The organism is Pseudomonas sp. nanlin1 (assembly GCF_045571515.1).
Taxonomy (GTDB): Bacteria; Pseudomonadota; Gammaproteobacteria; order Pseudomonadales; family Pseudomonadaceae; genus Aquipseudomonas.
Window position 1 is genome coordinate 1773692 of the sequence record NZ_CP124218.1, and the last position, 57671, is coordinate 1831362.

The 57671-nt window shown below is 60.7% G+C and carries 45 protein-coding genes and 5 pseudogenes (1 of these 50 cut by a window edge); 27 read left to right on the forward strand and 23 right to left on the reverse strand.

From position 1 onward, the window contains the following. Positions 1-21 precede the first annotated feature (21 nt). Complete coding sequence (locus tag QCL65_RS08345) at positions 22-246, reverse strand: DUF6555 family protein (protein ID WP_003425025.1); 225 nt, start codon at positions 244-246, stop codon at positions 22-24. 222 nt (positions 247-468) lie between these two features. Between QCL65_RS08345 and QCL65_RS08350 the strand changes: the two are divergent. Beyond that, positions 469-804, forward strand: a pseudogene (locus tag QCL65_RS08350) (DUF1264 domain-containing protein); the annotation flags it as partial. A gap of 125 nt (positions 805-929) precedes the next feature. Here QCL65_RS08350 and QCL65_RS08355 read toward each other — a convergent pair. Further along, complete coding sequence (locus tag QCL65_RS08355; protein ID WP_407316741.1) at positions 930-1793, reverse strand: methyl-accepting chemotaxis protein; 864 nt, start codon at positions 1791-1793, stop codon at positions 930-932. Further along, positions 1788-2549, reverse strand: a pseudogene (locus tag QCL65_RS08360) (MCP four helix bundle domain-containing protein); the annotation flags it as partial. The gene QCL65_RS08355 and the pseudogene QCL65_RS08360, both read right to left, overlap by 6 nt. 275 nt (positions 2550-2824) lie before the next feature. On the opposite strand from QCL65_RS08360, the pseudogene QCL65_RS08365 reads away from it, so the two are divergent. Continuing rightward, positions 2825-2956: pseudogene (locus tag QCL65_RS08365) on the forward strand (integrase); the annotation flags it as partial. 127 nt (positions 2957-3083) lie between these two features. Here QCL65_RS08365 and QCL65_RS08370 read toward each other — a convergent pair. Further along, positions 3084-4307, reverse strand: a complete 1224-nt coding sequence (locus QCL65_RS08370) for a site-specific integrase (protein WP_122743636.1) — start codon at positions 4305-4307, stop codon at positions 3084-3086. Positions 4308-4559: 252 nt separating this feature from the next. After that, positions 4560-5510 (reverse strand): LysR family transcriptional regulator, encoded by a 951-nt coding sequence (locus QCL65_RS08375; protein WP_407315747.1) that lies wholly within the window; start codon positions 5508-5510, stop codon positions 4560-4562. Between the two features lie 93 nt (positions 5511-5603). Between QCL65_RS08375 and QCL65_RS08380 the strand changes: the two genes are divergently transcribed. The 5 genes and pseudogenes from QCL65_RS08380 to aroE all read left to right on the forward strand — a co-directional run bounded on the left by QCL65_RS08380 (position 5604) and on the right by aroE (position 9446). Then, positions 5604-6554 (forward strand): ketopantoate reductase family protein, encoded by a 951-nt coding sequence (locus QCL65_RS08380; RefSeq protein ID WP_407316743.1) that lies wholly within the window; start codon positions 5604-5606, stop codon positions 6552-6554. Continuing rightward, positions 6551-6937, forward strand: coding sequence for a VOC family protein (locus tag QCL65_RS08385; protein ID WP_407315748.1), 387 nt, complete (start codon positions 6551-6553; stop codon positions 6935-6937). The genes QCL65_RS08380 and QCL65_RS08385 overlap by 4 nt, the downstream gene beginning before the upstream one ends. 8 nt (positions 6938-6945) lie before the next feature. Next, the gene (locus QCL65_RS08390; RefSeq protein ID WP_407315749.1) at positions 6946-7401 is read left to right on the forward strand and encodes a MaoC family dehydratase; all 456 of its coding nucleotides are present in this window, start codon (positions 6946-6948) and stop codon (positions 7399-7401) included. Continuing rightward, positions 7398-8631, forward strand: a pseudogene (locus tag QCL65_RS08395) (CaiB/BaiF CoA transferase family protein). The gene QCL65_RS08390 and the pseudogene QCL65_RS08395 overlap by 4 nt, the downstream one beginning before the upstream one ends. Continuing rightward, positions 8628-9446, forward strand: a complete 819-nt coding sequence (gene aroE, locus QCL65_RS08400) for a shikimate dehydrogenase (RefSeq protein WP_407315750.1) — start codon at positions 8628-8630, stop codon at positions 9444-9446. Before QCL65_RS08395 ends, aroE begins: the two are co-directional and overlap by 4 nt. Positions 9447-9484: 38 nt before the next feature. Here the strand turns inward: aroE and QCL65_RS08405 are convergent, their stop codons facing one another. Both QCL65_RS08405 and QCL65_RS08410 read right to left on the reverse strand, forming a co-directional pair. Then, positions 9485-9955, reverse strand: a complete 471-nt coding sequence (locus QCL65_RS08405; RefSeq protein ID WP_407315751.1) for a transcription elongation factor GreAB — start codon at positions 9953-9955, stop codon at positions 9485-9487. A gap of 1 nt (position 9956) precedes the next feature. Beyond that, a complete protein-coding gene (locus tag QCL65_RS08410) occupies positions 9957-10358 on the reverse strand; it encodes a hypothetical protein (protein WP_407315752.1) in 402 nt (133 codons plus the stop codon). A gap of 113 nt (positions 10359-10471) precedes the next feature. On the opposite strand from QCL65_RS08410, the gene earP reads away from it, so the two are divergent. After that, on the forward strand, positions 10472-11590 hold the full coding sequence (gene earP / locus QCL65_RS08415) for an elongation factor P maturation arginine rhamnosyltransferase EarP (RefSeq protein ID WP_407315753.1): 1119 nt from the start codon (positions 10472-10474) through the stop codon (positions 11588-11590). A gap of 63 nt (positions 11591-11653) precedes the next feature. Further along, the gene (locus QCL65_RS08420) at positions 11654-12226 is read left to right on the forward strand and encodes an elongation factor P (protein WP_407315754.1); all 573 of its coding nucleotides are present in this window, start codon (positions 11654-11656) and stop codon (positions 12224-12226) included. A 75-nt stretch (positions 12227-12301) separates the two neighbouring features. Here QCL65_RS08420 and QCL65_RS08425 read toward each other — a convergent pair whose 3' ends face one another. Beyond that, entirely contained in the window at positions 12302-12721 is a 420-nt protein-coding gene (locus QCL65_RS08425) for an organic hydroperoxide resistance protein (protein WP_407315755.1), read from the reverse strand. A gap of 167 nt (positions 12722-12888) precedes the next feature. Further along, positions 12889-13359: a MarR family winged helix-turn-helix transcriptional regulator gene (locus QCL65_RS08430; protein WP_407315756.1), complete on the reverse strand. Its 471-nt coding sequence runs from the start codon at positions 13357-13359 to the stop codon at positions 12889-12891. A 211-nt stretch (positions 13360-13570) separates the two neighbouring features. Here QCL65_RS08430 and QCL65_RS08435 point away from each other — a divergent pair, with 211 nt between their 5' ends. After that, positions 13571-14320, forward strand: a complete 750-nt coding sequence (locus QCL65_RS08435) for a sulfite exporter TauE/SafE family protein (RefSeq protein ID WP_407315757.1) — start codon at positions 13571-13573, stop codon at positions 14318-14320. Here the strand turns inward: QCL65_RS08435 and QCL65_RS08440 are convergent. Continuing rightward, the gene (locus QCL65_RS08440; RefSeq protein WP_407315758.1) at positions 14310-15200 is read right to left on the reverse strand and encodes a LysR substrate-binding domain-containing protein; all 891 of its coding nucleotides are present in this window, start codon (positions 15198-15200) and stop codon (positions 14310-14312) included. The genes QCL65_RS08435 and QCL65_RS08440 overlap by 11 nt on opposite strands. Before the next feature lie 61 nt (positions 15201-15261). Between QCL65_RS08440 and QCL65_RS08445 the strand changes: the two genes are divergently transcribed. Further along, positions 15262-15489 carry a DUF1127 domain-containing protein gene (locus QCL65_RS08445; RefSeq protein WP_407315759.1) on the forward strand — a complete coding sequence of 76 codons (228 nt, stop codon included), beginning with the start codon at positions 15262-15264 and terminating at the stop codon, positions 15487-15489. 14 nt (positions 15490-15503) lie between these two features. Here the strand turns inward: QCL65_RS08445 and QCL65_RS08450 are convergent, their stop codons facing one another. From QCL65_RS08450 to QCL65_RS08460, 3 genes are all read right to left on the reverse strand, one after another. Next, entirely contained in the window at positions 15504-16850 is a 1347-nt protein-coding gene (locus tag QCL65_RS08450) for a class II 3-deoxy-7-phosphoheptulonate synthase (RefSeq protein WP_407315760.1), read from the reverse strand. A 70-nt stretch (positions 16851-16920) separates the two neighbouring features. Next, positions 16921-18096, reverse strand: coding sequence for a catalase family protein (locus QCL65_RS08455; RefSeq protein ID WP_407315761.1), 1176 nt, complete (start codon positions 18094-18096; stop codon positions 16921-16923). Then, positions 18093-19904 (reverse strand): di-heme-cytochrome C peroxidase, encoded by a 1812-nt coding sequence (locus tag QCL65_RS08460; RefSeq protein ID WP_407315762.1) that lies wholly within the window; start codon positions 19902-19904, stop codon positions 18093-18095. The genes QCL65_RS08455 and QCL65_RS08460 overlap by 4 nt, the downstream gene beginning before the upstream one ends. A gap of 379 nt (positions 19905-20283) precedes the next feature. Here QCL65_RS08460 and QCL65_RS08465 point away from each other — a divergent pair, with 379 nt between their 5' ends. The 8 genes from QCL65_RS08465 (at position 20284) to QCL65_RS08500 (ending at position 30924) form a co-directional block, all read left to right on the forward strand. Beyond that, positions 20284-24303, forward strand: a complete 4020-nt coding sequence (locus QCL65_RS08465; protein WP_407315763.1) for a molybdopterin-dependent oxidoreductase — start codon at positions 20284-20286, stop codon at positions 24301-24303. A gap of 283 nt (positions 24304-24586) precedes the next feature. Then, the gene (gene nirB / locus QCL65_RS08470) at positions 24587-27145 is read left to right on the forward strand and encodes a nitrite reductase large subunit NirB (protein ID WP_407315764.1); all 2559 of its coding nucleotides are present in this window, start codon (positions 24587-24589) and stop codon (positions 27143-27145) included. Then, on the forward strand, positions 27145-27513 hold the full coding sequence (gene nirD, locus QCL65_RS08475) for a nitrite reductase small subunit NirD (RefSeq protein ID WP_407315765.1): 369 nt from the start codon (positions 27145-27147) through the stop codon (positions 27511-27513). The genes nirB and nirD overlap by 1 nt, the downstream gene beginning before the upstream one ends. Positions 27514-27538: 25 nt before the next feature. Next, positions 27539-28471 (forward strand): pca operon transcription factor PcaQ, encoded by a 933-nt coding sequence (gene pcaQ, locus QCL65_RS08480; RefSeq protein WP_407315766.1) that lies wholly within the window; start codon positions 27539-27541, stop codon positions 28469-28471. A gap of 146 nt (positions 28472-28617) precedes the next feature. After that, positions 28618-29379, forward strand: coding sequence for an FKBP-type peptidyl-prolyl cis-trans isomerase (locus QCL65_RS08485; protein WP_407315767.1), 762 nt, complete (start codon positions 28618-28620; stop codon positions 29377-29379). A gap of 291 nt (positions 29380-29670) precedes the next feature. Then, the gene (locus tag QCL65_RS08490) at positions 29671-30117 is read left to right on the forward strand and encodes a YkvA family protein (protein WP_407315768.1); all 447 of its coding nucleotides are present in this window, start codon (positions 29671-29673) and stop codon (positions 30115-30117) included. A 106-nt stretch (positions 30118-30223) separates the two neighbouring features. After that, positions 30224-30562: a multiprotein-bridging factor 1 family protein gene (locus QCL65_RS08495; protein WP_407315769.1), complete on the forward strand. Its 339-nt coding sequence runs from the start codon at positions 30224-30226 to the stop codon at positions 30560-30562. Continuing rightward, the gene (locus QCL65_RS08500) at positions 30559-30924 is read left to right on the forward strand and encodes a hypothetical protein (RefSeq protein WP_407315770.1); all 366 of its coding nucleotides are present in this window, start codon (positions 30559-30561) and stop codon (positions 30922-30924) included. The genes QCL65_RS08495 and QCL65_RS08500 overlap by 4 nt, the downstream gene beginning before the upstream one ends. 191 nt (positions 30925-31115) lie before the next feature. Here the strand turns inward: QCL65_RS08500 and QCL65_RS08505 are convergent, their stop codons facing one another. The 4 genes from QCL65_RS08505 to QCL65_RS08520 all read right to left on the reverse strand — a co-directional run bounded on the left by QCL65_RS08505 (position 31116) and on the right by QCL65_RS08520 (position 38411). Then, a complete protein-coding gene (locus tag QCL65_RS08505) occupies positions 31116-33197 on the reverse strand; it encodes a carboxy terminal-processing peptidase (RefSeq protein WP_407315771.1) in 2082 nt (693 codons plus the stop codon). A gap of 266 nt (positions 33198-33463) precedes the next feature. Next, positions 33464-34819 (reverse strand): HlyD family type I secretion periplasmic adaptor subunit, encoded by a 1356-nt coding sequence (locus QCL65_RS08510; RefSeq protein ID WP_407315772.1) that lies wholly within the window; start codon positions 34817-34819, stop codon positions 33464-33466. A 5-nt stretch (positions 34820-34824) separates the two neighbouring features. After that, positions 34825-36981: a type I secretion system permease/ATPase gene (locus QCL65_RS08515; RefSeq protein ID WP_407316745.1), complete on the reverse strand. Its 2157-nt coding sequence runs from the start codon at positions 36979-36981 to the stop codon at positions 34825-34827. 71 nt (positions 36982-37052) lie between these two features. Then, a complete protein-coding gene (locus QCL65_RS08520; protein WP_407315773.1) occupies positions 37053-38411 on the reverse strand; it encodes a TolC family outer membrane protein in 1359 nt (452 codons plus the stop codon). A gap of 469 nt (positions 38412-38880) precedes the next feature. Here QCL65_RS08520 and QCL65_RS08525 point away from each other — a divergent pair, with 469 nt between their 5' ends. Beyond that, positions 38881-42690: a retention module-containing protein gene (locus tag QCL65_RS08525; protein WP_407315774.1), complete on the forward strand. Its 3810-nt coding sequence runs from the start codon at positions 38881-38883 to the stop codon at positions 42688-42690. 444 nt (positions 42691-43134) lie between these two features. Here the strand turns inward: QCL65_RS08525 and QCL65_RS08530 are convergent, their stop codons facing one another. After that, positions 43135-43536 (reverse strand): YbaN family protein, encoded by a 402-nt coding sequence (locus QCL65_RS08530; protein WP_407315775.1) that lies wholly within the window; start codon positions 43534-43536, stop codon positions 43135-43137. A gap of 6 nt (positions 43537-43542) precedes the next feature. Further along, positions 43543-44130 (reverse strand): UPF0149 family protein, encoded by a 588-nt coding sequence (locus QCL65_RS08535; protein ID WP_407315776.1) that lies wholly within the window; start codon positions 44128-44130, stop codon positions 43543-43545. Positions 44131-44383: 253 nt separating this feature from the next. On the opposite strand from QCL65_RS08535, the gene recQ reads away from it, so the two are divergent. The 3 genes from recQ (at position 44384) to QCL65_RS08550 (ending at position 49400) form a co-directional block, all read left to right on the forward strand. Further along, entirely contained in the window at positions 44384-46516 is a 2133-nt protein-coding gene (recQ, locus tag QCL65_RS08540; RefSeq protein WP_407315777.1) for a DNA helicase RecQ, read from the forward strand. Between the two features lie 103 nt (positions 46517-46619). Further along, a complete protein-coding gene (gene slyA / locus QCL65_RS08545; protein WP_407315778.1) occupies positions 46620-47057 on the forward strand; it encodes a transcriptional regulator SlyA in 438 nt (145 codons plus the stop codon). Between the two features lie 81 nt (positions 47058-47138). Then, a complete protein-coding gene (locus tag QCL65_RS08550; protein ID WP_407315779.1) occupies positions 47139-49400 on the forward strand; it encodes a hypothetical protein in 2262 nt (753 codons plus the stop codon). Between the two features lie 6 nt (positions 49401-49406). Here the strand turns inward: QCL65_RS08550 and QCL65_RS08555 are convergent, their stop codons facing one another. Next, positions 49407-51596 (reverse strand): patatin-like phospholipase family protein, encoded by a 2190-nt coding sequence (locus QCL65_RS08555; RefSeq protein ID WP_407315780.1) that lies wholly within the window; start codon positions 51594-51596, stop codon positions 49407-49409. A gap of 75 nt (positions 51597-51671) precedes the next feature. Here QCL65_RS08555 and QCL65_RS08560 point away from each other — a divergent pair, with 75 nt between their 5' ends. Continuing rightward, positions 51672-51956 carry a SelT/SelW/SelH family protein gene (locus tag QCL65_RS08560; protein WP_407315781.1) on the forward strand — a complete coding sequence of 95 codons (285 nt, stop codon included), beginning with the start codon at positions 51672-51674 and terminating at the stop codon, positions 51954-51956. A gap of 5 nt (positions 51957-51961) precedes the next feature. Here the strand turns inward: QCL65_RS08560 and QCL65_RS08565 are convergent, their stop codons facing one another. Next, complete coding sequence (locus QCL65_RS08565; RefSeq protein ID WP_407316747.1) at positions 51962-52819, reverse strand: DMT family transporter; 858 nt, start codon at positions 52817-52819, stop codon at positions 51962-51964. A 124-nt stretch (positions 52820-52943) separates the two neighbouring features. Here QCL65_RS08565 and QCL65_RS08570 point away from each other — a divergent pair. After that, positions 52944-53759 (forward strand): annotated as a pseudogene (locus QCL65_RS08570) (UDP-2,3-diacylglucosamine diphosphatase); the annotation flags it as partial. Here the strand turns inward: QCL65_RS08570 and QCL65_RS08575 are convergent. After that, positions 53757-55211, reverse strand: a complete 1455-nt coding sequence (locus QCL65_RS08575) for a TrkH family potassium uptake protein (protein WP_407315782.1) — start codon at positions 55209-55211, stop codon at positions 53757-53759. The pseudogene QCL65_RS08570 and the gene QCL65_RS08575 overlap by 3 nt on opposite strands. A 125-nt stretch (positions 55212-55336) precedes the next feature. Here QCL65_RS08575 and QCL65_RS08580 point away from each other — a divergent pair, with 125 nt between their 5' ends. Next, positions 55337-55900: a nitroreductase family protein gene (locus QCL65_RS08580; protein WP_407315783.1), complete on the forward strand. Its 564-nt coding sequence runs from the start codon at positions 55337-55339 to the stop codon at positions 55898-55900. 9 nt (positions 55901-55909) lie between these two features. Here the strand turns inward: QCL65_RS08580 and QCL65_RS08585 are convergent, their stop codons facing one another. Next, entirely contained in the window at positions 55910-56260 is a 351-nt protein-coding gene (locus QCL65_RS08585; protein WP_407316749.1) for a 4a-hydroxytetrahydrobiopterin dehydratase, read from the reverse strand. Positions 56261-56622: 362 nt separating this feature from the next. Here QCL65_RS08585 and acs point away from each other — a divergent pair, with 362 nt between their 5' ends. After that, positions 56623-57671 carry the 5' portion of an acetate--CoA ligase gene (acs, locus tag QCL65_RS08590; RefSeq protein ID WP_407315784.1) on the forward strand. 913 nt of this gene lie beyond the right edge of the window, so 1049 of the gene's 1962 nt are visible here — the first part of the coding sequence; the start codon lies at positions 56623-56625; its stop codon lies off the right edge, out of view.

Sequence of the window (57671 nt, forward strand, 5' to 3'; positions counted from 1 at the left end):
CATGCGAGACTGAGCTGACTACTAAGCGTGCGACCACTGCACCTGGACAATACCGTGCCGCTTGGCGAGTGGCTTGCTAACGATCTGGACCCTGTCTCGGCGATATTTCGGGATCTGCGCTACCCCCGAATCCACTGCAGCCCAGTGCCAGGCCTCAGCATTGCTCATGATTTCCGCGCTGACGTAAAAGCTCTTGTCGGCACCATTGTGCACGTACTCGATTCGATAATGAGCGGAGTGTGGCATGGGCAATTCCTTTCCCGGAATGTGACGAAGTTCCCTTATTCGGAAAATCCCCAAGTTCCTAAGTTCCGTCTCTTTGAATCACCTCACCAGCTCCGGCAATGGCGGCATAGTGTTTAGTCCACACTGAGGCCTAAAGGCAAGTGGCGAATCCCCGATCTGTTATCAACCAATCTTCAGGCCATGAAGCTCAATTGCTGTGGAGTCACTCAGATTGCTGACCGGGTGGAGCGACTGGCTCATACCCATGGCAAGACGTGGCACACCTGGCACACCGATCAAGACAAAACACTTCCCCTAGGTGTTCCACAACTGATGATGGGGTTCACAGCTGACGGCCAGGCTGATCCCGCAATGCAGCAACAACGCAACCAACGCTTGGGAATCGTCAAGTCGGTAATCAAAGCTCAACGAGCCGATATTCAGATCCCCAAAGCAGATCCAGGTGCGGATGGATGGCAGCATGGGAAGACAATTCAGATCAACGATCCTACGGGACATCTTCACGGGCCCGCAACGTCACCCACCCCACAAAACACAAACAGCCGATCAACCCAATAGCCAATAGACTGTGCAATCCCTGCAGGCTCACGCTCAGGGAGGACGGTATATCGCCAAGGCACAGTCGACAGTCTAGGTCCGATATCCAAGGACATCGGACGAGTCCGCTGACGTACGTGAATACCTTAAACCTTGAAACGATTGACCAGCTGATTCAGACTAACCGCAAGCTTCGACATCTCGTTGCAAGCGCTTGCAGTCTGGCTTGCACCTGCAGAACTTTGGGAGGCCAGCTCGCGAATGCTAACCAGATTGCGATCGACTTCCCGGGCGACGTGCGCCTGTTCTTCCGAAGCGGTGGCGATGAGAATGTTACGCTCGTTGATGCCCGTAATAGCTGTCGCGATCTGGTCAAGCGAACTGCTGGCATCGCCTGCGACGCTTAGGGATTCTGCAGCCAGTTCTCTGCTGGTGGCCATCGCCTTCACGGCCTGGTCAGAATCGTTCTGAATGGCCTGAATCATCTGCTCAATTTCTTGCGTAGACACTTGCGTGCGGTGAGCGAGGGCTCGAACTTCGTCAGCAACGACTGCGAAGCCTCGGCCTTGTTCACCCGCCCTAGCGGCCTCGATCGCGGCATTGAGCGCAAGCAGATTGGTCTGCTCAGCAATGGCTCTGATCACCTCAACCACTTTGGAAATGTTCTGTGCACGATTGGACAAGCCAGTGATCTGCTCGCTGGTGTCGCGCACGTTGCTCGACAGCTTTTCGATGGACTTAAGCGTCTGCGATACACGCTCCAAACCAACCTCCGTATAGCCCTGACCTTTCCTGGACTCTTCGGAAGCTGATTCGGCATTGCGTGCTACCTCGTCCACTGCAGCGCTCATCTCGGTGACAGCAGTTGCAGCCTGATTTACTTCATCATTCTGCGACACCAGGCCAAGGCTGGATTGCTCAGTCACCGCGGTCATTTCTTCCGAGGCGGCAGCCAGTTGGGATGAGGAGTCAGCGATCTGCATGATCGTGCTTCGAAGGTTCTGCTGCATCGTGGCCAACGCGCTCAAAAGCCTGCCTGCCTCGTCGGTACCGCTTACCTCAACCTCCTTCGTCAGATCGCTTGAGGCAATGCGTTCGGCGACGCTAAGGGCGCTCCCGATGGGCGACGTAATCGTTTTGGTTAGAAGAGTTGCCAAACAAAGAGTCAGGAGCGCGACGAAGATAATCAGGCCGATGACGATGTAAAGACCTGAATCATAAACTTGCGTCGCTTGAACACCGGCAAGCGCAGCGCCTTTGTTATTGAATTGTGTTAATTCCTCGACCTGAGTTTCCATTTGGTTCGTGAGGGGACGTATACCGGTAGCGACGAGTTTGACAATCGAAGCGGTGTCGCCTGCCTTCAACAAAGGTTCCAGCAGATCCAGTTGGCTTGCGTAATCGTCGTAGGACTTTTTCACGGCCAAGAACAACTGTCGCTCCTGGTCACTCGCAATGAGGGTCTCATAGTTATAGACCGCATCCTTCATGGCTTTCCGGTAGGCAGGAAATTTGACGATGGTCTGCTGAACGGTTTGAGGATCGGCAACGGCCCGCTGGGTCTCCAACCGGACGCGAAGGACGGTGGAGTTCATCATCGCGGTTTGCCGAATACTGGGTAGCCAATTCAGTTCGACATCCTTTTCCGTATCGCGAAGCTTGCCCATCTGCAGTATGGCGATGACGCCCAAGACCACGACCAGCAAAATGATGGCCGAAAAAAACAAGGTGGCGCGTGGAGCGAGGTTTATATTTCTGAGCCGCATAGGACTTCCCACTGCAAGATGGCCAGAGGCCTGGTCTTGAAGCTATCGGCTAGAAATCGTGAAGGATTATGGCTGTTCGTCAGCTCGTTGACACCACGTCCCCCGGCGGCGCATGCGTACCATTGTCGGTTATGGCCGTTACTTACCAATGTAAGAAATACGTTATCACCAATTATTACCGTTTGTCGGTTTCGGAAACAGCGGGAGCATTTGGCGTTGCTTTCGTGACTGAAAGCACGGCAGATGATCGAAGGCGATCCAACAATGAGAAGCTCATGCAGGAACTGACAAAATCCCAGCAGAATGATCAACGCCGACTCACGTCGGTCGAATTCCAGACGCTGGCGCAAGTTCCGGCCGCGGTCGAGTGGTTTGCCAACCTCGACAACCCTCGCACACGGCGCGCTTAAGCGTCTGCTTTTGGCCGATAGAAGCTTGTCGCTAATGACTGCACTGATTCGGCCGCTTGTCGGGCAGCCTATACCTCTCGAAAGGGCTTGGATCAAGACAAAAAAAGAAAGCAGATCTCTAGGCCTATGGCCCGGAGGTCTGCGTCTTGTCTGCCTTTATCGAACATCCGTATTCCGCCCATTCCTCCATCATTGCACGACGCTTCTCAAAAAGATCGGTTCTGAAGTACGCCGCTTCCGCCTTGTCCTGCCGATTATGCGCCAATGCCTGCTCACAGACCTCGCGAGGATAACTCGTCGCCTCCGCTGACCAGTCCCTGAACGTCGAGCGGAATCCATGGATAGTGAGGTCTCCACGTTCCAGATACCGTAGCCCCATCAGCATAGCCATATTCGAGAGATGCTTCCCTTTCTGGGTACTGGGGAATACGTAAGGGTTGTCTTTGATCTTTATCAAGCTGCGCAACACGTCACATGCCGCCTGACTCAAGGGAATCCGGTGCTCCTTGCCAGCCTTCATGCGATGAGCTGGAATTTTCCAAACCGCATTCTTCAGATCAATTTCATCCCACGTTGCTGCTAAGCACTCATTTGTTCGGCAAGCCGTCAAAATGGTCAGCAACATCGCTCTGTAGCTGGGCTCGTTCCTATCCTTGATGCGGCTGATGAAGCCTGGCAGTTCGCGCCATGGCAAAGCAGGATGATGTACTACCGCTTTCACCTTTGAACGAGGCGGAAGAAGCTTGTCCAAATGCCCGCGCCAGCGTGCTGGATTTTCGCCGTCTCGGAGTCGTCTTGCCTTCGCTGCATCAAGCACCATCTCCATTCGGTTACGAACCCTTGACGCAGTTTCAGGCTTGGTGTGCCAGATAGGGGTAAGGATCCTCAAGATTTGCTCAGTTGTGACCTCTTCCGTTGGCGTATCCCCGATCACCGGAAAGGCATAGGTGGTCAGCGTATTCAGCCATTGCTGAATGTGCTTTGCATTCTTCCATCCCGCTTTATGTGCCGCTATATAGTCTTCCGCTACCGTTCTGAAGCTGATAGCGCGTGCCTGCCGAGCTTCCTCGGCAAGTCGCGATGCTTTGCGTTCTGCATCCCTGCTGACCAGCGGATCGATCTCTTGGCTAAGCATTTTCCGATGTTCGGCCGCAGCTTCTCGCGCTTTCTTCAGCGTGATCGTAGGAAAACCGCCTAGGCCCATTTCCCGTCGTTTACCAGCGAGTTGGTACCTCAGGACCCAGTATTTCTTCCCGGTCGGTTTGACGACCATTCTGAGACCTTCGCCATCTTCGTAGGTCCCCGAGGTCGTCAGGTTTTCGATTTGCTTCGGGTTGAGTTTACCCATGACGTTGTACCCACACTCCTACAGGCCGGGGGATCGTTCCCCCATTTGTTCCCACATTTCTAGATGGATGCAGCAATATCTTACGGGACGTCTTCGGACGGTATGATAGGCTGAGAGGCCCGATTTACCTAGCCTCCTCGGACGTTTTGGGACGAAATAGGATGAGCCGATGGCGGACTTCTTCACCGCCATATCGTACCCACAGAGCCCCGCATTGCGGGGCTTTGTGCTTTCTGACGTTTGTTGTTTCCTTCAGCGTACGTGCGGGGTAGGAGGGGGTCTTGCCCCCGAGCTCCGCCCCTGCGCCTGAAACAACGCCTGAATAACCCCCCGCAACCATCGATTACCACTGTCCAAATGATAGCGCGCGTGCCAGTGCTGCTTTACCGAGAAGCCAGTAATAGCCACCGGGCTGTCGTGTACGCGCAACGAGTGCATGGTCGCCAGCGTTTCGCCGATATGCCGGGGAAGGGTGGCGATCAAATCTGTAGTGCCGATGATTGCACCCAATCCAAGAAAACCCGGTAATTCCAAAATCACCCGGCGCTCGATGGCTTGGTGCATCAGCGCGGTCTCCAACAGTTTTTGCCCGGTACCGGCGGTGATTTGCACGTGGCCTTCCGCCGCGTAGCGTTCAAGGCTAAGCGTTTGTTCGATGCGGGGATGCTGGGCGCTGCTCAAGCAAACCCAATCCTGGGCGAACAACACCTGTTGATACATGCCCCCTCCCAGCCACGGCACGAAACCCACAGCCAAGTCAGCCTCGCCGGATTCCAGTGCTTGTTCGGTGTTGCCGTCAATGCGTGCGGCTTCCAGGCGGATGCCCGGCGCCACTTTACGCAGGTGCTCCAAGATGCGCGGCAGTAGCGTGATATGGCTGGCGTCTGTGACACACAAGCGAAAGCGGCGATGGGCAGTGCCCGGATCGAAACTGGGCTCATGGGTGGTGAGTCGCCTTAGAGACTCCAGAATTTCCCGGCAGGGCCCGATCAGCGCGTCCGCACGAGGGGTGGGAGCCATGCCAGTCGGCGTTCGCACAAAGAGGGGGTCATTGAGTTGCTCGCGCAGGCGTCCGAGCCAGATGCTGATGGTGGGTTGGCTCTGGCCTAACTGTTCAGCGCAGCGGGTCACGCTGCGGGTGGTGTAAAGCACGTCGAACAGGTGCAGCAATTTGGGTTCTGGCAGGCTATGGGAAAGGGTCATTATTGTGTTTTGCAATGGGGCTATTGCAATCACTGTATAGCCCAATAAGCACCCGATGCCTACTGTGGTCCCATGAAAAGCGGAGGCCACGTGTTGAAAATATGCATTCTGGGGGCAGGCGCATTAGGGTGTGCCATTGGCGCGAAGCTGAGCGAGGCGGGCCACGAAACCTGGCTGTTGAACCGTAATGCCGCACACGTGGAGACGATCAATCGTGCAGGGCTCAACATTCAAGATGAGCTCGGCGAGCGTGTGGTGCATATCCAGGCGCGAACCTCAGCCGCGAATATCGGCCTTGTGGATCTGGTGGTGGTGTTGGTCAAGTCATTCCATACCCAACAGGCGATCCAGGGGGCCATGGCCCTGGTGGGGCCGCACACTCTGGTGCTGTCTTTGCAGAACGGCCTGGGTCACGAAGACATACTGGCCGATGCCGTGGGCCGTTCGCGGGTGCTGGCTGGCAAAACCTACGTCGGTGGCGTGCTGCTGGGCCCTGGCAGTATTTGCTCCGGCGTGGCAGGCAAGTCGACCTACATCGGCGAGTTGGACGGCAGCATCAGCCCCCGTGTGCAAGCCATTGCGGACGCGTTTCAGGGGGCAGGGCTCAACACCATCGTGAGCGACAATATCGTTGGCACGATGTGGGACAAGCTATTGATCAACGTGGCCACTGGCGCGCTGACCGGCATCACCATGTTGAATTATGGCCAGCTGTATAGCGAGCCAGTGCTCGAAGGCACAGCGCTTGCCGCCGTCGCCGAAGCCATCGCCGTGGCAACCGCCGCGGGCGTGCGCCTTAGCGTGACTGACCCGGGCCAGGCGTGGGAGCTGGCCTCGCAAGGCCTCCCGGCGTCATTCAAAACGTCCATGTTACAGAGCCTGGAAAAGGGCTCTATCACCGAGATCGATTTCATCAACGGGTCAGTCGTGCGCTGGGGTCAGCGTTACGGCATACCCACCCCTGTCAATACCACGCTGGTCGCCTGCATCAAAGGCATCGAGCGGGCCATGGCGGATCATCAACAAGAGGAGGCCAACCTGTGAGCATCCCAAAAGCTTATGTGGAACACGTCGCCGTGTGGGTCAAAGACATCCACTGGCACATCCGCTTCTTTAATGATGTCTTCGGCATGACGCTGCGTGAGGTTCAAGGCACCGTCGAAGACCCGGTTCAGTATTGGAACCTGGGCGGCATGCAGTTCATGAGCGCTCCTGATTTTGAAGGCCCTGACGGTCGTCTGGGCCACTTGGGCGTCATGTGCGAAGACATGGAAGCCGCGCTCGCCGCCGCCTGGCAATTCGACGTCAGTGAAATGCCCCAAGGGCGCAATTGGTTGCGTCTGCCCGACGGCCTGGCGGTTGAGTTTATCCAAGCCAGCCCCGCCGCCAGCGTGGCGCAAATCCTCGCTATCAACCCTCGTGTGTGAGCTTTCCTATGACCCTACAAGAAAAATATTGGGACGATGCGCAAGAAGGCGACGAGTGTGTCAGCCCGAGTTACACCGTGACCAAGGCGCGCATCCTGGCCTATGCCGACCTCACGGGTGACCACACCCCCGTGCATGTCGACGAAGCCTATGCCAATGCCAGCCATTTTGGTGGCCTGGTCGCCCACGGTCTGTTTGGTCTGAGCATTGCCGACGGCCTCAAAACCCAAAGTGACTACCGTTTTTTACCCGGCATATCGTTGGGCTGGACCTGGGATTTTGCACTGCCCATCAAAGTGAATGACGTGCTGCACGTCAAATTCCGGGTCGGCAGCATGCGCGCCAGTAACAGTAAACCTGAGTGGGGCATCGTGGTGCTGCCTGCTGAATTGATCAACCAGAACGGCGAGGTGGTCCAGCGCGGAGAGCATCGCCTCATGGTTCCACGTAGGCCAAAAGCATGAGCCAGCCATTACCCCTGCAGGGGATTCGCGTAATCGACTATAGCCATTTTCTCGCAGGCCCCTACGTCGGTCGTTGTTTGGCTGGCTTGGGTGCTGAGGTGATCAAAGTCGAGCGGCCCGGTAGCGGTGATGCCGGCCGCCAGCATGCCTTCACCCTGGACGATCACCAGAGCGGCTATTTCCTCCAGTTGAACATGGGCAAGCGCGGGGTCAGCGTTAATATGCGCGACCCGCGCGGTCAGGCGTTCATGCAGAAACTATGCGACTCGGCCGACGTGTTTATCGAAAACTACCGCCCCGGCGCCCTGGAAAAACTGGGCTTGGGCTATGCCGAGCTGTCAGCGCGCAATCCCAAGTTGGTGTATTGCTCGATCTCGGCCTACGGCCACACCGGCCCCGACGCTCACCGCGCAGGCTTTGGCCTGATCGCCGAAGCCAAAAGCGGCATCATGCAGATGGTGGGTAATCCCGGTGAGGCGCCGCCCTTGCTGCGTATCTCCTTGGGCGATATGTACACGGGCATTCACGCGGTGGCGGCGATCAATGCCGCGCTGCTCGGGCGCGTCACTAGCGGTCGTGGGCAGCACATCGATATGGCGTTGTACGACACCCTAGTGTCAATGCACGAGTACGCGGTGCAATGCTACACCCTGTCCAACGGCGAAATCTTGCCCCAACAAACTGGCCACGACATGCCCACGTCGACCTTGTACGGGGTGTTCAGGGCGGCCGATGGTGATTTGGTGATCGCCGCGCAAGTGGATGAGGCCTGGAAACGCTTCGCCACCATGCTGGAGCACAACGGAGCACCTGCAGGCTTCGGGGCTGATACTCGCTTTCATACCAGCAGCGGCCGTAACAGCCACCGCGTGGAGATACTGGAGGTGGTCAAAGGGTGGGTCGGCGCCCGCCCCACGGCGCAAATTCTTGCCCTATTGGACGAGATCGACGTGCCCAGCGCTAAGGTCCAGCGTATCGACGAGGTCATCGCCGACCCGCAAATCAAGGCGCGTAATATGATCATGGAGCAGGAGCACCCACGCTACGGCACTCTGCGCATGCCCAACCTACCGTTCCGCTTTTCAGATTGCGATACGACCATCCAGCAAGTGGCCCCTGATCTGGGCCAGCACAATGCCCAAATCGCTGCAGAATTAGGTTTTAGTGAAGCGGACATCTGCGCCATGCAGGCCGATGGCGTGTTGTTTTCCGCACGGAGATGCGCAATGACAGACCGTTATAGCGTAATTGGCAGACCTATCAGCCACACCAAATCGCCCCTTATTCATGGGCTGTTCGCCGAGGTAACTGAGCAGGACATTACCTATGGCGCCATTGAAGGTTCTCTCGAAGGCTTCACCGATCAGGTACTGACCTTCGCCACGGAAGGCGGCCGCGGCATGAACATTACCGCGCCTTTCAAACTGCAAGCCTTTGAACTGGCTGACCTGCGTAGCGAGCGGGCGACCTTGGCTCGTGCGTGCAATGCGTTGAAATTCGAGCAGGGTAAAATCTATGCCGAAAACTTTGACGGCATTGGGCTGCTGCGCGATATCCAGCACAATCTTCAGGTGCCGTTGGTCGGCCGGAAGGTCTTGCTGCTAGGGGCCGGTGGCGCCGTTCGAGGGGCATTGCTGCCTTTTCTCGAAGCAGGCCCGCAATGTCTGGTCATTGCCAATCGCGACCTGGACAAAGCCCATGCCTTAGCCGCTGAAGTCAATGATGCCCGCGTGCAAGTCTGCGCTTACCCTGCGTTGCAGGGGCAAGTGTTCGATGTGGTGATCAACGCCACGTCTGCCAGCCTCAGCAGCGAGTTGCCGCCGATCGCCGAAGGGCTCTTTCAGCAGGCGCTATTGGCCTATGAACTGGCCTATGGAAAAGGCCTGACGCCTTTCTTGCGCTTGGCCCAAGAGGCCGGGGTCGCCCATTTGGCGGATGGCGTTGGCATGTTGGTGGAGCAGGCGGCTGAAGCCTTCGAATGGTGGCGTGGGGTTCGTCCTGAAACGCGCCCGGTCATTGACCGCCTTACCGTCCCGTTGGTGTAGGGGCCTCACGGCAAAACATGTGGCCAGCGGCTGGCCACTCAATAAACCGCTAGCACCCTATAGACCTGCTGCGCTACCTGCAGCTCGTCATCCTCGAATTTGCCCAGCAGCTGTTGGCCCAACGGCGAGCGCGGGGTGATGACGGTAGCCACTAACCCCACCCGGGTGATTTTCAACCCCGCGGCCTCGGGGCCGAGGAAAAACCAATGCGCCTGGCCGGCCGCCGTTTGCAGTTGGGCCAATGCGCCGAGTTGAATGCCTTCGTCTTCCTTGTAAGGGCGTACCACCAGCTGGCGGTACAGCCCCAGCGCCTGGCGAATTTCTTCCATGCGCCGGGCCTGCCCGGTGGCCAGATACGAGGCTTCCAGGCCCAGGGTGTCGTATTTGTTTTCGGCGACGTTGGCTTCGTCAGTGGCGGCCTCGTAAGCAGTTTGGGCGGCCCGCTGAATAATGTCGAAATCCACTTCCAGGCGTTCGACGATGGCGCGCAATAGCTGAATCTTGTCCATTTCAGTTGCAAAACTGGTTGATATTGGCGCGGCTTTTTTCGCTCGGGGCGGTCTGGTTCTGCTGCAACCAAAACTGGCACTTGGGGTTGGCCTGATTGCGCGGGTTGCTCAGGGCCTGATCCTCGAACTGGCGTTGCTCCTGGCGCTGCAAGTTGTCCTGATATTGTTCGAACATGCCGTTGCTGTCCGGCGCTGGCGGTGGCCGTTGCAGTGCTGGTGCTGGTGCAGACGGGGCGACTGCTGCAGCCGCAACTGGTGGCGCGCTGAACCAATGGGGGACCAGCCAATAAGCGCTTAGCCCAATGGCCACGCCGCCCAGCCATAGGCCAACGGCAATGCACAGGGTGAGTTTGACGGCGTCGAGGCTGACAGCCAGGGAGCGACGGTGGGCGGGACGGGGCATGGTTGCCTCCTGGCAAAGGTATGGCGCAGATTGTAAGGCTTCGTCGGCGCTACCGCTGGCCCTTCTTTATGCAGGACAATAGCGGTTTTGCGCACCCATCAATGGAGCCTGTCATGCAGCAGCGCTGGGATATCTTTTGCAGTGTTGTCGATAATTACGGCGACATTGGCGTGACCTGGCGATTAGCCCGACAACTGGTGGCTGAGCACCGCCTAGCGGTCAGATTGTGGGTCGACGACCTGCATGCGTTTACCCGGCTTTGCCCCACGGCCCGCGCCGATGCGTTCAGCCAGTGGCAAGCTGGGGTTGAAGTTTGCCACTGGCAGGCCGAATGGCCCGAAACATTACCGGCCGAGGTAGTAATCGGCGCTTTTGCCTGCCAACTGCCTGGCGCCTATGTCGAGGCCATGAACCGATTGTCGAGCAAACCTTTATGGCTGAACCTCGACTACCTGAGCGCCGAGGACTGGGTGCCGGGTTGCCACGGCTTACCCTCACCCCAGCCCGGCGGGTTAAATAAGCTATTTTTCTTCCCAGGCTTCGTCGAAAACACCGGCGGCCTGCTGCGTGAGCACGACTTGCTCGCCCGGCGCCGTGCTTTTCAGGCGGCCCCCCAGGCCCGTGCCGAGTTTCTCGCCCAGTTGGGGGTGGTACTAGCCGCGGATACTTGCCTGCTGAGCCTGTTCGCCTATGAGAACCCTGGGTTGTCGGAGTGGCTCGACGCCTTGGCCAGCGGGCCTCAGGCCAGCCACCTGCTGGTGCCGGAGGGGCGAGCGCTGGCCGATGTTCGGGCCTGGCTGGGCGTGCCGACCCTGGCGGTGGGGGCGATGCACGCGCGGGGCTGGCTGACGGTGCAGGTAGTGCCGTTCGTTAGCCAGGACGACTACGACCGGTTGCTGTGGTGTTGCGACTTCAATGCAGTGCGGGGCGAAGACTCTTTTGTGCGTGCGCAGTGGGCAGGCCGACCAATGGTGTGGCACATCTACCCGCAGGAAGAAGCGGTGCACCTGGTCAAGCTGGAAGCGTTCTTGCAACTCTATAGCGACACCCTGTCGGCGCCCGCGCGCCAGGCATTGCAAGGGTTTTGGCTGGCTTGGAACCTGGGTGAGGGCATCGCCGCGCATTGGCAAGGGCTGCAAGCGCACGCTGGCGAGTTGCGTGGGCACGCCGAACGCTGGTGCGATAAACAAGCTGAACGAGTTGATCTTGCCATGGCGCTGGTGCAGCTTTAGCGAAATTGGCTATGATATGCGGCCTAGATTTTTGTAATCACCATCCAAATTCGGATACTCGTAATGAAAACTGGTAAAGAACTGAAACCCGGCACCGTGATCCGTCTCGAAAACGATCCTTGGTTGGTGCAGAAAGCGGAATTCACCAAGTCGGGTCGCAACAGCGCGATCATGAAGACCAAGCTGAAGAACCTGCTCACCGGCTACAAGACCGAAATCGTCTACAGTGCCGATGACAAGCTGGACGACGTGATCCTGGACCGCAAGGAAGCCACCTTGTCGTTCATCAGTGGCGACACCTACACGTTCATGGATACCACTGACTACACCATGTATGAACTCAACGGCGAAGACATCGAAGCCGTTCTGCCGTTCATCGAAGAAGGCATGACCGACGTCTGCGAAGCTGTGTTTTTCGAAGACCGCCTGGTGTCCGTTGACTTGCCGACCACCATCGTCCGTCAGGTTGACTACACCGAAGGCTCGGCTCGCGGCGACACCTCCGGTAAAGTCATGAAGCCTGCCAAGCTGAAAAACGGCACTGAGCTGAGCGTGGCAGACTTCGTCGAGATCGGCGACTGGATCGAAATCGACACCCGTGATGGCGGTTCTTACAAAGGCCGCGCCAAGGTTTAAACCTCGCCTGCGCCTCGCCATGAAAAAAGCCCGTATCTCATCGATACGGGCTTTTTTTTGCGCTTGATTCGCCGCTTATACGCTGACGTGCAGACGCACATCGACATTACCGCGGGTGGCGTTGGAGTACGGGCACACCTTATGGGCAGCCTCAACCAACGCTTGTGCGTCGCTCTGTTCCAGGCCGGGCAGGCTAACTTCCAGGTCGATGTCGAGGCCAAAACCGCCTTCGATCTGGCCAATGCCGACTTTGGCTGTGATGGCGGTAGCGTCAGGTACCTTGCGCTGGGTTTGGGCGGCAACGAACTTCAACGCGCCAATAAAGCAGGCCGAGTAACCGGCAGCGAACAACTGCTCAGGGTTGGTAGCAGCGCCACCGGCACCACCCAGTTCTTTCGGGGTGGCCAGCTTGACGTCGAGGATGTTATCGCTGGATACGGCACGGCCATCACGGCCGCCAGTGGAGGTTGCTGTAGCGATATAGAGTGGCTTCATGGAATCACCTGTTGAGCTGGAGTGAACGGTTAGGAGCGTTGAGCGCTGTAGAATTAATTTATCGAGCTAATATTTAGCGCGCAATAGTATTTTTCGAGATGCCGACGAGTGGTGCGTATTGGCGGGGTGATTCAGCCAAGCGGCGACGAGCGTCGCCGCGTTCGGCTTCAGAGGCTGTCTTGCAAATTAGCGCGTAGTTTCAGCAGTTTTTTCTGCAGGCTTTGCAACTCTTCCATGCTTTGCCCACTGGCCTCAAGGATGCACTGCGGCACTTGTTGGGCCTTAGCCTGGAGGGCGCGCCCGGCGCTGGTGAGCTCGACGATCACCACACGCTCGTCGTCGCGGCTGCGGGTGCGGCTGAGCAACCCCTCGACTTCCAGGCGCTTGAGCAGGGGGGTCAGGGAGCCAGGGTCGGTCAATAGGCGCGTACTGATTTCACCGACCGTCAGGCCGTCTTTTTCCCACAGCACCAGCATGGTCAGGTATTGCGGGTAGGTCAGGCTCAAGTGCTGTAACAGAGGTTTGTAGACCTTGGTCATCAGCAGCGAAGTGGAATACAGCGCAAAGCACATCTGGCTGTCGAGCAGCAGATCGTCGCAGCGTACGGAGGCCTCTTTCTTTACAGTGTCGACGTTCATACTGATCCTCTATTCGTAGTGCGTCCGAATTTAACGTCATGGCCTTTGGTGTGCCAGCTTGGTTGCTGGTCGTGCGCTGCGCAAGCCGTGACTTGTAACGTTTTGAACGTCGGACGCCGCCCATAGTTCGCTTTGATTCAAACAAAGCGAAAAGCCTCTGTAGGTTCGGCGGCTGGTAGGATGCAGGTCTGATTCGTTTTCGGAGGTCTGCATGGTCGAGTGGGTGTTGTATTTGCTGTTGGGGGCGGCGATGGGCACCCTGGGCGGAGTGTTCGGGATCGGTGGGGGGCTCATTGCGATCCCGGCCCTGGGCATTCTTTTCGGCTTGGACCAGCAGTTAGCGCAAGGGACAGCTCTGGTGATGGTGGTGCCTAACGTGGTGCTGGCCATGTGGCGATACCACCAGCGTAACCGTATCGAATTGCGCCATGCATTGCCCCTGGCCGGGGCCGGGCTGATCTTCGCCTTTATCGGCTCGTTAGTCGCCGTCGAGCTCGACCCCAAGGCCATGCGCCTGGGGTTCGTGGTGTTTTTAATCGCCTTGGCGCTGTACAACGTCTTGCAGATGTTCCGTGCGAAAACCCCCGCCAGTGCCCAGTTACGCTACCCATGGCCTTGGTTGGGCGTGCTGGGTGCGGGGGCAGGGCTGCTGGGCGGGTTTTTCGGCGTCGGCGGGGCGGTGCTGGCTACGCCGGTGTTAACGGTGGTGTTCGGCACCACCCAGGTGGTTGCCCAGGGGCTGTCCCTGGCCTTGGCCGCCCCCAGCACGGCCATTACCCTGGCCACCTATGCACTGCATCACCACGTCGACTGGTACTTGGGGTTGCCCTTGGCCTTGGGCGGCCTGCTCAGTATCAGTTGGGGGGTCAAAGTCGCCCACGCCTTGCCGGAGAAACTCCTGCGAGGGGCTTTCTGTGGCTTCCTGGTGGTTTGTGCCGCCTTGTTGATGGTCAAAGCCTGAAGCCTTCGGCAATGTGTTCGGCCAGGGTCTCGGTGACGGCGTTCTGGCTTTGCCGGTTGCGTACCAGCATCACATTGGCCATGGGCAGTTGCGGCAGGCCCTCGGCGCTGCCAAGGATGCATAAGTCAGGGGTGATCAGGCTCTGAATTTGCGCGGTCACGGCCAAGCCGGCGCTGACCACCGCCATCAGCGCCGATAAACTGGGGCTGCTGTAAGCCACCCGGTAGGCAATTTGCGCAGCGTCCAGGGCATTGCAGGCCCAGGCCCTGCAGAAGCACTCGGTATTGAACATCGCCAGCGGCATGGGGTTCTGCTCGCGCGGGTTGAAGCCCCGCGCCTGGGCCCACACAAAGCGTTCCTGGCGCAACAGCTGGCCCATTTCGTGGCCGGGCTCTCGGGTGACGATGGTCAGGTCCAGGTCTTTGCGGGTCAGCAATTGTGTGGAGCTTTCGCAGTGCACATCCACCTGCACTAACGGATACGCCTGGGCAAAGCGCGAGAGAATGCCCGGCAAGTAGCGCATGGCGTAGTCGTCTGGCGTGCCGATACGCACGCTGCCCACCATATGCGGCTCGCGCAGCGTGCTGAAGACCTCACTGTGCAGCTTTAAGATGCGCCGCGCATAGCCCAGCAGCACTTGCCCTTCGGCGGTCAACTGCATTTGGCGCCCATCGCGCACGAATAGCTGGCGTTGCAGGATGTCCTCCTCGAGCCGCTTCATTTGCATGCTGACCGCCGACTGCGTGCGATTGACCTTGGCGCCGGCGCGGGTGAAGCCGCCTTCTTCAGCAATGGCGACAAAGGTCCGTAACACTTCGGAATCGATACTCTGATAGCTGGACAATAGATCAATCTCGCAAATGCATTGCATAAGAAACATTCGTTGGATTGATTCTACGGCCGGCGAGACACTTTCGTCATTCCAATCGGAGGATGAGCAGATGAAAGGTCAAGGGTGCAATGCGCAGGTGGAGTGCGGGTCGAGGTCGACCTTTAGGGACTTCTGGCTAGGTGCGGTTGGCCGGCTGCTACGTTGGTACGCACTGGCCAGGCAGCGCCAGCAGCTGGCCAGTTTGTCTGACAGGGCCCTCAAAGATGTCGGCCTGAGCCGCGCCGACATCTATCAGGAAGCGCAGCGGCCGTTTTGGGATGACCCGCTGAGCAAATAGGCGCTGCGCCGCTCTTAGCGGCGCACCTGCTTCAGGGTTTCGGCGATCAGGAAGGCCAATTCCAGTGACTGATCGGCGTTCATCCGGGGGTCGCAATGGGTGTGGTAGCGGTCCGACAAACCTGCCTCGGTGATAGGGCGGGCGCCACCGATGCATTCGGTCACGTTCTGCCCGGTCATCTCGATGTGGATGCCACCAGCGTAGCTGCCCTCGGCCTGATGCACCTGGAAGAACTGTTTCACTTCGCTGAGGATCTGCGCCAGGTCGCGGGTCTTGTAACCGCTGCTGGCCTTGATGGTATTGCCATGCATCGGGTCGCAACTCCAGAGCACCTGGCGGCCCTCGCTCTCCACCGCACGAATGAGCGCCGGCAAGTGCTCGCCCACCTTGCTCGCGCCCATGCGCGCGATCAGGTTAAGGCGGCCAGGGTCGTTACTGGGGTTAAGGACGTCGATCAGGCGCAGCAGCTGTTCGGTGTCCATGCTCGGCCCCACCTTGACGCCGATCGGGTTGTGCACGCCGCGCAGAAACTCCACGTGGGCGCCGTCCAGTTGGCGCGTGCGGTCGCCGATCCACAGCATGTGCGCGGAACAGTCGTAGTAGTCGTTGGTCAGGCTGTCGCGGCGCACGAAAGCTTCTTCGTAGTTGAGCAGCAGCGCTTCATGGGCGGTGAAAAAACTGGTTTCGCGCAACTGCGGCGAGCTGTCCATGCCACAGGCGCGCATGAACGCCAGGGTTTCGTCGATACGGTCGGCCAGCCGATGGTACTTTTCGGCCAGCGCAGAGTTGGCGATGAAGTCCAGGTTCCACTTGTGCACCTGATGCAGGTCGGCAAAGCCGCCCTGGGCGAAGGCGCGGAGCAGGTTCAAGGTGGCGGTGGATTGGTTATAGGCCTGAACCAGGCGCTCGGGGTCGGGCACCCGGCTCTTTTCATCGAAGCCGATGCCGTTGACGATATCGCCCCGGTAGGCGGGCAGGGTCACCTCACCTTGGGTTTCAGCGTCGGCCGAGCGCGGCTTGGCGAACTGCCCCGCCATGCGCCCGACCTTGACCACCGGGCAACCTGCGGCAAAGGTCATGACAATGGCCATTTGCAGCAAAACCTTGAAGGTGTCGCGAATTTTCGCCGCCGAGAATTCGGCGAAACTTTCGGCGCAGTCGCCCCCTTGCAGCAGAAACGCACGGCCCTGGGTGACCTCGCTGAACTGGCGGCGCAGCTCCCGGGCTTCTCCGGCGAACACCAGCGGCGGGTAGCTGGCCAGCCGTTGCTGGACGTCTTGCAGGTGAGCCGCATCGGGGTAGGCGGGCTGTTGCTGGATGGGCAGGGCGCGCCAGCTGTCGGGAGTCCAGGGGTGAGTCATGGGGGCAGGCTCGGTCTTGTTGTAGGAAATGGCAGGGCGCAATGGTAACAGAGCCGGCCTCTGACCGAGCCTAGGGCACGTTATTGCGCTCATGCCGATACGCGCTGATCGCCTCGTACACGGCCTTGCGTAAACGGTTGATGCCGCCGATGGGCCGGTGCGCTTCAATACCGTGCCACGGGTTGAACGAGAGGTTATCGCACATCAGGTTCTGCTCCGGCGTATCGAAGTCCTGGGCCGGCACACGGATCGTGGCCACGGTCTGGAAGGGCGCGTCGGCTTCTTTCCATTGCACACTGGTGTCTTCGATAGGCATGTAGCGGCTGGCGTCCTGGCGCTGCACCTGCAGGGTAAAGCAGGCCGGTTGGCGGTCGGTGGAGAGCTGCTGGTAAAGGGCACTGCGCAGAAAGTTGGGCAGCTCGCGGTTTTGCGCGGGCGGTGTGTAAGCCGGGCAGCGCGCGGGGTCGGGCGTTACCCGGAACTTGGCGTTAGCGCTGCCGAACTTGTACGGCGACACCGAAAAATAGGTGGTTTGCAATGGTGTAGGCGGTGCCTCGGACAGCGTCGACAGTGCGATCAACATATGCCGGACCTCCCAACTGCGTGGATCAATGCTGGGGAAGAACGCCATGGCTTTTTGACCATTGGCTTGGGCCGCAATGTTCTGACGGTACTCGGCGACATCTCGCACAAAGAAATTGGCATGGTTGAACATCACGAAGTCTTGTTCATGGCGTTGCTGCTGGGAAGGCATCAGGGCTTCCCCAGGGACGTCGAGCAACTTCACGGCCATGCCCCGTGCATCCTTGACGCTGTCGAACTGCGGGTAGGCGTTGCCGTTGGATAACCGCACCCAGGCCTGCCAGGTTTTGCCCGGCTCGCTGAACACACCCTGGCGCAACGCCGGGTCGAGTTGCGGCAGTACCGTGACCTCGGCTTTGACGCAGCCATGGGCCTTGGCGTGGGCATCACGCAGGTAGCGGGTACCCTCGCGGTGCTGGTCGACGATGCGCACGGCGGTTTGGATGATGTCTTGGGTCATGCCCGCTTCGCCTGGCGGGATCTGCTCGTCGGCAGACACCGGCCCGGAGAACTTCCAGGCGTACCAAAGGCTGCCCAGCAGCCACGTCAGCAGCCCCAGGCTTACTAACAGCAACAGTATGCGCAATGACCATTTGCCAATGAACAACCACAGCCGCCCAGGCCGGCTGACTTTCTGGGGTGGGAACAAACGACGTTCGATCATGGCAGTGAGGTCTCCAACGGGCCACCGAGTACTTTCAAGTATTCGAGCAGCGCCCAGCGCTCCTCGGGCTGCAGCAGGCGGCCGATAACGCCTCGGCCACGGGGGCCGTCGCGAAACTCGTGGCCGCTGTTACGGTTGCCAGTGATCTGGGTGTCATACAGGAAACCGCCCTCGAACGCCTCGGTGCGGTAGCCCAGATGCTGTGGGTCGTAATCGAGGTTGCCGCGGTAGAAGGTGGTCATGCGTTCGTCTTGGGGCGACAGCAGTTGATAGATACTCGGGACGGAGCCGTTATGCAGGAACGGCGGCGTCGCCCACACCCCTGCCAGTGGCCGCGATTTATACGCGCGCATTTCCCGCACGCCGATTTTCAGGCCAAAACCGTCCATTTCCCTGCGTTCGTCAGGGGTGACGCCGGCTTCGCGGTACGCCCGCTCTTCCACGAAAGCGGTGACGTACGCCAGGCCCTTGGCCACGGAGATGCGCGCCAGGTCGAGCTTTTCCACGGGTGTATCGGTGGTCACCGGCAGAGCCTTCAGGTCCTGAGTGCTCCACTGCAACGCGGTGACGTCGAAGCGGTGCTCGGCGATATTGTCGGCGGCGGTCGGGTCGGTACCAATGTAGTCGGTGGGCCACATCTTCAACTCGGCCACTGGCCGCTCGCCGCCCAGGGTGACGGGCGGCACGTGGCAGAACGCGCAGTTTTCGCCGAACAAGGCCTTGCCGCGGGCCGCGCGCTGCAGGTCGATTTTGCCCAGCAATGCTTCCGGCCAGGCCGGCGGCTTGAGCCGTTGCAAGGCTTGTTCTATCTGGTGCAGATCACGCACGCGCACGCTGGAGGGGTAGCGCGCGTCGCCGGTGAGCGGCTGGCGGTGGTCGTCGAAGAAGTTCAAGGTGGCCCCCACCCCCAGGGCTTCACCGATATTGCGCGCCATCGGCTGTTCGGCGGAGCCGTTCCACTGTACCCAGTCGAAGGTCCAGATGTCCCACAGTTGCGGGTAATCCACCGGGGCATTGGCCACGCGGTAGTTGGCCTGGCTGATGGCGTCACCAAAGGTCGCATTGGCGATGCGGCCGAACGCGTCAGTACGGCCGGGGCCTTCGAGGGTGGGGTAGAGGCCGCGATGGGTGTCGTTCCAGGCGGTTTTGATAAAGGTCCGCAGCGCCACCTTGAATTGTTCGCGCAGGGTGTTTTTGTCCTGCTCGTAGCGCTCTCCTAGCACGCCTTTAGCGAAGCGTTCGAATTTCCAGGGTATGTAGTAGGTCGCGGCCATGCTTGCCACCAGTGCCTGGCCAAAACTGCCACCTTTGAGGGTCGGCACGCTTGACGGCAGCACGTGCTGCGCGGTGCCGCCGTCGATGCGAATGGCCTGGCCCTTAAAGTGCAGCTCGCCGGTGTGGCAGGCGGCGCAGGTGATGTCCAGGTACTCGGCCGGGTCCGCTGGGTTGGCATTGACGTGCCGGGTAAAACCCACCGGCAGGTTGCCGGGGTTCTGTGGTGTGGGCTGTTGCCCTGGGGCCAGCAGGAAGCCAAAGCGCCCAAGCTGCTCGGGAGTGGCGAACAATTCGCTGGAAAAAGGCATCTCCAGGTGCAGGAACCACTGGTAGCGGATGCCTTTGACCTGGGTACCTTGCGGCGTGTAGTAATAGGTGTCGCGGTCGGCCTGGCTCCACTGATCCAGGTACTGCAGATTTTGTGCAGGCTCATAGCGTGGCAGGTTTGGATTGGCCGTGTAATAGAGCACCACGCACAGGCCGATCACGGCTAGCACGGCCAAAAAGGCCAGGGCACGGTAGATAAGGCGCACGTTTGTTCACTTCCTTGTTTTGGGTCGGGGCGATTTAGCCTGAATACCTGGGCGCATGGCAAGTGGCTATCTCTGAAGATGTTGCCTGAATCTTCCTAGGACTATCCGCCTGAGCGCCGCCAGTGCCTCGCAACAGGGCACTGAGCGCAGGGACGGTGCACCCAGCCCCGATCCGGCCACGGCGAATCCCCGTTCAGCCCCTGAATAAAGGGCATTGGCGAAGCCTGGCGCACACCTTGCAAGAGTCCGTCCATTGAGTAGGTCCCGATAGCGGTCGACGACGATCGCATAACGAACACGACAAAGGCGCCGTGTTGTCTCCCCACTGCATTGAGTGGGGGGCCAGCAGGGCGCTTTTTTTTTGCCATGAGGTGGTTGGATGGCCAGCACAACGGTTCGCAGCGTGTGCCCTTATTGCGGCGTCGGTTGCGGCATCGTCATGACGGTGGAAAACAACCGGGTGACCCACGTCGCCGGCGACAAGCAGCACCCCAGTAATCGCGGCCGGCTGTGCACCAAAGGCAGTACCTGCGCGCAGCCTTTGGCTGACTCTGGCCGTATGGAATATGCCTGGCTGCGCAGCCAGCGTAGCGCCGAACCGGTGCGCGCGGGGATCGACCAGGCCATCGCCGCCACCGGCACGCGCTTGCGCGAACTGCTCGACCGGCATGGCCCCGATGCCCTGGCGTTTTACGTGTCGGGGCAGATGTCGCTGGAGGCGCAATACCTCGCCAACAAGCTGGCCAAAGGGTTTGTCCGCACGCGCCATATCGAGTCCAACTCGCGCTTGTGCATGGCCAGCGCCAGCAGTGGCTACAAACTCTCATTGGGCGCCGACGGGCCGCCTGGCTCGTACGATGATTTTGACCTGGCGGACCTGTTTTTCGTCAGTGGCGCGAACATGGCCGATTGTCACCCCATCCTGTTTCTGCGCCTGCTGGACCGGCGTAAAGCGGGCGCCAAGTTAATCGTGGTCGACCCCCGACGCAGCGCCACGGCCGATAAGGCCGACTTGTTTCTGCAGATCCGCCCTGGCACTGACCTGGCCTTACTTAACGGGCTGCTCTACCTATTAGAGCAAAATGGCGACATCGACCCAGCGTTCATCGCCCGGCATACCGAGGGCTGGGAGCCGATGTCAGCCTTTTTGGCCGACTACACGCCAGCGCGGGTCGCCGACATCACCGGCCTGGCCGAAGCCGATATCCGCCTGGCTGCAGAGTGGATCGGCGCCGCGCGGCAGTGGATGAGCTGCTGGACCATGGGCCTGAACCAGAGCACCCACGGCACCTGGAACACCAATGCGCTGTGCAATCTGCACCTGGCCACCGGGGCCATTTGCCGGCCAGGCAGCGGGCCGTTTTCCCTGACCGGGCAACCCAATGCCATGGGTGGCCGCGAGATGGGCTACATGGGCCCGGGCTTACCGGGCCAGCGCTCCTTATTGGTGGAGGCCGACCGGCAATTCGTCGAAGGTCTCTGGCAGTTGCCGGCGGGTACCCTACGCCAGGTTTCGGGCGACGGCACCGTGGCCATGTTCGAGGCCATGGGCCGGGGTGAGATCAAAGCATGCTGGATCATCTGCACCAACCCGGTGGCCAGTGTCAGTAATCGTCAGCAGGTGATCGACGGCTTGCGTGCCGCCGAGCTGGTGATTTGCCAGGATGCCTTTCTCGACACTGAAACCAACCGCTACGCTGACATCCTCCTGCCCGGGGCGCTGTGGGCCGAAGCCGACGGCGTGATGGTCAATTCCGAGCGCACCATGACCCTCGCTGCCAAAGCCGTCGATGCCCCGGCCGAGACGTTGCCGGATTGGCAGATCATCGCCCGGGTCGCCTGCGAAATGGGCTTTGCCGAAGGTTTCGGCTACACCAGTGCCGAACAGATTTACGCCGAGTTGCAGCAGGCCTGGAACCCGGCGACCGGCTATGACCTGCGCGGTGCCGACTACGCCGACTTGCGTGAGGGGCCCCGCCAGTGGCCCTGCGAGCCCGGTCGGGCGGCCTCTCGTAGCCCAATTCGTTATTGCCCGCAGGGCGCGCAGGCGCCGGTATTCCCCACCCCCAGCGGCAAGGCCCAATTCTTTGCCCGCCCGCACCTGGCTGCCGTCGACCAACCGGATGAAGATTACCCCTGGGTGCTCAACACTGGGCGCCTGCAACACCAGTGGCATACCCTGACCAAGACTGGCAAAGTCGCCACCCTGAACAAACTTAACCCTGGGCCATTCGTGGAGATCAACCCACTGGATGCCCAGCAGTTGGGCATTGCCGAAGGGGACCAGGTGCGCCTGGCTTCACGGCGTGGCCAGGCGCTGTTGGCCGCGCAGGTGAGTGATCGGGTGATGCCAGGCAACTGCTTCGCACCCTTTCATTGGAGTGACGTGTACGGTGAGAACCTGGCGGTCAATGCCCTGACCAGTGACGCCATCGACCCTATCTCGCAACAGCCAGAGTTCAAGTTCACGGCCGTGGCGTTGACCCGGGTCGGCTCGGCCAAGATTGCCGTGCGCGAGGTCGAACCTGCCACCGTGACCGCTGGCCTCGCGCCATTGGACCGCAGCGGTCTGGCCCGGCTGCTGGGCCTGGAGCTGCCCGCCCCGCTTGACTTGAGCGCGCAAGAACAACGCTATATGCAGGGCTTCGTTTTGGGCCTAGGCGACCCCTCGGCACTGGCCGGTGTGCCCACGCTGCCCGCCAGCGCCCCTATGGCCCCGGCGCGGCGCTTACTCATCAACGGCTTGTTGGCCGGTTTGTATTCGCGCGACCAGGCTGTGGCCAGCGCCGCCGAGCAAGCGCCGACCCTCGTGTTGTGGGCGTCCCAGACCGGCAACGCGGAAAGTCTCGCCGGCTTGTGCGCCGAGCGTCTGCGCGAGGCGGCCCACCCAGTGCGCCTGCTGAGCATGGACGAAGTCAGTGTGGCCGAACTGAGCCGAGCGACCTGCGCCATTTGGGTGGTCAGCACCTTCGGTGACGGTGACGCGCCGGACAACGGCGTGAGCCTATGGACCGATTTGCAAGGGCATGCCGAGGCCGCGAGTTTGGCAAAATTGCGCTATGCGGTGCTGGCCCTGGGCGATTCCAGCTATGACCAGTTCTGCGGCTTTGGCCGCAAGCTCGATGAACGCCTGCACAGCCTGGGCGCCGGGCGCCTGTTGAGCCGTTTCGAATGCGAGCCCGATTACCAGGGGCCGGCAGAACAATGGCTGCAGGCCTTGGCACGCAGCCTCAACCCAACCGCCGCCGCGCCCACCCGCACCGCGGCCAGCGCGCCCGCGCCGTTATACAGCAAGCAGCGGCCCTGGCTGGGTCGGGTGATCGCTAACCGGGTGCTCAATGCCACGGGTGCGGAGAAAGAAACCCGCCAGGTGGTGTTCGACATCAAGGACAGCGGTTTCCAATACGAAGCCGGTGATGCCCTAGGCGTTTGGCCGAGCAACTGCATGAGCCTGGTCGAAGAGTTGCTCGCCACCGTTGGCCTCGACAGCGGCCAGCACGTCAGCATTGCCGGGCATGCCGACCTACCTTTGGCGGTGGCACTGCACAAGCACCTGGACATCACCCGGATCACCCCTGACTGGCTGAAATTCGCCGCCCAGCGCAGCGCGGATCAGCGCCTGGGCGAAAGGCTGCGACAGGGTGGCGATGAGCTGCGCCAGTGGCTGTGGGGGCGCCAGTTGCTGGACTTGCTCGACGAGTTTCCAATGGCCTTGGAAGTAGAAGAATTGCTGGGCCTGCTCAAGCCATTACAACCTCGGTTGTACTCCATCAGTTCAAGCCCCAAGGCCAACCCAGACGAGGTGCATCTGACTATGTCGACCGTACGCTACCGGCGTAACCAACGCTTGCGCAGCGGCGTCTGTTCGGGGTTTTTGGCCGATCGCGCAGAGGCCGGCCTGGTGCCTATTTTTGCCCAGAAGTCGGCGCACTTTCGGGTACCCAAAGACCCCAACGCGCCCATGATCATGGTCGGGCCAGGTACCGGCGTGGCGCCGTTTCGGGCGTTTCTGCAAGAGCGCCAACTGACCGGCGCCGCAGGCCCTAACTGGTTGCTGTTTGGCGAGCAGCGCGAGGCCAGCGACTTTTATTACCGTGAGGAGCTGCAGGCCTGGCAACGTGACGGCCATCTGCAGCGCTTGGACACCGCGTTTTCCCGCGATCAGGCGCAGAAGGTTTACGTGCAGCAACGCTTGTTGGAGCAGGGTGCTCAGGTATGGCGCTGGTTGGAGGAGGGGGGCTATTTCTATGTCTGCGGCGATGCCAGCCGTATGGCCAAAGACGTCGACTCAGCCCTTAAAAACGTTGTGGCGACCCACGGTGGCCTCAGTGCGCAAGATGCCGAGGCCTACGTGGCCGCCATGAGCCGAGACAAACGTTACTTGCGCGACGTGTACTGAAACGGTGCGTCTCGCACCGCCGTGGTTCGTAAAATCGTACCGCTGCAAGAGCAGTTGATAGCCAGTATGCGTGCCCGGCCCTGTAACAGCGGGGCATGCCCAAGGTCCCCAGAGTCCTGGCACGCAACCTGCTTTACCTATTACACAGCCCCCGTGGTCAACGTCGATCACCCTGTGGGCACACAACTATTGAATACCAGGCAAAGGCGCCTGGAGCTTCGGCTCCAGGTGCCTTTTTTTTTGTGTGTGTTTTATGGCCCCCGTGATGGCCTGGAGAGACGCTATGAATTCGAGCATGGGCAGCGAGCCTCGCGCTAAATTGATCATCGTTGGCAACGGCATGGTCGGCCATCACTGCGTCGAGCAACTGATCGAGCGCGGCGCCTTGCAACAGTTCGAGGTGCGGGTGTTTGGCGAAGAGCGTCAGCGGGCCTACGACCGTGTGCACTTGTCCGAATACTTTAGCGGCTCCGATGCCGAAACCCTGGCCATGGGCGAAGCCGACCTGTACGCACGCAACGGCGTGGTCTTGCACCTGGGCGAAGCGGTGCTGGAAATCGACCGCGAGCGCCGCGAAGTGGTGACCCCCCAGGCGCGCTACCCCTATGACCAGTTGGTGCTGGCCACCGGCTCTTACCCCTTCGTGCCGCCGATCGAGGGCTCCGAAGGCGATTCGCGCCTGGTTTACCGCACCCTCGATGACCTCGATGCGATCCGCCTGGCCGCCGCTCAAGCGCGCCGTGGTGTAGTGGTGGGCGGGGGGCTATTGGGCTTGGAAGCGGCCAATGCGCTCAAGTCTTTGGGCCTCGAAGCCCATGTCGTGGAGTTCGCCCCGCGCTTGATGCCGGTGCAGTTGGACGCCGAAGGCGGTGCGGCATTGCGGGCGCAGATCGAGGCCTTGGGCGTTGGTGTGCACACCTCGCGAGCGACCAAAGCGGTGGTCGCGGGCGAGCATTACCGTTACCGCATGAACTTCGATGGCGGGGAATTCCTGGAGACCGATTTGATCGTGTTCTCGGCCGGCATTCGCCCCCAGGACGCCTTGGGCCGCAGCAGCGGCCTGGAAATCGCCCCGCGCGGTGGCGTGATGATCGACGCCGCCTGCCGCACCAGCGATAGCCGCATATTCGCCATCGGCGAATGCGCCTCGTGGAACGGCAGTGTGTTCGGCCTGGTCGCCCCCGGCTACACCATGGCCCGTAATGTCGCCAGCCATCTGATAGGCGCCCCAGGGGCCAGCTTCGAAGGCGCCGATATGTCGACCAAACTCAAACTGCTCGGCGTCGACGTCGGTTCCATCGGTGACGCCCACGGCGCCACGCCCGGGTCGCGCAGTTACCGCTTTATCGACGAGACCACGGCCAGCTACCGGCGTTTGGTGGTCGACGCTGAAGGCAAGCGCGTGCTGGGTGCAGTATTGGTCGGGGACAACAGCTACTACGACACCCTGCTGCAATACGTACAGAACGCTATTGCCTTGCCGGCTGACCCTTCCAGCCTGATTCTGCCGTTGTCCGACGGCGCGCCGACCCTGGGGGCCGACGCGCTGCCCGACAGCGCGACGATCTGCTCTTGCCATAACGTCAGCAAGGGCGCCATCTGCTCGGCCATCGATGGCGGCTGCGGTGATCTGCCCAGCCTTAAATGCACCACCAAAGCCGGTACCGGTTGTGGCGGCTGCGTCGCCCTGGTCAAGCAAGTCTTCGAACACGAATTGACCGCCCGCGGGGTCGCCGTGGATAAGAGCCTGTGCGAGCACTTCGGCTATACCCGCCAAGAGCTTTACGCCCTGGCGAGGGTGGAAGGGGTGCTGAGTTTCGAAGAGATGCTCGCCAAGCATGGCCGCGGCCACACAGGCTGTGACATCTGCAAACCGACCGTGGCGAACATTCTCGCCTCGTGCTGGAACCAGCCCATCATGGACCCCTCCCTGGTGCCACTGCAGGACACCAACGATACCTTCATGGCCAACATGCAAAAGAACGGCACCTACTCGGTGGTGCCGCGCATCCCGGGTGGGGAGATCTCACCGGACAAGCTGATCGCGATTGGCGCCGTGGCGAAGAAGTACGATTTGTACACCAAGATCACCGGCGGCCAGCGCATCGATTTGTTCGGTGCCCAACTGCACGAGCTGCCGGATATCTGGAGCGAGCTCATCGAAGCCGGTTTCGAAACCGGGCACGCCTATGGCAAGTCCACCCGCACGGTGAAGTCGTGCGTGGGGAGCACCTGGTGCCGTTATGGCGTGCAGGACAGTGTGCAAATGGCGCTGACCCTAGAGGATCGCTACAAAGGCCTGCGCTCGCCGCATAAGTTGAAGTTCGCGGTGTCAGGCTGCACCCGCGAATGCGCCGAGGCGCAGAGCAAGGACATCGGTGTGATCGCCACTGAAAACGGCTGGAACCTGTATGTCTGCGGCAACGGCGGCATGCGCCCCCGGCATGCCGAGCTGTTCGCCACCGACCTGGATGACCAGACCCTGATCCGCTACATCGACCGTGTGTTGATGTTCTATATCCGCACCGCCGACAAGCTGCAACGCACCTCGGTGTGGCGCGAGGGCCTGGAAGGCGGGTTGGACTACCTCAAGCAAGTGATCATCGAAGACAGCCTGGGCCTGGGCGCTGAGCTGGAGGCGCAGATGCAACTGGTGGTCGACCGCTACGAATGTGAATGGGCCAATGCGCTGAAAGACCCGGAAAAGCTCAAGCGCTTCCGCACGTTCGTCAACGACAAGCGCGCCGACCCCGACATTCATTTCGTTAAGGAACGTGGCCAGCGGCGTCCTGCCAAGGCCGGTGAACTCAAGCTGATCCCATTGACCGAAGAGGTGCGCTGATGTCGTCATTCAATCAGGTAAACCCGGCTGTATCGCAGAACCCCTGGCAGCCAGTTTGCCGCCAGGCCGATCTGGTGGCCAATTCAGGGGTGGTGGTTTGGCTGGACGGTGCCCAGGTGGCGTTGTTCTACCTGCCCGGCCAGGAGCAGACGCTTTACGCCATCGACCACCACGACCCCCAGGCCAATGCCAATGTGATCGGCCGAGGCATCATTGGGCGTATCCAAGGGCAGCTGGTGGTCGCCTCACCCTTGTACAAACAGCATTACGTATTGAGCGATGGGCGCTGCCTGGAAACCCCGGAGCAGCAGTTGCGCACATGGCCCGTACGGCTCAATGGCGAGGCCGTGGAAATCGCTCGGGGTTGATCGGCGAGGCTGTTAATATCGCCCGATGAACCTCGATACTCGGATCAAATTCCGCCACTTGCTGTGTTTTCTCGAAATCGCCCGCCATGGCAGTTTTGCCAAGGCGGCCGATGCGATATCCATCAGCCAGCCGGCGATTTCCAAGACCCTCAAAGAGCTCGAAAGCTTGCTTGAGACGCGCCTGTTCGAGCGCGACAATGCTGGCGTTGAACTGACCGCCGCCGGGGCGCGCTTTATGCGTTATGCCGGGCCCTGCGTGCAAGCCCTGCGCGACGGCGTCGGCAGCCTGCGCAATGAACCGCACCAGCCGCCACAGGTTCGGGTGGGCGTGCTGTCTACGGTCGAAAGCCAGTTGATGCCCGAGGTGTTGCGGCGTTTGCATCAGCGGCACGCGGCGCTGGTGGTCAGCGTTGCCACGGGGCCTGGGGCGTACCTGCTGGCGCAGCTGCATGTGGGCGACCTCGACGTGGTAGTCGGGCGTATGACCGACAGCCCGCAAATCCATGGGCTGACTTTCGAGCATTTGTACAGCGAGTCCATGACCCTAGTAGTGCGCCCCGGCCACCCATTGCTGGCCGAGCAGCCGCTCGAGCTTAGCCGTGTGAGCCGCTACCCGTTGGTCTTGCCCTTGGCCGGCACGACTATCCGCAAGCACGCCGACAGCCTGTTCGTGCAGTGCGCCATCGAACCTTCGGCGCAGCGTCTGGAAACCTTGTCACCCACCCTGAGTCGACGCTACGTGGCCAGCAGCGAGGCCATTTGGGTGGCGCCGCGCGATGCGGTGCAACGCGAACTATTACAAGGCGAGCTCTGCGAGTTGGACCTGGGGGTGCGTGAGCCTGGCGGCTCGGTGGGCATTTGCAGCAATGCCGCGGTGCCGTTAGCGCTGCCCGCGCAGTGGCTGTGCGAAGTGGTGAGGGCGGTGGCCCGGGATTATCGCCAGGCCGATCCTGTCTGAACCCTGTACCAAACCTAGAAACCTCAATGAAACCTGAACTAATCAGACGTTTCCCCCTCTCATGCCGGTAGCCATTGATCGTAGCCGCCTGATAAGCTCGCGGCTTTATTCGATTGCCCTTTTTGGCGCATGAACAAGGAAATAGCATGAAACAGCATCGGTTGGCGGCGGCGGTTGCCTTGGTCACCCTGGTCCTCGCGGGTTGCGACTCCCAGACCAGCGTTGAGCTCAAAACCCCGGCGCAAAAAGCTTCCTACGGTATCGGCCTGAACATGGGCAAGAGCCTGGCACAGGAAGGCATGGACGATCTGGATTCTAAAGCGGTCGCCCAAGGCATCGAAGATGCGGTCGGCAAGAAAGAACAGAAACTCAAGGACGAAGAGCTGGTCGAGGCCTTCGCGGCGCTGCAAAAGCGTGCCGAAGAGCGCATGACCAAAATGAATGCCGAGGCTGAAGCTTCCGGCAAGAAGTTCCTTGAGGAAAACGGCAAGAAGGAAGGCGTTGTCACCACCGCTTCCGGCTTGCAGTACCAGATCATCAAGAAAGCCGATGGCCCGCAGCCTAAGCCGACCGATGTGGTCACCGTTCACTACGAAGGCAAGCTGATCGACGGTAAGGTCTTCGACAGCTCCATCGAGCGCGGTAGCCCGATCGACCTGCCCGTGGGCGGCGTTATCCCGGGTTGGGTCGAAGGCCTGCAGCTGATGCACGTCGGTGAAAAAGTCAAACTGTTCATCCCGAGCGACTTGGCCTACGGTGCCCAAAGCCCGAGCCCGACCATCCCGGCTAACTCGGTGCTGGTGTTCGATCTGGAACTGATCGCGATCAAAGATCCAGCCAGTCTCGACCAGGCCCCTGCTGAAGGCGCCCCTGAGGCTTCCGAAGCTGAGCCCGCGCCGGCTAAGTAAGCCGCTGGTGTTCTGCCAACGCCCCGTTTATACGGGGCGTTTTTATGTGTGGGCCTTGCTGTAGGAAATCCTTTCGAACTGGCGCTCAGTGCCGCAGTCACAGCTAGCAGGCCCCTTGGTCTAGCCGCTTACGGCGCCTTTAGTCAATGAATATATGCGTTTTTTTATGTGTGTAAAAAACGCCCGATTTAACCGGGGCCCTTGGTTTGCGGGCCTTTCGGTGCATTGAAACGTCTCTGTTCACAAGGTTATCCACAATAATTGTGGATAACCTTTCCCCTTGGAGATTCCATGAAAGCACCCTGGAATTACAGCCGATTCGTACCCATCGCTGAGCGTCTGATCAGCCGTGGTCGCTTGCCCGCATTGATCTTCGCCGTAGCACGTAAAGGCAAGGGCTACCGGCTGGGTAAGCTCAAGGAAGACGTACAACTGCTGCAGGCGCTCTGCCTGGCCTACTGGCGCGGTGAGTACCGCGCCATCAGCCCAAAAGCGCTGGTATCGATCGTGGCGGGCCTGGTGTACTTCGTCAGCCCTATCGATGCGATTCCCGACTGGCTGCTAGGTGTCGGCATGCTCGACGATATCGCCGTGCTGGGTTGGGTCATGAAAAACCTGGTCAATGAGCTGGACGCCTTCCGCGCCTGGCGCCAGCGCCAATCCCCCGAGAAGCTGCGGGTAGTCGAACGCCTGCCGGCCGACCCGGACGCACTGGCCAGGGAGCAGGGCCGCCGTTAACGCTGTTCGACCCCCCTTGTCGCCTTAGGCTGTTACTATATTTGCTATCTGACAAATCAAGTAATAAACCTACCGATTACACCAGGTAACGGGCAAAGGAGGGGGTATGGGGATTCAAGTCATCAGCCGCGACGGCCAGCCGGAATACGCGGTGGTGCCATGGGCCGACTATCAGGCCCTGTTGGCAGCTGCAGGGCACACCGACGCCGCGCCAGCGGCTGCGCCCAGCCTGCCGCCCGTTACAGCTCGCGAGTGGCCAGGTTTCGAGCAACTAGGCCCCCTGCGCGAGGCTAAGGGCCTGGCGCTGGAAAAGCTGGCCCGGGCCGTCGGGATCAGCCCCTCTTACCTGAGGATGATCGAGAGCGGCGAGCGTGAGCCCGATGCTGCGATTCGCCGTAGCTTGGCGTGGGAGCTGGGGGTGCCCGGCTGGAAAGCGGCGTCATGACGGGCGTGCGCATCAGCCGCCAGCACTGGGCGAGCCTCCTGGGGGAACTCGACCAGGCCCGCCGCCAGCGCCACCTGCTGACCTACCGGGCCTTGCTGGAACGCTTGGACCTGCCCACACCCGCCATGCAGACCCTCACAGCCGCCCTGGAATACCTGGCGGCCCTCGATGCCCGCGCCGAACAACCGATCCGCAGTTCGCTGGTCATCAGCCAAGGGGCCAGCCGCCTGCCGCGCACCGGTTTTTTTGAATGCGTCGCGCGCCTGGGGCGCTTCGCCGGGCCGTCGGACGGCATCGCGGCAGCCTCTTGGCACGCCTCGGAAGTGGCTCGGGTGTTCGAGTACGCTTACCCGGAGACTTGAGCGGCTTATTGGAGCGTGGCTGCCAGTAGGCAAGTATGCCGACGAGGTGGCTGGTCTCCTCAACGCCGGTCATGGTGGCGCTACCTGGCGATCACGGCAAAACGGCAGAAAAAAAGGCTGAACGCATGGACGTTCAGCCTTTCATTGCACTATGACCCGATGACCGATCAATAACTAACGGCCATCACTGTTCAGTGTTTCGCCACCGAAGAGTTCAGCCCCAGGTAGTCCAGCAGGATGCGCCCGGTTTCGCTGAGGTATGCATCGTCCTCGGGTTTGGTCTTGTCTGGCTCGACCGCGAGGGCGTCCTCGTCTTCTTTTTTCATCTCCTTGAGCGGCTCTTCGCCCTTGGCTTTACGCCGCAGATTTTCCATGGCCAATTGCTTGGCCTCGATCTCGCTGTGTTGCGCGCGGCGGGTGGCTTCGTTCAGGCTGACGGTTTTTTCATTCATCAGGCTTTGCGCCAGGCCAAGGCGGTCGCGGATGTAGATGAACTCCGGGTCGTTCAGGGTGCGCGCGTCGTGACGCGCTTTAAGCTGCGCCAGAAACGGCTTGAACGGGTCGCTGGCCGGCTTGATGGCGGGTTTGATGGTGTCCCACGGCATCGCTTCAGGCAGGGCGCTTTCACCGATTTCTTTGGTATCGATGATCGACGGGTAGTCGATATCCGGCAGCACGCCCTGGTGTTGGGTGCTTTGCCCAGACACCCGGTAGAACTTGGCCAGGGTCAGCTTCAGTTCACCGTGGTTAAGCGGCTGAATGGTCTGCACAGTGCCTTTGCCGAAGGTTTGGCCGCCGATAATCAGCGCCCGGTGGTAGTCCTGCATGGCACCGGCGAAAATTTCCGAAGCCGAGGCCGACAGGCGGTTTACCAATAGCGCCATCGGGCCTTTGTAGAAGGCACCGGGGTTTTCGTCTTCAAGTACGTCGACTCGGCCATCAGCGTTGCGCACCAGCACCGTAGGCCCCTTGTCGATGAACAGGCTGGTCAACTCGGTGGCTTCCTGCAGCGAGCCGCCGCCGTTGTTGCGCAGGTCGATGACCACGCCGTCGACTTTGTCTTTTTGCAGCTCGGTCAGCAGCTTCTTGACGTCACGGGTGGTGGACTTGTAGTCCGGGTCACCGGCACGGAAGGCTTTGAAGTCGAGGTAGAAGGCCGGAATTTCAATCACGCCGACTTTGTAGTCGCGGCCATCCTGCTTCAGGTGGAGGATCGACTTTTTCGCCGCCTGTTCTTCGAGCTTGACCGCTTCACGGGTGATCGAAACGATCTTGCTGGTCTGGTCGTTGGGCGCATTGGTAGAAGGGATGACTTCCAGGCGTACCACGGAGCCTTTCGGGCCACGGATCAGCTTGACCACTTCGTCCAGGCGCCAGCCGACCACGTCGACCATTTCCTTGTCGCCCTGGGCCACAGCGATGATTTTATCGGCCGGTGCCACCTGTTTGGTTTTCGCTGCCGGGCCCGCAGGCACCAGGCGCACGATCTTGACCTGATCGTTGTCGCTCTGCAGCACGGCGCCGATGCCTTCCAGGGACAGGCTCATGTTGATGTCGAAGTTTTCCGCGCTGTCGGGAGACAGGTAGTTGGTGTGCGGATCATAGGACTGCGCGAAGGTGTTGATATAGGCCTGGAAGATGTCTTCCGCGCGGGTCTGCTCCAAGCGCGCCAGTTGGTTCTTGTAACGCTTGGTGAGGGTTTCCTGGATCTGTTTCGGGTCTTTGCCGGCGATCTTCTGGCGCAGCACTTCGTCTTTGACGCGCTTACGCCACAGGTCGTCGAGCTCAGCCTCGCTCTTGAGCCATGGAGCATCCTTGCGGTCTACCAGCAAGGTTTCCTGGGTGCTGAAGTCGAGCTTGTCGACGCCTTTGCCCAATTCGCCAAGGGCGAAGTCCAGACGCGCTTTGACACGGGTCAGGTAGCGTTTGTAAATGGTAAAGCCGGGATCGAGGTCACCGCTCTTGAGCAGGTCGTCGAACTGGGTCTTCCACTTATCGAACTCGGTGATGTCGCTGGCCAGGAAATAGCTGCGCGATGGATCGAGCAGTTTCAGATAGCTCTCGTAGATGATCACCGAGCGCGCATCGTTCAAAGGCGGCTTGCTGTAGTGGTGGCGCTTGAGCAATTCGACGACGTTCAGGCTGGCAATCACCTCGTCGCGGTCTGGCTGCAGACTGTCCCAGCTGTTGGCAGCCAAGCTAGTCGCGGACATCGACAGGGTGGCCAGGCCGACGCACAGCGCCAGGGCAGTGCTAGGGATAAGCTGCTTCATGCTGATTCGACGCGGGGGCAATTGATAACGCATATTAGGCCGTCTTTGGATTCGCCGGTTCCATGGAACCGGTCGCATAATGCGAAAAGCCCAGCGCTAAGGCGCCGGGCTCAGTCATGGGTCAACTATGGAGACACTGTGCAGGCATTGCAAGGCGTTGAAGGTCACGGGCTGTGGCTTGATCAAGAAAGCTCAGGCTGCGATGCGGGTCAAGTGAAAAATCCGCATCGCTGGCGCTGGTCTCAACCAATCGGCCTATTGGATCATCAACGTTCGCGCATCGCCTCGGTGCGGGCCTTCAAGACTGGTTTGAGCAGGTAGTCGAGCACGCTCTTCTCGCCCGTGATGATGTCCACCGTGGCGGTCATGCCCGGAATGATCAGCAGCGGTTTGGCGTCGCCACCCAAGTGGTTGCGATCGGTGCGTACCTGGATCAGGTAAAACGCGTTGCCTTTGTCGTCGGTCACGGTATCGGCGCCGATCAGCTCCAGCTTGGCTTTCAAGCCGCCGTAAATCGTGTAGTCGTAGGCGCTGAACTTGACCATCGCCGTTTGCCCTGGGTGTAGGAAGGCGACGTCTTGTGGGCGAACCTTAGCTTCGATCAGCAGGTTGTCTTCCAGGGGGACGATCTCCAGCAAGTCACTGCCCGGTTGCACCACACCGCCGATGGTATTGACCTTCATGGTTTTGATCACGCCGTGCACGGGGGACATCACCGTGGTGCGGCTGACGCGGTCGTCGATGGCAATACTGGTGGCCGCCAGCTTGGACAAATCGGTGCGTTTGTCGTTGAGTTCTTTGGAGGCGTCCGAGCGGAAGGTCAGCTCCGACTCTTGCACGCGGCTCTTGATCTCGTTGATCGCCGATTCTGCGCGGGGGATCGCCAGCGTGGTGGCGTCCAGCTGGCCGCGGGCTTCCACGGCGTTGCGTTTGAGCCGCAGGATTTCCACCGGCGAAATCGCCCCGCTGGCCACCAGGGGTGTCGACATGTTCAGCTCTTGCTGCAACAGGCTAAGGCCAGAGCGGTATTGTTCGGCCTTGGAGCGAAACTCCGCGAGCTCCTGGGTTTTTTGCCGAAGTTGCTCGCTCAGTGTGCGCTGTTCGCTTTTCAGCTTGGCTTGCCGAGATTGGTAAAAAGCCATCTCGTCGGCGGCCACCTGCGGCGACTTCTTCACCACCTCGGGAGGTACCACGAACGGCCGCCCTTCAGCTTCGGCCGAGAGCCGCTCGACCTGGGCCAGGAGGGCGTAGCGGTCTGCTTCACTTTCGCCACGGTTGGACAAAAAGCGCGTGTCGTCCAAGCGCAGCAGGGTGTCGCCCTTGTTCACCAATTGGCCTTCGCGAACGAAGATCTCAGTGACAATACCGCCTTCCAGGTTCTGGATCACCTGGACTTTGCTCGAAGGGATCGCCTTGCCTTCGCCCATGGTGACTTCCTGCAACACGGCAAATTTCGCCCACACCAAAGCGATGATCAGCAACGCGGCGCAGATCCACACGGTCAGCCGCGAGCGCCGTGGCGAGTCGTGCAATGTGGCGCTGGCCAGCTCCGGCATAAACTCGCGCTCGCCGGTTTTGCCAAAGCTGCGAAAGTAGCCACGGGGGCCTGTTGAGGTCGACATCGCTGCTACTCCTGAGTGCCGGACGAACCGACACGGCCTTTACGCAAGGCTTCAATCACATTGTTTTTCGGGCCATCGGCGACGATGCGCCCGTTTTCCAGCACGATCAGTCGGTCAACCAGCGACAGCATCGAGGTACGGTGGGTCACCAGGAGCAAAGTTTTGCCTTCGATCCAGGTGTGCAGCCGCAAGCGCAGGGCGTCTTCGCTGCTGTTGTCCATGTGGCTGGTGGGCTCATCGAGCAGCATCAGCGGTGGCTCCAGCAGCATGGCGCGGGCCAGCAGCACGGCCTGGCGCTGGCCGCCCGAGAGCAGTTGGCCACGCTCGCCCACGGGGCGGTCGAAGCCCTGGGGGTGCTGGCGGGCCAGTTCGCTGACACCGGTCAGTTCGGCCACTTCCAGCATGCGTGCGTCGCTGATGTAGCGGGCGCCCAGGGTCATGTTGTCGCGCAGGCTGCCGGCCAGTAGCGGCAAGTCATGGGCGACGTAGCCGATTTGCTGGCGCAGGTCGGCCACATCGAGCTGGCGCAGGTCGAGGCCGTCCAGCAGAATCTGCCCTTGCTCCGGCTCGAAGAAACCCATGATCAAACGACCGAGGGTGCTTTTGCCCGAACCACTGCGGCCGATGATGCCCACCCGTTCACCGGGCTTGATGCTGAAACCGATGCTGTTCAACGCTGGGCTGTTCTGCCCGGCGTAGCGAAAGCTCAGTTGCACCGCTGACACCGCGCCCTTGAGTTGGGTGCGCTCCAACGGCCGCTGGCGGCTGTCGCGTTCCTGGGGCAGGGCCATCAGGGCATCGGTGCTGCGCATGGTCAGTTGCGCTTGCTGGTAGCGGGTGATCAGCCCGGCAATTTGCCCTAAGGGCGCCAGCACTCGGCTGCCCAGCATGTAGGTCGCCACCAGGGCGCCAACGCTGAGGTTGCCGGCGATAATGCTGTAGACCCCGGCGACGATGGTCGCCATACCGCACAGTTGCTGGATGAACAGCGTGCCATTGCTGGCCATGGCCGACAGGTTACGGGCATGGGCGTCGAGGCGGGTGAGGGCGCCGTGGGTAGCCTCCCACTTGTACTGGCGTTCGCTTTCGGCGCCGCAGGCTTTGAGGGTTTCCAGGCCACCGAGGGTCTCGATCAGCAAGGCTTGGCGCTCGGCGCCCAGGGCCAGGCTTTTCTGCACGGTGTCACGCAGACGCACCTGAATAAAGTAAGCGAAACCTATGGTGATCGGGAACGCCAGCAACGGGATCAGCACCAGCCAACCGCCCAGCAGGCCGATCACCACCAGCATCAGCACGGCGAAGGGCAGGTCGATGATGCTGGTGAGGGTCACCGCGGTGAGAAATTCCCGCAAACCCTGAAAGTCATGGATGCTTTGGGCGAAGCCACCGATGGTCGCGGGGCGGGCTTTCATCGACATGCCGGTGATGCGTTCGAACAAGGTCGCCGAGAGAATCAGATCGGTCTTTTTCCCGGCTTGGTCGAGCAAGTGGGCGCGTACGATGCGCAACACCAGTTCGAACAAAGTACCAATCAACAAGCCGATCACCAGCACCCAGAGGGTGGAGATGGCCTGGTTGGGCACCACCCGGTCGTAGGTTTGCATGACGAACAACGGCACCATCAAGCCCAGCAGGTTGATCAGCAGGCTGGCCAACAAAGCGTCGCTGTAGAGCCAGCGGGACAATTTCAGGGTATCGCGAAACCAGGCGTCGACGCGCGGCATCATGGGGTTACGCAGGTCTTCCAGTTCGTGGCGTGGGCGGGCGAACAAAGCTTGCCCGCTGTAACTGCGGTTCAGGGTTTCGACGTCCACCCATTGCTCGCCGCCTTCGGCTTCGCTGGGCAATATCAGCGCTCGGCCTTGGTCGTCCAGGCGCCGTAGCACGGCACTGCGGCCGTCTTGCAACAACAGCAGCACGGGCAGGTTGAGTTCGGAAATGGCCGACAGCTCACGCCGTAGCAAACGCGCTTGCAGCCCGGCCCGGGCGGCGGCGCGGGGCAATAGGTCGGTGCCCAGGCGCTGGTTGGCCAAGGGCAGGCCGGCGCTCAGGCTCGCGCGGCTTACCGTACAGCCATGCAGCTTGCACAGAATCAGCAGGCCATCGAGCAAAGGGTCGTCGAAGCTCGAACGGGGGTCGGCCGCCGGGCTGGCAGGTTGCATGGTGGTCAAAGGGGGGGTACTCCAGGGGGAACTTCCCGGTGCCGAACGAGGTGTTCGGCACCGGTACGGCTTTAGCGCATATCGGGGAGGCGGGCGTCGCTACGAACTTCGCTCTGAGCCATGGCTTCAGGTGGCAGCGAGACTTTTGCCTTGGGCAGCAGCACGCCCATATTGGCCAGTACGCGGTACATGGAGTATTCCTCCAGGTAGCGCACTTCGGCGTAACGGCGGTTGGCGGTGTATAGCTCGTTTTCGCTGTCCAGCACGTCCAGCAGGGTGCGTTGGCCCAGGCCGAATTGGTCTTGGTAAGCGGCGCGCACGCGGGTAGTGGTTTCGGCGTATTCGCGGGCCGTTGGCGTTTGCTGGCGCGCGTTATTCATGGCGTTCCAGGACAGCGACATGTTCTCGTTCAACTGGCGCAGGGCGTTGTTGCGGATGTCCATGGCCTGGTTGATCTTGTAGGCGTCCGATTCCAGGCGCGCTTTGTCGGCACCACCACGGAACAGGTTGTAGTTCATGGTCACGCCAGCACGCCAGTCGGTGTTGTTGTGGCCTTGCTCGCCGGACAGATTGTTGTTGGCACCGGTGGCCAGCTCGGCATCGAAGCGTGGGTAGAAAGGCGACTTGGCCACTTCGTACTGCTTCTCAGCGGCCTGGATGTCTGCCTGGGCAGACTTCAAATAAGGGTTGTTTTCCAGCATGGACTGGCGTGCTTCGACCAGGCTTGGCGGCAGTTCAGATTTGATCGAGGTCGGCGGCTCCAGCTCGTCGGGCATACGGCCCACGGCGCTGTAGAAGTTGGCTTCGGCGTCGGACAAGTCTACCTGCGCGGTGTAATAGTTGTTTTCGGCCAAAGCACGACGGGCGCGCGATTGGTCAACGTCGGCGGTGCTGCCTACGCCACGTTCGCTACGCAGGCCAATCTGGTCGTTAACGCGCAAGTGCGCTTGCAGGTTGTTCTTGGCCAGGGTCACCAACTCGCGGCGTTTGAGCACTTCGAGGTAAACCTCGACTGCGCGCAATGCCAGGTCTTGGGCGGTGCCTTGAATGTAATAAGCCCGGGAGTTAACCGTGGCTTCGGTGCGGCCTTTTTCATTGGCGGTATTGAAACCGTCAAACAACATTTGGCGCAGACGCAGTTCCGACTGGGTGTAGTTCAGCGTTTCGGTGTTGTGGTTACCACGGGCACGGGTAGTTGGGTTATCCGAGCGCTCGCGGCCGTAGCCTGCAACGATGTCCACAGTAGGCAGGTAGCCACTGCTGGCAACTTTTGCGTCTTCGTTGGCCGACAGCCGGTTGTTGATGTTGGAGCCCATCTCCGGGTGATTGTCCACGGTATTCTGGATGGCTTCAGTCAGTGACATCGCTTGCACATTGGTACAAGCGATGGCCAACAGTACGGCACTGTAAATCGGATTGAAGACGCGCATTTCGGAACTACTCCCTAAGCTTCTCGTAAGCAGTCGTCAAATTAATGACGAAAATAGATTTTTATATCGTGTCAGGCGGTAACGTTAGAGCTGCGAATAACGGTGAACGAAGCTAAGAAGGATTGGTCATAGCGCATATAGCGGAAAAAATCTTACACGGCTTGCCAAATCCAGCACACTGTCCCTTTAATATAACCCCTAGAATGCAGGCGTTACAAAGATTTCAGGGGCGGGACAAAAGTTCAACAATTTTTATGGCTCAGAGCAGAAGAAAGCAGGAAAAGCGACGAAGTGTGTGTTCCGCTGGCGACAAAAAAATGTCGCTGTAACTTAGTGCGAATCATTCAACAGTTGTTTTTTCCGCTTTTTGCTAGCACCACTCGGCAAGAGTAGCCTACCTTGCGCGGTGATGGCAAAATGCTTTCTTTTAGATCCTCTGTGGCCGCTTTCTTCAAGGGAGAAGTGACGTATGGCCACATTGATCGGTGTTGTTAGCCAGGTTGTAGGGCAAGTGTTTGCGGTCGCCGGTGACGGTGCCCGGCGTATTCTGGTCGAGGGCGACCGGCTGTATGCTGGCGATCAATTGCTCACCGGCGACACCGGTGCCGTGGCCGTAAAAATGCAGAACGGTAGCGAACTGACCCTTGGTCGGGACAGCAGCCTGCAGATGACGCCAGAGCTTCTGAGCGACCAGGCGCCGCAGATCGACACCAATGACACCCCCACACCTTCCCAGTTGACTGACGTTGAGCAACTGCAACGGGCAATCGCTGCGGGTGATGACCCGACGCAAAATTCTGAGCCCACCGCTGCTGGCCCTGGGGCGACGACCGGTGCTCCGGGTGCGGCAGGCGGTGGCCACAGCTTTGTGCTGGTGGAGGAAGTCGGGGGGGCGGTGGATCCGGTCGTCGGCCTGGATACCATTGGTCTGCAGTCTGAAATCATTATTCCGCAACTGGTCATCAACCCGCTGTTGCCGGCCGCCGCTGCTGACGGCACTGGCGATACGCCACCAGTCGCGCCGCCACCGGTGGTACCGCCGGTCGACAACCCCGTCCTGATTCTCGACCTTGACGTCGACGGCGGTGAGCAGGTGGTGCTGGAAGCTAACCTGCCTGACGGCACCGACCCGAACGCCGCGGCGCTGAGCCAGTCGGGGACTTTCCGTGTGTCCGCGCCGGACGGCCTGGATAACCTGACCATCGATGGTGTTGAAGTCGTTCGCGACGGCGTCTTCACTGCCGTTACCATCACCAGCCAGAACGGTAATCAGTTGGCCGTGACCGGCTATCAAAATGGCCAGTTGAGCTACACCTATACCTTGCTCGACCATGAGCAGCACAACGTTGGCGAGAACCAGCTGTCGGACGACTTCTACGTGGTGGCCCGCGACGTCGACGGCGACAGCGATGACGCCTGGCTCAACGTGCGCATCATCGATGACCAACCCCGCGCGGTGGACGACAACGCCGGCCCGGCCGATGAACAGCACGTCACGCTGGAAGGTACGGTCCTGGCCAACGACAAGATGGGCGCTGACTTCGCCGCCGATCCCGTGACCCCCCTCACTCAAGAGGGCAAGTACGGCAGCCTGGTGCTCAACGCCGACGGCACCTACACCTACACCTTGAATACTGCGGATGCCGACTTCCTGGCCCTGGGGCATGACGTCACGGCAACCGAAAGCTTTTCCTACACCATCACCGATAGCGATGGCGACACGGCCAGCGCCAACCTGAACATCCAGGTGAATAACCTGGATGACGGTGTGACCATTCTTGATCTTGGCGTGAACGGCGGCGAGCAGATCGTTTTCGAAGCCAACCTGCCCAACGGTAGCGACCCCGACAGCGCCGCCCTGAGCAAGAGCGGCGCATTCAACGTAGATGCCAAGGATGGCCTGGCCAACCTGACTATCGACGGCGTCGACGTGATCAAGGACGGCGTGTTCGAAGCCGTGACCATCACCAGCCAAAACGGCAACCAGTTGGAAGTGACCGGCTACCAGAACGGCCAGTTGACCTACACCTATACGTTGCTCGACGCTGAGCAACACAATGCCGGTGATGCCCAGCTGTCGGATGACTTCCATGTGATCGCCAGCGATGTCGATGGCGACACCGATGATGCCTGGCTCAATGTGCGCATCGTTGATGACCAGCCCCAGGCTAATGGCCAGGTCCAGACCGTCAATAGCGGTGAGGTCAGCTCCAACGTGCTGTTGGTGATCGATACCTCAGGCAGCATGACCTTCCAGTCCGGTGTGCTGGCCGCCGATGGCCACGAAATGACCCGTTTGGAATTGGCCCAGCAGTCCATCATGGGCCTGCTCGATCAATACGCCGACCTGGGCGATGTACGGGTACAGATCGTCACATTCAACACCCAGGCCAACGAACTCAGCGAGACCTGGGTGACCGTGGCCGAGGCCAAGGTCCTGATCGGTGGTTTGACCGCTGAAGGCGGCACCAACTATGACTTCGCCTTGACCGAAGCGGCTAGCGCGTTTGACGCTTCCGGCAAGCTCGAGGGCGGGCAGAACCTGGCGTACTTCTTCTCCGACGGCAACCCGACCCTGTCCAAAGAGTATCCCACCGACACCCCGCCGCAGTACGTGGGCCAGACCAACGAAGACCTCGGTGATGGTATTCAGGCCGACGAGCAGGCGGCGTGGACCAGTTTCCTGCAAACCCATGACATCAATGCATTCGCCATTGGTCTGGGCCAGGCGGCGCAGACCCAGTACATGGACCCGGTCGCCTACAACGGCGCGACCAATACCGACACTGGCTCGGTGGTCGTGACCCAGCTCGACCAGTTGGACGCGGTGTTGTCCGGCACAGTACAAGGTTCAACGGTGTCGGGCAGCTTGCTCGACGGCGGCAAGTTCGGCGCCGACGGTGGCCATGTGGAAGTGGTGATTGTCGACGACAAGCCGTACTTCTACGATGCCAACAAAACCGAAATCAGCATTACTACCGAGTTGGGCGGCACCTTTGCCGTCGACATGAAGACCGGTAAGTACACTTATACAGCGCCTTCCGAGTCGACCACCGCCACTGAAAAGCTCGATTTCGTGCTGATCGACAACGACGGCGACACCGCTGGCGCCAGCGTGGTAATCAACGTGGTCGCGCCTAACACGCCAGTGGCCAACGATGCTGCCACCAACAACGTTGCCGCCAACGCCACCCTGGCGGAAAGTGCGGTAGCTGCCAGCCCTCGCATTGAAATCGCCCGTGACCAGTTCAAAGCACTGTCGGCCACCACCGCCGCCTTACTGATTACTGGGTTCCTCGACGGTGCGTCGGCGCAGACCCTCAACGACCGCGACACCTACAGCGTGCACTTGGCCAAAGGTGAAACCCTGACAGCCGGCCAGGACGGCGGCACGGGGGCACACCTGGCATGGTCACTCGATGGCGAGAACTTCACCGGCGTCAGCGACGGCGGTAGCTTCACCGCTACTGAAAGCGGCGTTTACACCTTGCGTGTGGACAATGCCAACGCCACCGCCGAAACCTATGCATTGAACCTGAGTGTTGACTCCACCCACGCCAGCGCCGCTGACGTGCAAGCGGTAGAAGCTGCCAGCGCTGCCCCTCAAGATGACGCCAGTGCAAGCCTGATCGTACACAGCACGGCTAGCGCAGCGGCTTTGACCAGTGCTGCTGGCAACGATGTGATCAGCGGTGGCGAAGCCACTACCGATACCGCCGACTACGCTACGGCTACCGCGGGTGTGCACGTGGACCTGGCTCAAACCGGTTGGCAGGACACCGGTGGCGCCGGCTTGGACAAGCTGGTGTCGATGGAAAACCTGATCGGCTCGAAGTTCGACGACTCCCTGGCTGGTAACGCCCAAGACAACGTGATCGCGGGCGGGCAGGGTAATGATGTGCTGACTGGCGCCGGTGGCAACGACACCTTCCAGTGGCTCAAAGGCGACACCGGCCACGATACCGTCACCGACTTCAGCCTGGGCAACGATACCCTCGACCTCTCGCAATTGCTGCAGGGTGAGAAGGGCGATGCCAATTCGCTGGACCAGTACTTGAACTTTAAGGTGACAGGCACAGGTGCCGACGCGGTATCGACCATCGAGATCAGCGCCACGGCCAATGGCCCGGTGACCCAGACCATCGACCTGCAACACGTCGACCTGGCCACCCAGTACCAGGTAACACCGGGTGCTGGCGGCATGCTGGCGGCGGCCGACACGGCGTCGATCATCAATGGCATGCTGGGTGATCATTCGCTGAAGGTCGACACGGTCTAAACCCCCGCACCTGGCGGTAGGAGCGAGCTCGCTCGCGAAACAACGCACAAACGCCGCGTTCGTTCAGGACGCTGGCGTTATCGTTGACGTTTTTCGCGAGCAAGCTCGCTCCTACACAGTCTTCGAACCCCCTCTATCTCTACGTAGGAGCGAGCTCGCTCGCGAAACAACGCACAAACGCCGCGTCCGTTCAGGACGCTGGCGTTATCGTTGACGTTTTTCGCGAGCAAGCTCGCTCCTACACAGTCTTCGAACCCCCTCTATCTCTACGTAGGAGCGAGCTCGCTCGCGAAACAACGCACAAACGCCGCGTCCGTTCAGGACGCTGGCGTTATCGTTGACGTTTTTCGCGAGCAAGCTCGCTCCTACACAGTTTTCGAACCCCCTCTATCTCTGTGTAGGAGCGAGCTCGCTCGCGAAACAACGCACAAACGCCGCGTTCATTCAGGACGCGCGCGTCACCTTCGGCGTTTCACGCGTCAGCAAATAAGCCGTGACCGCAATGGCACTGACCGCCATCAATACTCGCGCCCACAGCACAGGCACGAGCCAGCACGACACGCCGATACTCACCCACAACGAAACAATGGCCCACACTTTGGCCTTCATCGGAATACCCTGGCCTTTTAGATAGGGGCCAATCCAGGGGCCCAGGCGCGGGTGTTCAACCAGCCAGCGATAGAACCGCGGCGAACTGCGCGCGAAGCAGGCCGCTGCCAATAGCAGGAAGGGAGTAGTAGGCAATACCGGCAGGAAAACCCCGACTACCCCCAGCGCAACGCTGAGGCAGCCGAGGGCCAGTAGCAGCCCGCGCAGCCAGCCTGGCCGGCTACGTTTGCCAGGCATGGCGCCTTAGTGGTGGCGAGGTTTGAGGATGGCGGGTTTTTCGTCCGGCGCATTGCACAGCAAGTACAACGCGGTGAGGGCTTCCGGGATTTGCACGACCATGTCATCCATCAGGTTGGCATCGGCGGCAATGTCAGAGAATTCTGGCTGCTCATCGAACAAGCCCGAGCCGACCATGATCGGCAAAAGCATTTCGCTGACTTCGTCTTCAGCGGTTTCGAACCAGGCGGCCTCGCGCAAGAACACCCCTTCCATGAACCCGATGCACCAGCCACGCAGGTCGGAATCATCGGGTTCGTCGCCCAGGTCCAGCTCACAGGGCAGCTCGAACTCGTCATCACTGGCCAACTGGCGGCCGATATGCGCCTTGAGCTGAATCAGGGTCGCTTCGATTTCCGCGCGTTCGGCGTCGTCGCGGTAATGCGGCTCTTCGGCGAACAGGGCGTCGATCCATTCACGCTCCGGGACAATTTCGGCGCAAATCGACAGGGCGGTGAGGTAGCCGTGGGCGGCGACGTAGTCCAGCGCCTCGTCATGCAGCTCGTCGGCATCGAGAAAGCTTTGCAGGCGGGTGAGTTGCTCAGCGAAGGACATTAAAAATTACCTTGGGGAATAGTCGATAGTGAATTCTAGGCCTTGTTGAGGCCTGTGCGCCACCTGCAGCATGAACTTCAGCGTTATCGGCGGCACCCTGCATGGCTCGGCGCTCGGGTATAATGCCGGGTTTTAACTCGCCGCACGCGTGGCAACTTAGCGCGGTACATGGTCGCTTACGCATTTTCTGGTGAAGCGGGCGGGCTTTTCATCCAGCCTAGCACGGGTGAGTTTTGCGATTTTTGGAGTTTTTATGCTCGAACAGGCTCAGCGCGTCCTTAAAGACATCTTCGGCTATGACAGCTTTCGTGGTCGCCAGGGTGCCATTATCGAGCGCGTGGCCAATGGCGGCGATGCGCTGGTACTGATGCCCACCGGCGGCGGTAAGTCGCTGTGCTTCCAGGTGCCGGGGTTACTGCGCGAAGGCCTGGCGGTGGTGGTGTCGCCCTTAATCGCCCTGATGGACGACCAGGTAGCCACCCTCGAGGAACTGGGCGTGGCGGCGGCGGCCTTGAATTCCACCCTCAGTGCCGAGCAGCAGCGCGACCTGGCCGTACGTATTCGCCAAGGTGAGATCAAAATGCTCTACCTGGCGCCTGAGCGCCTGGTGCAGCCGCGCATGCTGGAGTTTCTGCGCGGCCTGCAAATCGCTTTGTTCGCCATTGACGAAGCCCACTGCGTATCGCAATGGGGTCACGACTTCCGCCCGGAATACCTGCAGTTGGGCCAGTTGGCCGAACAATTTCCCGACGTCCCGCGCATTGCCCTGACCGCCACGGCCGACAAACGCACCCGCGAAGAAATCGTCACCCGCTTGCACCTGGAAAACGCCGAGCGGTTCCTCTCCAGTTTCGACCGCCCCAACATCTTCTACCGCATTGTCCCCAAAGAGCAGCCGCGCAAGCAGTTGCTGGCCTTCCTTAACGAGCGTCGCGGCAACGCTGGCATCGTGTATTGCCTGTCGCGTAAAAAGGTCGACGAAGTGGCGGCCTTTCTCTGCGAGCAGAATTTCCCGGCCTTGCCCTACCACGCGGGCCTACCGTCGGAGACCCGCGCCAGTAATCAGAAGCGGTTTCTCAATGAGGAAGGGCTGATCATGGTGGCGACCATCGCCTTTGGCATGGGGATCGACAAGCCCAACGTACGCTTCGTGGCGCATATGGACTTGCCCAAGTCCCTCGAGGCCTACTACCAGGAAACCGGCCGGGCTGGCCGCGACGGCTTGCCGGCTGATGCCTGGATGGCCTATGGGTTGCAAGACGTGTTGATGCTCAAGCAGATGCTGCAGAACTCCGAAGGGGACGAGCGGCACAAGCGGGTCGAGCATCACAAACTCGATGCCATGCTTGCCCTGTGCGAAGAGACCCGCTGCCGGCGCCAGTCCTTACTGGCCTATTTCGACGAAGACATGCCGCAGCCCTGCGGCCACTGCGACAACTGTGTCGACGGTGTGCAGACCTGGGACGCCACAGAGCCCGCACGGCAGGCGCTTTCGGCTGTTTACCGCACCGGGCAACGCTACGGGGTCGGGCATTTGGTCGACGTGTTACTGGGTAAAGACAACGAAAAGATCCGCAGCTTCGGCCACGAAAAACTGTCGGTTTATGGGGTGGGCAAAGGCCGTAGCGAAGGCGAGTGGCGCTCTCTGTTCCGCCAGGTGGTAGCCCGTGGCCTTGCCGATATCGACCTGGAAGGCTACGGCGGCTTGCGTTTGAGTGATACCTGCCGGCCGCTGCTGCGCGGTGAAGTGAAGCTTGAGCTGCGCAAAGAGCTCAAGCCCCAGGTGACCGCCCGCAGCAGTGCGGGTAGCCCTGCCAGCCAGTTGGTCCGCGACGAAGAACGCGAACAGTGGGAAGCCCTACGTGCCTTGCGCCGCAAGCTGGCCGAAGAACATGGCGTGCCGCCCTATGTGATCTTCCCGGATTCCACCCTGCTGGAAATGCTTCGCAGCCAGCCGGGCTCCCTGGCCGAAATGGGCCAGGTCAGTGGCGTTGGCGCGCGCAAGCTGGAGCGTTATGGCGAGGCGTTCCTGCACGTGCTGGCCGGGCAAGTGGCCGAAGCTGCGCCGGTGGTCACCGACCTGCGCCACGAACTTATCAGCCTGGCGCGCGCGGGCATGACCCCTGCGCAGATCGCCGGGCAACTGCAATGCACCGAAAAAAACGTCTACAGCCTGCTGGCTGAGGCCATCGCCGGCCAACAGATTTCAGTGGAGCAGGCACTGGACCTGCCTGAAGACTTGTTAATGGAAGTTCAGGACGCCTTTCTCGACGGTGAAGGCGAGTTACCCAGCGTTAGCGAGATCGCCCCCCTGTTTGCCGATCGGGTGCCCGAAGGCGTGTTGTATTGTGTGCGGGCGGCATTGCAATCGGAGTTTGAAGTGTAAGCAGAAGCAGGTATGGCCTTGTGCCTTATCCGTTTGGCTTGCCTAGTGCGCGTGGTCATGATTAGCTGACTAATAGTTGGATTTAAACCTTACCGAGTGTTTTATGCCGTTGACTGACCAACATCGCTTCGGAATGCAGCTGGCCCACATGTCACGCGGTTGGCGTGCCGAACTGGACCGGCGTTTGGCCGGGCTGGGGCTGTCTCAGGCACGCTGGCTGGTGCTGCTGCACCTGGCGCGATTCGAAGAGTCGCCCACCCAGCGCGAGCTGGCCCAGAGCGTTGGTGTAGAAGGCCCTACGCTGGCACGCCTGCTCGACAGCCTGGAAACCCAGGGCCTGGTCGCCCGGCAAGCCGTGGTTGAAGACCGGCGAGCGAAGAAGATCACCCTGTGCCCGCCAGCGCTGCCACTGATCGAGCAGATTGAAACGGTGGCCAACGCATTGCGCACGGAATTGCTCGAGGGCATCAGCGACGAAGAACTTCGCGTCGCCACCCACGTACACACGCGCATTCTCGCCAATCTGTGCAAGAAGGCCTGACCGGTGCAGGCCTTGGGCTTTGAGAAAGCCTGAGTAGCGGCTATAAGAAGTTATTGGATGCAGGTTTCTCAAGGGATACACATGCGCGAGCGTTCATTTTCATGTTTTCGTTCCCTGGCTCCGTCGCCCAGGCTGCACGCGGCCGGCTTAAGCGGCCTGCTGGCGATAGCGTTGCTGCACGCGCCCGGTGCGCTGGCCCTTGGGCTCGGTGACATCACTTTGCGTTCGGCGCTTAATCAGCCCTTCAAGGCCGATATCGAACTACTCGATACTGCAGGTTTGGACGAAAGCGATGTCATGGCCAGCCTGGCCACCCAGGAAGAGTTTGCCAAGGCCGGTGTCGAGCGGGTGTTCTTCCTCAATGACCTGCGCTTTACCCCGGACTTTCGCGGGGCGCGTAAAGTCATTCACGTGACCTCGAACAAGGTGGTAACCGAGCCCTACCTCAACTTTCTGATCCAGGTCAGTCGCCCTAACGGGCAATTGATGCGCGAATTTACGGTGCTCCTTGACCCTCCAGGCTCTGCCCAGGCGCCCGTGGCTATGGCTGCAGACGCGCCGCCGACGCGTGCCGCGAATGCAGCGCCTGCTCGCCCGCCCGCGGCCGCCGCGCCAGCGCCAAACGCTAGCCAGGGTAAGCGCTATACCATTGCTCAGGGTGACAGCCTGTGGACCATCGGTAAGTCACTCCAGGCCAGCGGTACGCCAGGCTCTACCGAACAGTTGATTCGTGGTATTCGTGCGCTGAACCCGGGCAGCGAGCCTTTGCAGGTTGGCAAGTCGCTGTTGCTGCCGGACAGCGCGGTGTTAAATGCCGACCCTGCGGTGCAAGCTCCAGCGGCGCCGGATGCCGCGCCAGCGGCGACCCTCAATGCCTTGAACGAGCGCTTGCTCGAGCTTGAGAACCAGTTGGCCGTGAAAGACCAGCAGATGGCGGCCCTTGCAACGCAACTCGCCGAGGCCAAGACCCAATCGGCTGACCCAGCGCCAGGCACACCTAGCCAAGTAGCCCCCGAGGCGTCGGCAAACGCTGTCGTCCCCGCAGCCCCATCACCCGCCCAGCCAGCCCAGGTAGCCCCTGTGGCGCCTGCGACCGCTGTCGCCCCAGCGCAACCACAACCCACCCAGGTAACCCCCACGGCACCCCCTAGCCCGGCCGTCGCCGATAGCCCGGCAGCGCTGTCGCCTGTGCCGCAGCCAATGGATGACGAAGGCTTACCCTGGTGGCAGATCCTCGCCGTGGTGGCGTTGCTTGCCCTGCTGGTTGCTTTATTGCTGATCAATCGGCGCAATAAACGCGCGGGGCCTGCCAAGCTAGTCGCCGTCGAACCCCAGGCCCGCAGTTTGGTTAAACCGGCCCAGCGCGTGCCTGTCCCTGAGCCCGTTGCCCCAGCGGTGGCCGCAGCGCCAGTTGCTGCGGTGCAGGCTCCGGTCCCTGCCCGGCGCGAAAGCCCAGCCGCTACCGACGCGCTGGACGGCGCGAGCATCTACATCGCTTACGGGCGCTTCAACGAGGCATTGGGCATTCTTCGTGAAGGCTTAGCCAAACAGCCCCATCGCACGGATTTGCATGTGCGCATGCTTGAGGTGCTCGGGCAGCAGGGCAATGCCGAAGGTTTCGCGGTGGAGGAGGCGCACCTACGCAAATCGGGCTTCGACCCGCTGCAGTTAGATGAAATCCGCGCGCGCTACCCTCAAATAGCCGCCTCTGGCGCGGCGCCACAGCGGGCGGAGCCCGGCCTGGCGGCGCTGGCAGCATTGGCAGCGGCCAGTGCGGCGGCGGCCAGTGCGCCCAAGCCCGAGGCGGTGGAGCCGGCCGTGCAGCAGGAAGACCCCATCGGCGAATTTCAGCTCAACCTGGACGACTTTAACCTAGACGCCGATTTAGGGCTGGTGAGCCCGTTCGAAGCCCCCGCCCCGGCGCCCGTCGAAACGCCTGACAGCGTTGAAGAAGGCCCTGTCGACGAGGGCTTTTTTCTAGAGACCGACCTGAACACCTTTCCTGATGTAGAGGAAGTCGCCGACGAAGGGCTGTTTCTCAGTGACCTCGATGCCGATGAGGGGGAGGGCTTTCTGCAAGTGGACCCGCCCGCTGAAAACCTCGATGACGCTTTTCTCGACGGTTTTATCGATGCCGATGACCTGCCCGAGCTGGACGCCCTGACCGTGGATTTCGACGACCTTGAAAGCCAGCAGATGTCTGCGCAGTTGCTCGAAGAGGCCCAGACCCACATCGACAGCGGTAACCTGACCGCCGCCAGCAAGCTGCTGCATGACCTGCTGCGTGACGGCGATGACTCCTGCAAGCACACTGCGCGGCAGCTGTTGGCGAGTATCGAATGACGCTGTTCAGAAGGTCTGCCCCAAGTTCAGGTACAGCGCCTGCTGGTCCTGATCGTTGACCCCGTAGCTGAAGTTCAGCGGCCCCAGCGGCGTATCGAAGCCCAGGAACACGCTGGCGGCGTTGATATAGCCGCTGTCGAACGCATTGTCATTGTTCCAGGCGCGGCCGCGTTCCAGCGAGGCGCCCAAGTACACCGGGAAGTCCAGCGGCAAATAAGCCCGCGGTGTCAGCCGCCGGTAATACACGGCCCGCGCCAGGCTGACGTTTTGCCCGGTCAGGGAGTTCTGCCGAAACCCCGACAATTGCCGGGCACCGCCCAGCAGGTAGCTGGAGGTGACCACTTGCGCATCGTCGAGGGTACGCCCGTAGCGGCCGCCCAGTACCCAGGTGTTAGGGCCGCTGGCCAGTGCTTTGTCCAGCTTCAACTCCCACTGGCGGTAGCGTTCGCTGGACCCCAAGCTGGGATCATATTGGCGCAAGGTCAGGCTGATGTCTTCGCCATCGTGGGGGAAGTACACATTGTCGAAGGTGTCGAACGAATACTTCAGTTCGTAAAAGCCCTCGGTAAAGCTCACGCTTGGCAGGTCGCGCTCGCCGATGCGCACATCCGCGCGGCCCCAGGCCTCGCCGACGCCGAAGCGAATTTCGCCGTTATTGCCGATCTGGCGCCCCAGGTTCAGGCCGAAACCATAGCGCTCCAGGCGATATTCGGCGATGGGGTCGTTGTCGAGCACGCTCTCGACGTTCTCTGACTGCAGGCTCAGATAGGGCGCTATGAAGTAGCGCGAGCCGGTATCCAGGGGCTGGTAGAACTCACTGTAAAGCTCTTGCTCATCGCCCAGCTGCGCCCTTGTTAGCCATTCGGCGCCCAGGCGGTTGATGCCGTTGACCCGGTAGCTGGCGCCCAGGTTGAAAGCACTGTCACCGCGCATGTCGTCAGAGAGGTTCAGGCCCAAGCGCAGGTAGTCGGTACCGGTACGTTTGCCTTGGGCGCTAATCACCAGCGTGTTGTCTTCGCCCTGGTGCACCACCCGGTATTGAACACGTTCGAAGTAGTCCAGGCCGTATAGCGTACCCATGTCGGTTTGCAGGCGGTCCAGGTCAAGGGGTTCGCCGATGGGCTGGCGGATGTAGTAGCGCACCACGTCATCGCTGACCTTGGCGTCGTTTTCCACTCTGATTGCGCTGATCACCGGCGTGCGCTGGCTGGGCGAGCGGGCTACGCCCAGGTCGACGTCGGCGGCTTGTGCCGGGCGCAACCCGGCCAGGCGCGCTTCAAGGCTGCGGGTGGCGCGGTAACCCGCATCGATGATGGCCGTGGCTCGACCAAAGTCGGTCACGTCATAGGCGGCCAGCGCCGGTTGCACCAGAATGTCGGTGTTGTTCAGGCTTGCCAGTTGCTCCTCGGAGTTGCGCCGAGTCATCAGGGTGATCGACTGATTCATCACGTCGACCACCGTGTTCAACTGGCGGCGATCGAGCAGTGGTGTGCCGATGTCGACCACGATGGCGATGTCGACCCCCATTTCTCTAGCGACATCCACCGGGATATTGTCAGTCATGCCGCCGTCCACCAGTAGCCGCCCATCCAGTTCGACCGGCGCGAATACGGCGGGGATCGACATGCTGGCGCGGATCACCTGGGGCAAGTGGCCGCGGCGAAACACGACTTTTTCGCCACTGCCGATGTCAGTGGCGACGGCGCGGAAGGGGATGGGTAGTTTGTCGAAGTCACGGGTGTCGCTGGCATGGGCAAGCATGCTTTCCAGGAGCAGGGCGAGGTTCTGGCCCTGGATTACCCCCAAAGGTAAGCCGAGGCTGCCGTCGTCGCGAAAGCTTAGTTTCTGTTTGACCAGAAAATCCCGGTCGTCCTGCTTGCGCCGAAATGGCACGTCCTTGCGCGGGGGCGCATCGGAGAGCGCTTGCTGCCAGTCGATGTTCAGCGCGAGTTTTTCCAGTTCGTCGATTCGATACCCCGAGGCATATAAGCCACCGATGACCGCGCCCATGCTGGTACCGGCGATGGCATCGATACGCACCCCTTGTTCTTCCAATGCCTTGAGCACGCCGATGTGCGCCAGGCCGCGGGCCGCGCCACCGGACAGCACCAGGCCCACCTTCGGCCTGGGTGGCTCTGCGGCGAGTAGGGTCAGTGGTAGCAGGGTTAGCAGCAAGCAGGACAACAGGCGGCGCATTGCGAGTCTCGGGCCAGGGTAAAGGCCGTTATTATAGGGCTCCGATTGCCTTTTGCCTGTGGAGGCCCCGCTGAAATGGCCGAGATAAAGCCCGAAATTGTCATTACCTATTGCACCCAGTGCCAATGGCTCCTGCGCGCCGCCTGGCTGGCCCAAGAGCTGCTCAGCACCTTTGCCCAAGACCTCGGCCGAGTAGTGTTGGTGCCGGCCAGCGGCGGCACCTTTCACATCACCTGCGATGGAGTACAGATTTGGGAGCGCAAAGCCGACGGCGGCTTTCCAGAAGCCAAAGTGCTCAAGCAGCGGGTTCGTGACTGTATCGATCCGCAGCGTCACCTGGGCCACAACGAACCTGCGTAAGGGCCTCAGTGGCGCTGGCTCAGGCGGCTGGAGGCAATAATCGCGGCGAGGATCAGCAGACCGCCCAAGAGCATGCGCAGTGTGGGTGTCTCCGCGAAGATCAGCCACGCCAGGGCAATCCCATACACAGGTTCAAGGGCGAACACCAAGGCCGCGCTGCGCGCCTTGACGACCCCTAGGCTGGCGACGAACAGGCAATGGGCGAGGCCCGTGCAGAATACTCCTAGCACGGCGATCCAGCCCCAGTCCGCTACACCGAGCAGGGGCAGTTGCTGGGCGGCGAAGGGCAGCAGGCAGAGCGCGACTACGGCGTTCTGGCACAGCGCCGCCTGCACCGCGGGCACCTGGGGCGCCGCCGCCCGGTTGGCCAGCGACAGCAGGGCGAACAGCAGCCCCGAGGCAATGCCCCATAGCAGCCCTAGGGTGGCATGGCTGGCCAGATCGAACGCGGGCGTGACCAGCAGTAGGCCAACACTGACCACGGCCACCAGCACGGCTTCGCCTGGGCGAATCCGCTCGCGAAACAGCAGCCCCTCCAGGGCTACAGTAAAGGCGGGAAAACTGGCAAAGCCCAAGGTAGCAATGGCCACCCCGGCCACCTTGACCGCCAGAAAAAAACTCACCCAGTGGGCGCACAGCAGTACGCCGCAGAATACCAGCCCTGCCCAGCTGCGGCGGCTGAGCGGCAGCCATGGGCGGGACCTCGCAGCCCAGGCGAACAGGGCCAACGCCAGCACCGCGAAGCCGGCCCGGCCGAAGACAATAACCACAGCCGTGGCGTCGATCAGTTTACCCAGCACGCCAGCCAAGCCAAAAAACAGCGCGCCAATGTGCAAGGCGCCGAGCGCGGTGCGTGGGGTCATGGTGGGGCAGGGCTCGTAGCGATAGGGTGCATGCAGTGTAGCGCTGTCATCGGAATGCCGTGTAACAGTCATAGGGCCTTCACCGGGGGTGGTCAAGCTGGCTCAAATACCGCCGGAGATGCCCATGAACAGTGCTCAGCGCGCTACACCGTCAGGTAAGCAAAAGGTCCGCACCCTGTGGATTTCCGACGTGCACCTGGGGACTCGCGATTGCCAGGCCGAGCACCTTTCGCGCTTTCTCAAAAGCTACCAGGCCGACCGTATCTACCTGGTAGGGGACATCATCGATGGCTGGAAAATGCGCGGCGGCATGTATTGGCCGCAAGCCCATACCAACGTCATCCGCCGCCTGTTGACCATGAGCAAGCGTGGCACTGAAGTGATCTATGTCACCGGTAACCATGACGAATTCTTGCGCCGTTACTCGCGCCTGGTGTTGGGTAATATCCAACTGGTCGATCAGGCCGAGCACCTGACCGCCGACGGGCGCCGCCTGCTGGTGATCCACGGTGATCAGTTCGATGTGATCACCCGCTACCACCGCTGGCTGGCGTTTCTCGGGGATTCGGCCTACGAGTTCACCCTGACCCTGAACCGCTGGCTGAACCACTGGCGCGCGCACTATGGCTACGGTTACTGGTCACTCTCGGCGTACCTCAAGCATAAGGTCAAATCAGCCGTCAGCTTTATCAGCGACTTCGAGCAGGCCATTGCCCGCGAATGTGTAAAAGGTGGCTTCCAGGGTGTGGTGTGCGGGCATATTCACCATGCCGAGATTCGCCAGGTCGACGGAATCGAATACATGAACTGCGGCGATTGGGTGGAGTCCTGTACCGCTTTGATCGAGCACTGGGATGGCAGCATCGAGCTTTATCGGCTCGCCGAAGCCCAGGCCCGCGCAGCGCTAGCCAGTGAGTCGGCGGGCGCCCACCCCGCCTCAGTGGCGCCAGAAGGCCGGCATGCACAGCACCAGCACGGTGATGATCTCGAGGCGCCCCAGCAGCATGCCCACCGCGAGAATCCACTTGGCGGCATCCGGCAGGGTCGAAAAATTGCCAGCGGGGCCGATCACGGCGCCTAGCCCAGGGCCCACGCCCGACACGGTACTGGCCGCGCCAGTGAGGGCGGTCATCCAGTCCAAGCCAAGCATGGACAGGGCCAAAGCGATCAGGCCGATGGTAAAACCGAAGAAAAACGAAAAGGTCAGGATCGAGCGCACGATCTCTTCGTCGAGGCGGTGGCCGTTGTACTTTTGTTTGATCACCGCGCGAGGGTGGATCAACTGATTGAGGTTGGCCTTGAGCAGTATGTAAGCCACCTGAAAGCGAAAAATCTTGATCCCGCCGGCCGTCGAGCCAGAGCAGCCGCCGATGAACCCTAGGTAGAAAAACAGCATCAAGGAAAAGTTGCCCCACAGGCTGTAATCGCCCAAGGCGAAGCCGGTGGTGGTGACCACCGAGGTGACATTGAACGCTACGTGCCTGAAGGCTACTTCAAAGGGCAGGTCGGTGGTCCACCAATACCAGGTGCTCATGACCAGCCAGGTCACTAGTAGCACGGCCAGCATGCCTTGTACTTGCTGGTCGCGCAGCAGCGCGCCGCGATTACCCCGCAGCGTCGCCACGTAGAGGGCGAACGGCAAGCTGCCGAGAATCATCACCACCACCGCCACCCAGTGCACAGCAGGTTGCTGCCATTTGCCCAGGGACAGGTCTGACGTGGAAAAACCGCCGGTGGAAATGGCTGACATGGCATGGTTGATCGCATCGAACGGGCTCATGCCGGCCCACCAGAAGCCCAGGCTGCCCAGGGTGGTAATGCCGACGTACACCAGTACGATGGACTTGGCGACCATGTGTGAGCGCGGCATGACCTTTTCCGAACGGTCCGAGGATTCGGTCTGGAACAGGCGCATGCCACCGATGCGCAGCAGCGGCAGAATCGCCACCGCCATCCCGATAAAACCGATACCGCCGAGCCAGTGCAGCAGCGAGCGCCAGATCAAAATGCCCGGCGACACGCTGTCCAGCCCGCTGAGCACCGTGGAGCCGGTGGCGGTAATGCCCGACATGCTTTCGAAGAAGGCATCGGTGTAGCTGATGTGCTGGGTGAGCAGAAAGGGCAGGGCGGCGAAAATGCACACTACCACCCAACTGCTCACGGTCAGCATGTACATGTCCCGCGGGCGCAGGTTGACGTTGTCCGGCCGGCCCGGCAGCACCAGTGCCAACCCGGCGACGAATGTGATCAAGCTGGCCCAGAGAAAGGAGGGCATGTCACTGGTGCGCTCGAAGACCACCAGGGTGACCATGGGCACGACCATGCTCACCGCCAGGGTGATCAGGAAGATGCCGATGATAAAACCGATGATGCGCAGGGTCGGCAACGCCATGAATTGAGCTCTGACCAGGAATCGAGGAAGGGCGCCATTCTACCTGCGGGCCTTGACAAGTAAACCCGGCAGCGCTGAGTTCGTTCGGTCTAGAATAGGCCCACAGTTCATACAGGAGATGGTCAATGGAAGCGCTCGACGCTTTGCTCCAGCGGGTTTCGGTTGGGCGCCTGGTCGACCCAGCGCCCACTGTGGCTCAACGTGAAGTCATGTTTCAAGCGGCGCTGCGCGCGCCGGACCACGGGCAGTTGCGGCCCTGGCGGTTTCTTACCGTCGAAGGCGAGGCCCGTGCCCAATTGGGCGAATTACTGGCCGAAGCCGTGCGCCGCAAAAGCCCGGACGCCGACCAGGCAGCCATCGACAAAGCCCTCGGCATGCCGCTGCGGGCGCCACTGCTGGTGGTGGTGATCGCTCGGCTGCAAGCTCACCCTAAAGTGCCTGAGAGCGAGCAATTGCTCGCCGCGGGATGCGCTGCCCACGGTATTCTCCTCGCCGCCTATGCCCAGGGCGTCGGCGCGGTTTGGCGCACCGGCGAATTGTCCTACGCCCCGGTGGTCGCCCAAGGGCTTGGGCTAGAGGCCGGTGAGCAGATCATCGGTTTTCTCTACCTGGGTACCCCGCAGAAAGAGCCTCGGCAGGCTCCACAGGTGGATATCGGCGAATTCGTCGAGGCCTGGTCGCCGCTCTAAACCCCTACTTCAAGCCCTTGCATCGAGCGCGAGGCGCTCGGTACGGGCGGCCATGATGAAGTCGTTGAGGTGCAGCCCACCGATGGCGTGGGTCCACCAAGTCACCGTCACTTTGCCCCACTCGGTCAGCAATGCTGGGTGGTGGTCCTGGGCTTCAGCCTGGGCGCCGATGGCCACGGTCAAGGCCAGCGCATCGGCGAAGTTGCCCAAGGTGTAGGTTTTTTCCAACTGGCGGACCCCGTCACGGGTTTCTATGCGCCAGCCCTCCAGGGCCTGCAGTAGGCGCAAGGCTTGCGCCGCGTCGACCGCCACGGCGTCGCCGCGGCAGGCCTGGCATTGGGCATTTTCAAGTTCGTGCATGGAAGGCTCCCCGGCATTATCAATAGCAGCCTGTAGGGTAGCGAACATTCGCCGGATTTGCCGCTGTTGCGCCAGTTCGGCCACGGGCTGCGGGGCGATCCAGCCCAGCTCGATGGCCTTGGCTCTGAGGGACAGGGCTGGGCGTGGGGGGGCAGTGGGGTGAGTCTTTTTAATCGGCATGGCATAGGCTTCAGCGTAAGCGAAGGCGCTACTTTCGCTCCACGGGCGCTGCGCAGGTGCTATATAACTATGCGCAATGCCTTATCTTGAGCACGGTTAATACCATCGTCGAATGGTTCAACTGCGTATATGCGCTTAAAACGGAGTCATACAAGAACAACTATTCCACCGAGGTAAGCAACATGAGTGCGGCGCATCTGTATCCCGTTCGTCCTGAAGTGGCAGCCACGACGCTGACCGATGAAGCGACCTACAAGGCCATGTACCAGCAGTCGGTCGTCAACCCGGATGGTTTTTGGCGCGAGCAAGCTAATCGCCTTGATTGGATCAAACCTTTCACCAAGGTTAAGCAGACCTCCTTCGACGATCACCACGTCGACATCAAATGGTTCGCCGACGGCACCCTCAACGTTTCCTACAACTGCCTGGACCGTCACCTCGAAGAGCGCGGCGATGCGATCGCGATCATTTGGGAAGGCGACGACCCGGCCGAGTCGCGCAGCATCACCTACCGTGAGCTGCACGAAGAAGTCTGCAAGTTCGCCAACGCATTGCGCGGCCAGGACGTGCACCGGGGTGACGTAGTAACCCTGTACATGCCAATGATCCCCGAAGCCGTGGTGGCCATGTTGGCCTGTACCCGCATTGGCGCGATCCATTCGGTGGTGTTCGGTGGCTTCTCGCCCGAAGCGCTGGCTGGGCGCATCATCGACTGCCAGTCCAAGGTGGTGATCACCGCCGACGAAGGCGTGCGCGGCGGTAAGAAGACCGCTTTGAAGGCCAACGTCGACTTGGCGCTGACCAACCCAGAAACCAAAAGCGTGCAGAAAATCATTGTCTGCAAGCGCACGGGCGGCAACATCGCCTGGCACCAGCACCGTGATATTTGGTACGAAGACTTGATGAAAGTCGCGTCCAACCATTGCGCCCCCAAAGAAATGGGCGCTGAAGAGCCGCTGTTCATTCTTTATACCTCCGGTTCCACCGGCAAGCCCAAGGGTGTGCTGCACACCACGGCGGGTTACTTGCTGTACGCGGCGCTGACCCACGAGCGGGTGTTCGACTACAAACCGGGCGATGTCTACTGGTGCACCGCCGACGTGGGCTGGGTCACTGGCCACAGCTATATTGTCTATGGCCCGCTGGCCAACGGTGCGACCACCCTGTTGTTCGAGGGCGTGCCGAATTATCCCGATATCACCCGCGTGTCAAAAATCATCGACAAGCACAA

Bases quoted from the DNA above. Each gene is read 5' to 3' on its own strand.
- QCL65_RS08345 (WP_003425025.1), bottom strand. From the start codon at position 246: ATGCCACACTCCGCTCATTATCGAATCGAGTACGTGCACAATGGTGCC.
- QCL65_RS08355 (WP_407316741.1), bottom strand. From the start codon at position 1,793: ATGCAGCAGAACCTTCGAAGCACGATCATGCAGATCGCTGACTCCTCA.
- QCL65_RS08370 (WP_122743636.1), bottom strand. From the start codon at position 4,307: ATGGGTAAACTCAACCCGAAGCAAATCGAAAACCTGACGACCTCGGGG.
- QCL65_RS08375 (WP_407315747.1), bottom strand. From the start codon at position 5,510: ATGACCCTTTCCCATAGCCTGCCAGAACCCAAATTGCTGCACCTGTTC.
- QCL65_RS08390 (WP_407315749.1), top strand. From the start codon at position 6,946: ATGACCCTACAAGAAAAATATTGGGACGATGCGCAAGAAGGCGACGAG.
- aroE (WP_407315750.1), top strand. From the start codon at position 8,628: ATGACAGACCGTTATAGCGTAATTGGCAGACCTATCAGCCACACCAAA.
- QCL65_RS08405 (WP_407315751.1), bottom strand. From the start codon at position 9,955: ATGGACAAGATTCAGCTATTGCGCGCCATCGTCGAACGCCTGGAAGTG.
- QCL65_RS08410 (WP_407315752.1), bottom strand. From the start codon at position 10,358: ATGCCCCGTCCCGCCCACCGTCGCTCCCTGGCTGTCAGCCTCGACGCC.
- earP (WP_407315753.1), top strand. From the start codon at position 10,472: ATGCAGCAGCGCTGGGATATCTTTTGCAGTGTTGTCGATAATTACGGC.
- QCL65_RS08420 (WP_407315754.1), top strand. From the start codon at position 11,654: ATGAAAACTGGTAAAGAACTGAAACCCGGCACCGTGATCCGTCTCGAA.
- QCL65_RS08425 (WP_407315755.1), bottom strand. From the start codon at position 12,721: ATGAAGCCACTCTATATCGCTACAGCAACCTCCACTGGCGGCCGTGAT.
- QCL65_RS08430 (WP_407315756.1), bottom strand. From the start codon at position 13,359: ATGAACGTCGACACTGTAAAGAAAGAGGCCTCCGTACGCTGCGACGAT.
- QCL65_RS08435 (WP_407315757.1), top strand. From the start codon at position 13,571: ATGGTCGAGTGGGTGTTGTATTTGCTGTTGGGGGCGGCGATGGGCACC.
- QCL65_RS08440 (WP_407315758.1), bottom strand. From the start codon at position 15,200: ATGTTTCTTATGCAATGCATTTGCGAGATTGATCTATTGTCCAGCTAT.
- QCL65_RS08445 (WP_407315759.1), top strand. From the start codon at position 15,262: ATGAAAGGTCAAGGGTGCAATGCGCAGGTGGAGTGCGGGTCGAGGTCG.
- QCL65_RS08450 (WP_407315760.1), bottom strand. From the start codon at position 16,850: ATGACTCACCCCTGGACTCCCGACAGCTGGCGCGCCCTGCCCATCCAG.
- QCL65_RS08455 (WP_407315761.1), bottom strand. From the start codon at position 18,096: ATGATCGAACGTCGTTTGTTCCCACCCCAGAAAGTCAGCCGGCCTGGG.
- QCL65_RS08465 (WP_407315763.1), top strand. From the start codon at position 20,284: ATGGCCAGCACAACGGTTCGCAGCGTGTGCCCTTATTGCGGCGTCGGT.
- nirB (WP_407315764.1), top strand. From the start codon at position 24,587: ATGAATTCGAGCATGGGCAGCGAGCCTCGCGCTAAATTGATCATCGTT.
- nirD (WP_407315765.1), top strand. From the start codon at position 27,145: ATGTCGTCATTCAATCAGGTAAACCCGGCTGTATCGCAGAACCCCTGG.
- pcaQ (WP_407315766.1), top strand. From the start codon at position 27,539: ATGAACCTCGATACTCGGATCAAATTCCGCCACTTGCTGTGTTTTCTC.
- QCL65_RS08485 (WP_407315767.1), top strand. From the start codon at position 28,618: ATGAAACAGCATCGGTTGGCGGCGGCGGTTGCCTTGGTCACCCTGGTC.
- QCL65_RS08490 (WP_407315768.1), top strand. From the start codon at position 29,671: ATGAAAGCACCCTGGAATTACAGCCGATTCGTACCCATCGCTGAGCGT.
- QCL65_RS08495 (WP_407315769.1), top strand. From the start codon at position 30,224: ATGGGGATTCAAGTCATCAGCCGCGACGGCCAGCCGGAATACGCGGTG.
- QCL65_RS08500 (WP_407315770.1), top strand. From the start codon at position 30,559: ATGACGGGCGTGCGCATCAGCCGCCAGCACTGGGCGAGCCTCCTGGGG.
- QCL65_RS08505 (WP_407315771.1), bottom strand. From the start codon at position 33,197: ATGAAGCAGCTTATCCCTAGCACTGCCCTGGCGCTGTGCGTCGGCCTG.
- QCL65_RS08510 (WP_407315772.1), bottom strand. From the start codon at position 34,819: ATGTCGACCTCAACAGGCCCCCGTGGCTACTTTCGCAGCTTTGGCAAA.
- QCL65_RS08515 (WP_407316745.1), bottom strand. From the start codon at position 36,981: ATGCAACCTGCCAGCCCGGCGGCCGACCCCCGTTCGAGCTTCGACGAC.
- QCL65_RS08520 (WP_407315773.1), bottom strand. From the start codon at position 38,411: ATGCGCGTCTTCAATCCGATTTACAGTGCCGTACTGTTGGCCATCGCT.
- QCL65_RS08525 (WP_407315774.1), top strand. From the start codon at position 38,881: ATGGCCACATTGATCGGTGTTGTTAGCCAGGTTGTAGGGCAAGTGTTT.
- QCL65_RS08530 (WP_407315775.1), bottom strand. From the start codon at position 43,536: ATGCCTGGCAAACGTAGCCGGCCAGGCTGGCTGCGCGGGCTGCTACTG.
- QCL65_RS08535 (WP_407315776.1), bottom strand. From the start codon at position 44,130: ATGTCCTTCGCTGAGCAACTCACCCGCCTGCAAAGCTTTCTCGATGCC.
- recQ (WP_407315777.1), top strand. From the start codon at position 44,384: ATGCTCGAACAGGCTCAGCGCGTCCTTAAAGACATCTTCGGCTATGAC.
- slyA (WP_407315778.1), top strand. From the start codon at position 46,620: ATGCCGTTGACTGACCAACATCGCTTCGGAATGCAGCTGGCCCACATG.
- QCL65_RS08550 (WP_407315779.1), top strand. From the start codon at position 47,139: ATGCGCGAGCGTTCATTTTCATGTTTTCGTTCCCTGGCTCCGTCGCCC.
- QCL65_RS08555 (WP_407315780.1), bottom strand. From the start codon at position 51,596: ATGCGCCGCCTGTTGTCCTGCTTGCTGCTAACCCTGCTACCACTGACC.
- QCL65_RS08560 (WP_407315781.1), top strand. From the start codon at position 51,672: ATGGCCGAGATAAAGCCCGAAATTGTCATTACCTATTGCACCCAGTGC.
- QCL65_RS08565 (WP_407316747.1), bottom strand. From the start codon at position 52,819: ATGACCCCACGCACCGCGCTCGGCGCCTTGCACATTGGCGCGCTGTTT.
- QCL65_RS08575 (WP_407315782.1), bottom strand. From the start codon at position 55,211: ATGGCGTTGCCGACCCTGCGCATCATCGGTTTTATCATCGGCATCTTC.
- QCL65_RS08580 (WP_407315783.1), top strand. From the start codon at position 55,337: ATGGAAGCGCTCGACGCTTTGCTCCAGCGGGTTTCGGTTGGGCGCCTG.
- QCL65_RS08585 (WP_407316749.1), bottom strand. From the start codon at position 56,260: ATGCACGAACTTGAAAATGCCCAATGCCAGGCCTGCCGCGGCGACGCC.